The following is a 51,468-nucleotide window of genomic DNA, read 5'->3' on the forward strand; positions in this document are numbered from 1 at the left end:
GAATTAGGGATAGCGCCATATTTGTTAGTATCAGAAGTTCCTTTAAAGGTTAACAAATAAATTTCAAAGAATAAATGAATAAATGGAATGAAATTCAATAATAAATAATATGGAGATTTATTTAGGTCGGCTAATCTTCTGATTTTTATAGAAATATTGGTAATAAATAAGGCTAAGGTAAATAGCAATATAAAGATTAGCATTATTTTATTTTCAGGAAAAGAATAGAATACTAAAAATCTATGAAGGGAAATAACAAATAGATAAAAGATGATGTTTACATAAAGGTAGTGTATTCTGTTAACTCGTCCGGAAAAAGTAAGAAAATCTTGTTGCAAATAAGTGAAAAATTTCATGGTGCACCTCGCTAAAAGAACTTAAAATATTAGGTATTATTTTAAAAACAATATTAAGACATAGGGTGATTTAAAAATAACTACAATTAATTACAATAATAACAAATAATATAATTATTATCAATATAAGGAAACTATTTACTGAAACTATTTTCTTGCTAGGTGTATGGTTATTAGCTACAATAATGGTAACTGAAATATATTTAGTAGCTATTATATTAATTTTATGTGATAGGTATTGAAAGCAGAAGATTATGGGGTGAAGCTTATGGAAGAAAAATTTGCGCAGAATAAAAAACAATTGTTATGGTACTTTCTTTTGTCATTCTCATTAATTTTTCTGATTTCTTTTCTGATTTTATTTTTTATTGAAAAGGAAGTTAGTGAAACTAAAATTGAGGCATTAAAAAGTCAAGAACAAAGGGTGGTTAAATTAGAAAATGACTTTTTAGGGCGAGAATTTAGTATGGTTTTATCGGACCTGCATTATCTTCACCACGCTTATGAAAATAAACTAATAAAAAGCAACAATTATGCTGAAATAGCAGAAAATTGGGCGGTTTTTTCAAACCAACGAAAAATATATGATCAAATTAGATTTTTAGATGCTGATGGTATGGAGAAAATTCGAGTAAATATCAGTGAAAATGGTAGCTATATTGTTCCCGATAAAGATTTACAAAATAAAAAAGAACGATATTATTTTACGGAAGCTATAAATTTAAAGGAAGAAACAGTATATGTTTCACCGCTTGATTTGAACATGGAGCAAGGAAAAGTGGAAATTCCGTTTAAACCAATGATTAGGCTTTCGACACCGGTATATGACAATGATGGTAAAGTTCGAGGGATTATTGTTTTAAATTACTTGGCAGATTATACTTTGTTAGGCTTAAGAGAGTTAGCAAAAAATAGCCAAGGCGAGATATTTTTATTAAATTCAAATGGCTATAGTTTATCATCAGATAATGTTGAAAATGATTGGAATTTTATGTTTGCAGAGAAAAAAGAGCAAAGTTTTGCAGGTGATTTTCCAGGAGCTTGGAACGCAATTATTGACCATACGACTCAAGTTTTGACTGACCAAGGGTTGGTTACTTCATTGCCGGTCTTATTAAGTCATAAATTTAATTTAGGGCAAGTTAATGATCATCGACAAAACTTAATCCTCGGTGATGGAAATTGGTACATTGTCTCGGTGGTTGAAAAAAACAATAAAAACGCAGAGTTTTTTAATAATGACTTAACAACAATTTCTTTAATGGTATTTAAAAAGAATATGTATTATTTTCTTTTAATGATAGTTGTTTCAGGCATTGTTGGACTATTAATATATGTTAACAGGAAAACATATTCGAAAATTAAATATTATTCCGAGTATGATCATCTTACCAAGACCTTAAATCGGCGGGCTGGTATAACAAGGCTTAATAAACTATTTTCTGAAGATAACCGAAGGCATTTAGTAGTTAGCTTATGTTTTATTGATATCAATGGCTTAAAAGAAGTTAATGATAGATTAGGGCATAAAATGGGTGATGAACTTATAACGACGGTGGCTGAAGTTATCAAAAAAATTATTAGAGAGCAAGACTTTTTAGTTAGATTAGGTGGCGATGAATTTCTCATTGTTTTTAATGGTATTGATATTAGTGCTGCTGAAAATATCTGGAAGAGAATTATTGAAGCTTATGATAAAATAAATACGGTAGAACAAAGAGCCTACAATATTAGTGTTAGTCATGGCATTGTTGATTTTGACAACAAACAAAAAATTAATGTGGATGATTTAATAAATACTGCCGACGAAAAAATGTATCAAGAAAAGCAAGTTATTAAGAAAAATTTGCAGGTTGTTCGCTGAAATTTAAAATGAAAGTAAAAATATTTATTGAAAGAGGTTTGTGTTTATAAAGACAAATCAAGGAGTGGAAGTTGATGTTTTTAGAAGGAATGAAGATAATGCTAGGCGATAAAACTTGTGTTAAGGTGGAAGAGGTTGTTTGTGGAGATATTTTAATGACAGAAAATTTTGCACAAGTTAAGGTCATAGCAGTTATTGATGGGGAAGAAGACGCAGTGACATATATTAAATTACAATCAGGCGGTAATATAGTTGTCAGTGCTGATCAAAAATTTTTAACGGCTAAGGGCTTAGTTGAGGCTAAAGATTTGACAGTAGGAGAAAAGCTGATTTCAACAAATTTAGCGGAAAAAGTTATTGAAACAATAAGAATCCAAGATAATAAGAAGAAGGTTTATGGTTTTTATCTTGAAGGCAAGAATTTATTAGTAAATGTCAACGGATTTTGGTTGAATAGTTGTATTGATTAAGAAAATATTTTAGTGTAGTCCTAGTGGGAGCGAATTCTTGTTTATAATATCATTATAAAATTATAGTAAATTACCACTCAAAAGAGTATAATATAATTATTAAGGTTATTTAATACAGTAGGAGGTATTTGTTATGCCGAATTTTGAAGAGACAATGATGTTTAAAGTAGAGAATGAAGAAATCAATGATGCATCAATTATAATAAAAAAGGTCTGCCAAGCTTTAAGTGAAAAAGGATATAATCCGATTAATCAGCTTGTAGGTTATTTATTGTCCGGAGATCCTACTTATGTTACCAGCTATAATAATGCAAGAGGGTTAATTCGTAAATTGGAGCGCGATGAATTATTAGAAGAGCTTGTTCGTGCTTATTTAAAGAACAAATAGGGGGACTAATGAGAATTCTGGGACTGGATGTTGGTGACAAAACGATTGGAATAGCTGTAAGTGATGAACTTTTTTTTACAGCACAAGGGGTTGAAGTTATTAGACGGACTAATTTGGAGAAGGATTTTGCCAGATTAAGTGCTTTAGTAACTGAATATGATGTAGATACTTTTGTTATTGGTTTGCCGAAAAATATGGATGGTAGTATTGGCGACAGAGGGTTATTGGTTAAAAAATTTGCAGATGACTTAAATGCTGTTATTAGCGGTAAAAAGATGATTTTTTGGGATGAGAGACTTTCTACTGTGGCGGCACAAAAGTCGTTAATTGCAGCCGATGTTAGCAGGGCTAAGCGTAAAAAAGTCATTGATAAAATGGCGGCTGTTTTTATTCTACAGGGGTATTTAGATAGTAGGAAATAATACTTTCTTGACAGGGGTTTATTTCTATTATAGAATTTAGTAACAATTTAAATAAGAGGTGAAAAGCATGACTGAAAAAGATAATGAAATAATGGAAGACGATGAGTTAATCGTTGTTATGACTGACGAAGAAGGTAATGAATATTATTACCGTGAAGAGTTAATAATTCCAGTAGGTGAAGACAGATTTGCTTTACTAGTTGAAATCCAAGAAGACGATTGTGAAGATGGTTGCGACGATGATGGTTGCGATTGTGGTTGTGGCGATGAAAATGTAGTAATTGCTAAAATCGTTGTTGATGAGAACGGTGAAGAAGTTTATGTTGATCCAACTGATGAAGAATTTGAAGCTGTTCAAAAAGCATATGATGAATTAATGGAAGATGATGAAGAAGCCTAATTTTAGGTTTCTTTTTTTTGTAATTTTTGTGTATAATAATAGAAGTGTTTGTGATTGAGATGTGGAAGGGTGATTGTGTTGTTTTGGTCAAAAGGAGAAAACCAAATTTCTAAATGGCTGATAATAAGCTTTTTTATCTTTTTTGTTTCTTCAATGTTAGCAATTGGCATGGTAGGAAACTCTATTTCGAAAAATAAAACGGTTGATGTTTATGTTAAGGTTAAACCGGGGATGACGACGGATAATATTGCACATTTGCTTTATGATAAGGGTGTAACTAAAAGTGTGACAGCTTTTAATTTATTTGCGAAAATGAATAATTTAGATGGAAAATTAAGAGCGGGTAGTTATCATTTTTCTTCTAATATGACATATAGTAAAATTATCGATATCTTATCAAGAGGTAATATTGTAAATTATAGTTTTACAGTTCCGGAAGGTTATAATGTCAATGAAATTGCCAAAAGCTTAGAAGATAAAGGGATTGCTGATGCAAAAAAAATAAAAGAATTAGCAAAAGAACTTAAACCTTATGATTATATGCAAAACAATAACTTTGACAATAAATATATTGCGGAGGGTTTTTTATTTCCTGATACTTATCAAATTGCTGAAGAGTCCAATGAAAAAGATATTGTATTGATGATGATAACTGAATTTGATAAACGCTTTGATGATAAAATGAAGGCAAGAGCTCATGAAATGGGGTTAAGTATTAGAGAGGTTGTAATTTTAGCCTCATTAGTTGAGAAAGAAGCTAGAATTGACGAGGATAGACCCATAATAGCACAGGTATTTATCAATAGATTAAAGCAGGAAATGCCGTTACAATCCTGTGCAACAATTCAGTATATCTTAGGGTATGCTAAACCTGAACTAAGTATTCAGGATACTAAAATTGAATCGCCTTATAACACTTATCTTCATCAGGGGTTGCCACCGGGACCGATTGCTAATCCTGGATTAGCTTCGTTGAAAGCAGTTTTATACTCACAGCCTACTAATTACTTATATTTTGTAGCTGATAGTGAGGGTAGACATCATTTTAGTGAAACCTATGAAGGACATTTAAGAAATATACAGCAGGTAAATTAATTATGAAAGAAATTTTAAATGAATTAAAAAAATATGCAGAAGAAAATAGAGTGCCAATCATAAAAGATGAGGCGATGCAGGTGCTTATTGATGTCTGTAAAACTAAACAACCTAAGAATATCTTGGAAGTCGGGACAGCTATTGGTTACTCTTTATTAACAATGTTGGATAGCATTAGTGTAAAGGCTAATGTGATATCGTTAGAACTTGATGAGACCAGAGCGGAAATTGCTAGAAACTCAATTAACAAAGCTTGTTTAACAGAGTTTGTAGAAATTATTGTGGGCGATGCTGGTAAAACTTTATTGGAACTTCAAAAAGCACAGAGAAAATTTGATCTTGTTTTTATTGACGCTGCTAAGGCACAGTATGTTGACTATTTAAATAAAATTTTACCGATGTTGGCGGATGATAGTATTATTATTGCAGACAATGTTTTATTTAGAGGTTATGTTGAAGGGTTAGAAGAGACACCACGAAGATTTAAAACGATTGTGTCGCGTTTACGAACTTATATTGACTTAGTTACTAATAATATAGATTTTGAAACGGTAATATATAAAGAGGCTGATGGAATAGCGGTTTCTTATTATCGGAGGGGGAAGAATGAATAAGCCTGAATTATTGGCACCTGCCGGAAATTTGGAAAAACTTAAAATGGCGTTAATATATGGAGCGGATGCTGTTTTTATGGGGGGAAAAGCTTTTGGCTTAAGAGCGTTTGGTGGAAATTTTAATGATGATGAGTTAAAAGAAGGGATTGAATTTGCTCATAGTCTTAATAAAAAAGCCTATGTAACGATAAATATTTATGCTCATAACAGTGATTTAACAGAGTTGCCGGAATATTTAAGATATCTTGAGAGTATCAAGGTTGATGCAATTATTGTCGCAGATTTGGGTGTTTTCCAAATAGCAAAACAAACTACTCCTAATCTACCTATTCATATTAGTACTCAAGCTAATAATACTAATTGGGCCTCTGTTAAAGCTTGGCAAGAGATGGGGGCAAATCGAGTTGTATTAGCTCGAGAATTGTCTTTTACCGAAATAAAAGAAATTAGAGATAATGTGAAGCTTGATTTAGAAGCGTTTATTCATGGGGCAATGTGTATTTCTTACTCTGGACGCTGTTTGCTTAGTAACTATTTTACTGGTCGTGATGCCAATAGAGGTAGTTGCGCACAGTCTTGTCGATGGAAATATACATTGATGGAAGAAAAAAGACCAGGAGAATATTTTCCTGTGTTTGAAGATGAAAGAGGCACTTATATTTTCAACTCAAAAGATATGTGCATGATTGAATATTTACCGGAACTGATAAATAGTGGCATTAATAGTTTCAAGGTTGAAGGACGGATGAAAAGTGTTCATTATGTAGCATCGGTTATTAAAGTTTATCGCCAAGCTATTGACAGCTATTATGAAAATAGTCATGATTATCAAGTGAAAAAAGAATGGATCGAAGAACTTAATAAAGGTTCACACCGAGAATATAGTACCGGCTTTTATTTGAATAAAACAACAGAAAAAGATCAAATCTATGGCAATTCTTCTTATCTGCAAACTCATGATTTTATTGGGCTAGTTTTAGATTATGATGAAAATAGTGGCTGGGCAGTTGTTGAACAAAGAAATAATATGAAAACAGGACAAGAAATAGAAATAATTCAACCACAAAAAGAAACCTTCAACCAAAGACTTGAATTTATGTTAGATGATGAAGGTAATGAAATAAATATGGCTCCTCATGCACAGCAAATCATAAAAATTAAAATGATGAAGCCGGTAGAAAAATACTCGATGTTAAGAAGAAAGGCTAAATAATGAAAACAGAAATTTTTCTAAAGGTTAATAAAGAAGATATAAATTACATTAACAGAATTATGGAAGGTTATGAATATTTGGGGGTTGTGAGCACAATTGATAAAAAAGAAGGGATTATTGTGATCAGAACGACTACTGATATGTATGATGAAGCCAAAGTGATTTTGGAAAACTTAGAGATTGATTTTCAGTATTTATAATTTTTTTCGAAATATAGAAAATATAAGAATAATATGCTAAAATGGAATAGCTATATTTTTGCTATAAGGCTGTGATTTTTTTGTCAAAAAAGAAAATTTTAGTAATAAATGGACCTAATTTAAATTTATTAGGCAAGCGTGAACCTACTATTTACGGTAGCAGTTCTTTGGAAGATATTAATGAATTAATGTTACAAAAAGCAGCTGTTAATAATATTGATATTGAATTTTTGCAGTCAAACCACGAAGGCGTAATTGTTGATAGTATTCAAGACGCCACCAATAAATTTGATTATATCATTATAAATGCAGCAGCGTTTACGCACTATAGTATTGCAATTAGAGATGCAATTGCCGCTATTGATATTCCCGTTATTGAAGTTCATTTGTCAAATATTCATAAACGGGAAGAATTTAGAAAAAATTCGGTAATAGCGCCGGTTGTTGTAGGTCAAATTTCAGGATTTGGTGTAGATAGTTATTTAATTGCCCTGGAAGCTGTGGTGCGGTCTTTCGCTAAAGAGGTTGTCAATGAATAATAGACTGATACTATTGCAGAAGTTTTTAAGTAAAAATAATTTAGATGCAGTAATTGTAAAAAAGCTAGAAAACGTTTATTATTTTAGTGGTTTTACCGGCACTACGGGAATGCTGTTAATTACGAAAAAAGGTGAATATTTATTGACTGATTTTCGTTACATTGAACAGGCTAATGGTGAAGCCACTAATTATAAAGTGATAAATTGCGTAAAAAACGTTTATACCGCGATTATTGAAATTATAGAACAAGATCAGAGTTTGAATGTTGGTTTTGAAGGTGAATACTTTACTTATAATGATTACTTTAAGCTAAACAAGCTCAAGAAGAATTTAAAATATAAAAATATCAATTTAGATGAATTGCGCAGTATTAAAGATGAGGAAGAAATAGCTCATTTAAGAAAAGCTGTAAATATTGCTGATAGGGCTTTTGAACATATATTGTCTTATATCAAGCCTGGTCGTAGTGAAATCGAAGTTGCGGTTGAATTAGAGATTTTTATGCGTCGTTTAGGATCGCAAAAAAATGCTTTTTCAACGATTGTTGCCTCAGGGATTAGAGGAGCGTTGCCTCATGGTGTGGCAACTGAAAAAATCATTAATGAGGGTGAATTGGTAACACTTGATTTTGGAGCAGTATATAAAGGTTATCATTCTGATATAACTAGGACGATTTGTGTGGGACCAGTAGAAGAAAAGCAACAGCAATTGTATGACTTTGTTTTACAAGCCCAGCTGTTAGGGGTTAAAACCTTAAAACCTGGAGTTTCAGGGCAATTTGTAGATGAAGTTGTGCGTAGATATATTATGAATGGTGGTTATGGACAATTTTTTGGACATGGACTCGGTCATGGGGTGGGGTTAGAGATCCATGAGTTTCCAAGGTTATCACCAGCTAGTATGTGTGATAGCTTAAAGCCAATGATGGTTGTTACTGTTGAACCAGGGGTGTATTTGCCTGGGTGGGGTGGCATAAGAATAGAAGATACTGTTATGGTTACTACTGAAGGTTGTGAAGTCTTAACAAAAAGTAGTAAACATTTAATAGAAATAGATTTAAACCTTTAAAAGGAATAATGGAGGGTGTTTGAATGATATCTAGTAGTGATTTTCGTACCGGTGTTACAATTGAAATTGATGGTGAGGTATGGCAAGTAATTGATTTCCAACATGTAAAACCGGGGAAAGGTGCTGCGTTCGTAAGAACTAAAATGAAAAATGTGCGTACAGGTTCAGTGGTTGAGAGAACTTTCAATCCGGGTGAAAAAATTCCTAAAGCACATGTTGACAACCGCAAAATGCAATATCTATATGAAAATGATGAAATGTATGTTTTCATGGATAATGAAACTTACGAACAATCAGAGTTAACTAAAGAACAACTTGGCGATGCTTTGAAATACTTAAAAGAAAATATGGATATCAGCATTATGATGTTCCAAGGAACTATTTTAGGTGTTGATTTACCTAATTCGGTAGACTTAGAAGTTATCGAATGCGATCCTGGTGTTCGTGGTGACACTGCAACAGGTGCTACTAAAATGGCAAAATTAGAAACAGGCTATTCGGTGCGTGTACCATTATTTATAAATCAGGGTGATGTATTAAGAATTGATACAAGAACTGGCAACTATATGGAAAGAGCATAGTTGTAGTAAGAAAAAAGGTTGGTTAAGCTAGATGATAATCTAACTTAACCAACCTTTTGTTATTGTATTAATTTTTCAATTAGACTAAAGTTGGGATCGATAATTAATGCTTTTTCATTAGTGTAATTTACAAACCCTGGCTTTGTGCCATTTGGTTTTTTTACATTTTTTTTAAAAGTATAATCAACCGGAACTTTGGAAGAATTTTTAGCCTTACTAAAGTGAACTGCTAATTGTGCCGCAATTTCAAGAGTTTCATCTGAGATGTGATTTTTAGATCTGATAATAATATGAGATCCGGGAATATCTTTTACGTGGAGCCAAAGATCATTTGGCTGTGCTAATTTAAAAGTCAGATAATCATTTTGAAAATTGTTTTTACCAATAAATATTTCGGTGTTATCGGGGGTTATTACTTTTAATGGATTTGCTACCTTTTGCTTAGGTTTAAATTTACGTTGTTCTTTTAAATAATTTTCTAAAATTAACTCATCTTTTATTTCGCGTAGTTCTGATAGTGCTTCTGCATGCTCTAATGAGGCTTCAATTGTTTTTAGGTAAGTCAGTTCACTATTCGTAGTTGTTAGTTGAACTACTAATAGTTCTTGCGCACGCTTTAACTTGTTGTATTTATTATAATAAGCATTGGCGTTTTCTAAATATGTTTGCAAAGGATTTATTTTTATAGAAATTTCATTATTATAAGGATCTTCGCTAAACCAATCATTGATCAGAATAAATTCTTGAAAAGGTATTTCATTTGAATTAGGGATTGTTAAGAGCAAGTCTCCGTATTTTTTAACACTTTCCGCATCTTGCGCTAAAGCCAATTCTTTTTCTAAAACAATCAATTTATTGCTTAACTTGTTAATTTCATTGGTGACTATTTTTTTTAGCGTTTCTTTTTCAGGGGCAATATATTCGCCAATTAACTTGGCACTATAATCTATTGCTTTTGAAATGGAGCTGAATGATTGTGTAGTAAAACTTGCTAAATGTTGAAGATTAAAAGCAGCAATCGCTAGTAGCTTATTATGTTCATTGATAATAAGAGTAGGGTTTTCGAGATTATTGCTTATTAAAGTTTTAAACTCAATAATGTTCTGTTCTAATTGTGTTAGCTGAGTTAAAGTTAAATCTTGAATCGTTATATTATCAGAAATTCTTGAACGGAAGATAATTTCTTTAGCGGTAATAGGACCAAAACCGATAAATGTTTGTAGTAAAAATTTATAAGGAGTTTGCTTGCTGTCCTTTAATAGCTTTTTAATAATATTGTTGTCGGTAGTTAAGATATTTAATTTGTCGGGATCTTGTGGTAAAAAATACTCTTTATTCGGTAAAACCAACCTAATTCGACTCATGGTCGAACCTATTTTTTTCAGTGCGTCTAGAATAATATTATCTTGTAGTAAAATAATATTACTATATTTGCCCATCAACTCAATTACTAGCACTTTTGTTTCAATTAAGCCGCCTTTACCGATAACATCAATGGCTAGATTTATAACTCGATCTGTAGCCGTTTGAAAGATTTCACTAATGCGACCGTCTTCGATATGTTTTCGTAAGAACATACAAAAATTAGGGGGCGTTTCTGGATTGTTAAATTCTGCTTCAGTTAAGTTTATAGTAGGATTGTTTGGATTTACTGAAATAAATAAGCAGTGATTTTTGCCTGGTTGACGAATGTTAATAATAATTGTAGTTTTATTTGGTTGGAAAATTCTATCGATTCTACCGCCTAATAAATTATCTTTTAATTCGCGGCAGAGCGGAATCATGGAAAAGCCATCTAAACTCATATTTTTCACCTATTCTTTATATTATTAGACAAGTATAACATTATAAAGATAAGCGGTCAAAATGAGGAAGTGGCTGTTAGATAATTTGTCAAGTTGCAACTAAGTTATAGAGGAAGTAAAATATAAGATAAGAGTATTTTGAGGGGGAATTACAATGAGTTTTAACTTTACTAAATGGCACGGCTTAGGGAATGATTTTGTGATTGTTGATTTGTTTAAAGAAAATATTAGTGATTGTAATAATTTAGCGATAAAAGTATGTGATCGAAATTTTGGAATTGGTGCCGATGGCATGGTGTTGGTAGGCCCTTCGACAATAGCGGACTTTAAAATGCAAATTTTCAATTCTGATGGTAGTGAGGCGGAAATGTGTGGCAACGTTACACGCTGCGTCGCTAGATATGTTTATGAAAATAACTTAACTGCTAAAACAAAATTTAAAATTGAAACTAAAGCAGGAATTATCACACCTGAAGTGATAATTGAAGATAATGTTATAACCTTAATCAAGGTTGATATGGGAGAGCCAATTTTAAAGTCGGAGCAAATACCGGTTGCTCTTCAAGGTTATGATAAAATAGTTTCATATCCGTTAATGATATTAGAAGAAAAATATGAAATAACTTGTGTTTCGATGGGTAATCCTCATTGTGTTATTTTTGTGGATGATTTAGATAAAGTAAATTTAACACAAGTTGGCCCTGTCATTGAGACTCACAACCTTTTTCCGAAAAAAATTAATGTAGAATTTGCGCAAGTTATAAATGATGAATATATAAAAATGCGTGTGTGGGAACGAGGAGCTGGCGTGACCTTAGCATGTGGCACAGGCTCTTGTGCTACTTTGGTGGCAGCGGTGTTAACAGGCAAAACTAACAAAAAAGCATTAGTGGAGCTTGATGGTGGTAATTTAAATATTGAATGGGCTGAGAACAATCATATTTATATGTCTGGCCCAGCACAGCTGGTGTTCAAAGGAGTTTATTTAGCATAAATACAGGGGGTGTTATTCTTATGAAGATTTTTATAAGTATTTTATTGATGATGTTTTTTACTTATAACCAAGTTTTTGCAATAGCACCATTAAATGAACAATCCATTACAGCAGCTCAAAAATATGGAATCGATAATAGTAAAATAAATTTAGGTTTATTTTTAAAGCCCTGGTTATCTTATGAGGAAACTTCGAGCAAATTAGATGAGACTGCTGAAACGGCGCATATCTATACTTCCTATCTGTTAATAGCAACTGATGCTAAAGAGGCTACTTTAAAAAATAAGAAAGTCACATTACAAGATAGTGAAAAAGTTATTATTGATTATAATGATATTCTTAGCTTTAGTATTAAAGTTAGCGGGGAAAATGATATTTTTGCACAAAATTTAGTAGCGATTATAGTTCAAGGTGATAACGTGGTAAAGTCTGTAAAAATTATTCCGCAAGCTGTTAGTTATAATGAAAAGAATAAAAAATACAGTGCCGGTAGTTTTGTGTATTTTAAAGAAAGCAGTATCGAACTCGGCAAGCCGATAAAATTAATAATAAGTACTAGTGACAATAACAAACATTGTTTTTATTTTGACTTAGCAAAGATTAATTAAAATCTATGGTAAAGAGAGGTGAAGATATTATTAAACATTAGTTTAATAATATTATTATGAAAATAAGTTTAGCAGAACATAGAGGCTTTTGTTATGGTGTGAAAAGAGCTGTAAAAATGGCAGAAGATTGTCGTGAAATGGAAAAAGCTCGTACCTTAGGACCGATTATCCACAACCCGCAAGTTGTGAAAAAATTAGAAAAAGATGGTATTATTATGGCTGATTCTTTAAGTGAGATAAATGAAGGAACTGTTATTATTCGCTCACATGGTGTTGGCCCGACAATTTATAATGAAGCTAAGGCTAAAAATTTAAATATTGTTGATGCAACTTGTCCACATGTTAAAAAAGCTCAGATGGCCGCTCATAAATTATTAGAAGAAGGCTATAATATAATTATTATCGGAGAAGAAGAACATCCGGAAGTGCAGAGTATTTTTGAATGGGCAGAAGGCAAAGCTACGGTAATACAAACGGTAGCGCAAGCTATTAATTATACAGCACAAGGGAAAATTGGCATTGTGGCACAAACAACTTTTTCAGCGAAAGCTTTTCAAGAAATTGTCAGTGTGTTAATAATGAAAGCTACTGAGATAAAAATTGAACGAACTATTTGCAATGCTACGGCTCAACGGCAAGAATCAGCGATTGCTTTAGCGAAGCAAGTTGAGTTGATGCTAGTAGTTGGTGGTAAAAACTCTGCTAATACTGGTCGTTTGGCAGAGTTGTGTAAGGAAGTTTGTGATAAGTGTTACCACATTGAGACGGTAGAAGAAATGAAAGCGGAGTGGTTTGAAGGCATTGCGCATGTTGGGGTTACGGCCGGAGCATCTACGCCTGATTGGGTTATTAATGAAGTCTGCCAATGCTTGAATAAAGGCGATGCTATTAAAGAAAATACTGAAAATGTGGAATATACTTATTTTAAAAACATCAATGTTGGCGATATAGTGGAAGGCTTAGTGGTAAGTGTTCGAGATAAAGAAGTTTTGGTCGACATCGGTTACAAAGCAGAAGGGTTTATTTCGTTAGCGGAACTAGCTTATCCAGTGCCAGAAAATACTAGTGGCGTTGTTAAGTGTGGCGATAAAATAAAGGTTTTGGTGCTGTCACTAGGTGGTGAACATGGCGTAGCCTTATCGAAGATTAAAGCTGATAAAGTAGAAGTTTGGAGCAAACTTGAAGAGGCACTAACGGCTAAAACTGTCTTTAATGCTATTGTGCTTGAGGCTGTTAAGGGTGGTTTAAGAATTGCTGTTGCTGGTATAACTGGTTTTATTCCATCGTCGCAAATTGATATTAAAAAAGTTGAAGATTTATCCCAGTTTAAAGGACAGTCTTTTGAGGTAATGCCAATTGAGATTAATGAAGAAAACCAGAAGGCTGTGTTTTCCAGAAGAGTTCTTTTGGAACAAGCCAGACAACAAGAATTAGATAAAATTTTTAGTGAATTGCAAATAAATCAAGTTGTAACGGGTGAAGTTAAAAGGATTACTGATTATGGTGTTTTTGTTGATTTAGGTGGTATTGATGGGTTGATTCATGTTTCAGAATTGTCTTGGAATAGAGTTAAGAATCCTCGACAGGTTGTAACTGAAGGTGACGTTGTCAAAGTTTCAATAATAAATATGGACAAAGAAAAACAAAAAATTGGTCTAAGCTTAAAAGATGTACAGCAAGATCCTTGGTTTGAAAAGGTGCAAGCAATAACACAAGGCGCTATTGTTTCGGCGGAAGTTAAAAAAATAATGGACTATGGAGTGTTTGTTGCACTGGAAAATGGTTTAGAAGGCTTAATTCGCTTAAGTGAATTAAGTGATAAAAAAATAAATAAGGCTGAAGAAATTGTTAAAATCGGTGACAAAATCAATGTCAAAATAATAAACATTGATCAACAAAATAAAAAATTAGCGTTTAGTGTAAAACAAATAGTAAGTGATAAAGAACGTGAAGAATTTGAAAAATATTTAACAACACAAGAAAAAAATGAGTCCGTAACCTTAGGAGATCGATTTGCTCATTTGTTTAAGAATATTGGTGAATAGAAGATGAGAGAATCAAGAAAACTTGATCATTTAAAATATGCAATGCTTTTACCGGATGGTCCTAGCGATAATTCTTTTAATGATATGGAATTAATACATAATTGCATGCCAGAATTTAATTATGAGGATATTTCTTTAAACAGTAATTTACTTGACTTAAACTTACATAATCCAATTATTATTAATGCTATTACCGGTGGTGCGGATGACGTACTAACTATTAATAAAAGTTTAGCTAAAGTGGCTAAGGCCACTAATTGTGCAATTGCGGTGGGCTCTCAATATGCCGGCATTGAAAATGAATTAGTGCGATCTTCTTATGAAATTGTCAGAGAAGCTAATCCAGAAGGAATTGTTATTGCTAATTTAGGAGCGTATGCTAAAGTTGATGATGCTAAAAATGCGATTGAAATGATACAAGCAAATGCGTTGCAAATTCATTTGAATGTTGGACAAGAAATAATAATGCCGGAAGGAGATCGCCACTTTGCAAATTATTTTGCTAATATAATGTCAATTATCAAAGAAGTTGATATTCCGGTTATTATAAAAGAAGTTGGCTGTGGTATTGCTAAAGAGCAAGCAGAAAAATTAATTACGGCTGGAGCTAAAATCTTTGATGTTGGTGGTAAAGGTGGGACTAACTTTATTGCTATTGAAGCGAGGCGCAATGAAAATGAAATTAGCAATGACTTTCTTAATTGGGGCATACCAACTTTAATTAGTGCCTTAGAAGTTAAGTCGGTTTTAACTGCGGAGATGGAGTTAATAATTTCAGGCGGGATAAGAAAGAGTCTTGATATTGTAAAAGCTTTGACTATTGGAGCTAGTGCGGTTGGAATTGCTAAGCCTTTTGTTGAAAAAATCAGTAATGATGGTGTTACAAAAACCATTTATTGGGTGGAAGAATTATTAGAAGATATTAAAAAATATATGCTATTAATGGGTGCAGATAACTTGCAGAAACTCAAAAATAAGCCGTTTGTCGTAAATGGCAATACTGGTAAGTGGCTGGAGTTAAGAGGGATAGACCTTAAAGGGTTTGCCGGCAGATAAAAGTGTAGTATCATTTTGGGCTTATGTTAGAAATAGAGAGGTGAGTTGTTTGTCAAACTGTGGCATAATAACAAAAGTTTATGAAGACGGTCTAGGTTTTGAATTAGGGTTAGAAGTTGGCGACAAAATTTTAGAAATTAACGGACAAGCTTTAAATGATATTATTGATTACCGCTTTGCGTTAGCGGATGAAGAAATAGAACTGTTAATTGAAAAAGCTGATGGTGAACAAGAAATAATTGAATTCGATAAGGATTATGATGAAGAACTAGGAGTCGAATTTGAAAGTGCTGTTTTTGATGGAATCAAAAAATGTGCGAATAAATGTATATTTTGTTTTGTAGATCAAATGGCGCCCAAAATGCGTAAAACATTATATGTTAAAGATGATGATTATCGGATGTCATTTTTATATGGTAATTTTATAACTTTGACAAACTTAAGTACGGTACAACTGGAGCGAATAAAAAGATTACATCTGTCGCCCTTATTTGTTTCAGTGCACACTACTGACGGTGAATTAAGAGCAAAGATGTTAAATAATAAAAATGCAGCTAATATTATGAATAATATTAATGCTTTAATAAAAGCCGATATTGAGCTTCATACTCAAGTTGTATTATGTCCAGGGGTTAATGATGCTGATTATTTAGAAAAAACGATTAGTGATTTAGTGGCTTTACAACCGCAGGTGTTATCATTAGCGATAGTACCGGTGGGGCTAACTAAATATCGTGAAAAATGTTATAAATTAGAAAAATTCACTAAAGAACAGGCGCAGGATATTGTTAAAGTAGTCCGCACTTATCAAGAAAAAAACCGTAATAAACATGGACATTCTTTTGTATATTTAGGTGATGAGTTTTATTTGTTGGCACAGATGCCTATTCCAGAGACTGAACTGTATGATGGCTTTCCGCAATTGGAAAACGGTATTGGTTTAGTGAGAAATTTTATTGATGAGTGGGACAGTGTAGATAATAGTGATTGCAATGATTATCAAGAACCGATATACTTAGATATTGTGTGTGGAAAATCAGCACAGCAAATATTAGAAAATTTAGTGTCGGAACTAAAGGTCAATAATTTAAATTTACGAGTAGTAAGTATTGAAAATAATTTCTTTGGTAAAAATATAAATGTTTCAGGCTTATTAACCGGTAACGATATTTCTCAACAGCTAAAAAGTGTTGATGGTAATAGAACCGGAGTTATAATTCCTAGAATTGCTTTACGTAATGATGAGGATGTTTTTTTAGATGACTATAGCTTGCAGGACTTGGAAACAGATTTAAAGACTAAGGTTAAAGTTGCTTCGTCTGGCGCGGAATTGAAAGATATTTTATTGAATTGGAAATAAATAAGGAAACAGGTGATAAAATGAGTAAACCGATATTAGCTATTGTTGGTCGTCCTAATGTAGGTAAATCAACTTTATTTAATCAAATTGGTAAAAAAAGAGTATCGATTGTTGAAGATATTCCGGGAGTGACAAGAGATCGAATTTATCTGGATGCAGAATGGCTTAACACAGAATTTACTATGATTGATACCGGTGGAATCGAAATTGAAACTACCGATCATATTTTGACATGTATGAGACATCAAGCACAATTAGCGATTGAAGAAGCTGATGCAATTTTATTCGTGGTTGATGGTAAAGCCGGCTTAACTAATGCCGATGAAGAAGTTGGTCATATGCTGCGTAGCAGTAAAAAACCGGTATTGTTGGCTGTTAACAAAATTGATAGTCCTAGCAATGCGCACGATGTGTATGAATTTTACAATTTAGGATTAGGAGAACCAATTCCTATTTCTGCTACTAATGCACTTAATTTAGGAGATTTATTGGATAAGGTTATTGAAGCTTTTCCGAAAGAAGCCCATGAAGAAAAAGATGAAGACCAAATTAGTATTGCTGTAATCGGTAGACCTAATGTTGGGAAATCATCTTTGGTTAATAGATTAATCGGTCAAGACAGAGTTATTGTCAGTGATATTCCAGGTACGACCAGAGATGCAATTGATACGCATTTTATGAAAGATGATACAAAATTTTTATTAATTGATACCGCTGGGATGAGACGAAAATCAAGAATTGATTTGCCGATTGAACGTTATAGCGTAATTAGATCTTTAAGAGCGGTTGATCGTTCTGATGTTGTTTTAATGGTGATAAATGCAGAAGAAGGCGTAACGGAGCAAGATAAAAAAATTGCCGGTTATGCCCATGAAGCTGGAAAAGGGATAGTAATTGTTGTTAACAAATGGGACTTAGTTGAAAAAGATAGTAAGACATCGCTAAGATTTACAGAAACAATCAGAAATGAATTGATTTTCATGCAATATGCACCGGTTTTATTTACCTCAGCGTTAACACAACAACGTGTAAATAGAGTTACAGACTTAGTAAAATATGTGGCAGAGCAACAAGCGATGAGAATTCAAACTAGTGTATTAAATCAAGTAGTCAGCGATGCGATAACCATTAATCCACCACCGGCTCATCGTGGCAGAAAAATGAAAATTTATTTTGCAACTCAAGCTGATATAAAACCACCGACCTTTATATTTTTTGTCAATGATCCGGAATTAATGCATTTTTCTTATTTGAGATTTTTAGAAAATAAATTAAGAGAAAGTTTCGGTTTTGAAGGAACTCCTTTAAAATTAATTGTTCGTGGACGAAATGAAGATGAAGATTAGAGGTTTGCTAAAATGGAATTTATAATTATTTCATTTTTAATTTATCTTATCGGGTCAGTGCCATTCGGCTTGATTATCGGTAAAACTTTTTATAATAAAGATCTGCGAGAATATGGTAGTAAAAATATTGGAGCGACTAATGCTTATCGGGTTTTAGGAGTAGTTCCGGCCTTAATAATATTTTTAGCAGATGCTTTTAAAGGAAGTTTAGGCGTATGGTTAGGGTTAAGTTTTAATGAAACTGTGCCACTTTATGCTATTTTGGGCGGAATTTTTGCGATAGCTGGACATAATTGGTCGTTATTTTTAAAATTTAAAGGTGGCAAAGGGGTGGCGTCCGGTCTTGGCGTTATTGCGATGCTTGTTCCAAAAGTTACGGCGATAGTACTGATATTATGGATTGCTATTACTGCTGTAACAAGATATGTTTCTTTGGCTTCGGTAGTAGCAGCATTTATGGTACCGGTGCTGACATATTATTTTGATTATGCCGTTGAATATTTATATTTTGCTGTTTTGGCAGCAATATTTGTTATTTATAAGCATAAAGAAAATATATATCGTTTAATAAATGGTACGGAGCTGAAAATAAATTCAAAAAAATGATTTAAACAATAAATTATATAGGGCTTTTATAGCCCTTTATTTTTATATTAGGTGAAGGAGCGTGGTTAATGTGGTTAAAGGTGATATTAGTGGTTTACGAAAAACTGTGATAAGTGAGATTGAAGCATTAGCGGAAATTGATATTCCTGTTGGACAAATAATAACCAACCAATTAGCTGAATTATTAATAGATTTAACCAATAGAATTAATCGCGAAATTGTTGTATATGTAAATAGACGGGGAAAGATTGTGCAAATTTCTGTCGGCGATATTAGTACGGCGGCTTTGCCGGAGATTGAAGGACGCAAATCATTGTATCGCTTATCTGGAATAAGATGTATTCATACTCATCCTAACGGCGATAGTTCCTTAAGTACTCCTGACATATCGGCGTTAAGGCAAATGAAATTTGATTTAATGGTTGCCTTAGCACAGCATAATGATATTGAAATAAGCTTAGGTTTTTTAACCGGTGAAATCGATGAAAATCAGCAATTTAAAGTGCAAGGGCTAGAAAAAACAAGCTTAAATGAAGTAAGCAAAATTAATTTAACCTATCTAACTACTTTAATTGATAAAAATTTAACGGCAAATAATAAAACTATATTAATAAAAGAACAGGAACAAGCTGTATTGATTGGAATTGACCAAGGCAAAGGGTTATGGTCAATAGAAGATTCGTTGGAAGAATTAAAACAATTGGCGAAAACAGCAGGGGCAGAGGTTGTAGCTAAGACTTATCAAAAGAGGGATAAACCTGATAGTGCGTTGTTTTTAGGTAAAGGTAAAATACAAGAAATATCATTGTTAGTGCAAGAACATAATGCTAATTTAGTGATTTGTGATGATGAACTAAGTCCCTCGCAGCAACGGAATTTAGAACAGGTTCTTGGTGCAAAAGTTATTGATAGAACCGAATTAATCTTAGATATTTTTGCCCAAAGGGCACAATCTCATGAAGGTAAGTTGCAAGTGGAATTGGCACAATTAAAATATAAGATGCCACGCATTGGTGGACAAGGTTTAGTGCTATCAAGGCTGGGCGGTGGGATTGGTACAAGAGGCCCTGGCGAAACAAAATTAGAAGTTGATAAACGTCGTATTAGATCGAGAATTAATGATATTGAAAAATTGATTGAAAATGTAAAGAAACATCGGCAGTTACACCGCGAGAATCGCATAGCCAGTAATATTCCAACTATTGCATTGGTAGGCTATACCAATGCCGGTAAATCGACATTACTTAATAAATTAACAGCAGCGGAGGTATTAGCGGAAGATAAATTATTTGCGACGCTTGATCCGACAACACGTAAGATTGTCTTGCCTAATGGTCAGGAGGCATTGCTTACCGATACTGTTGGTTTTATTCAAAAATTACCACATCAATTAGTTTCAGCGTTTCGAGCGACCTTAGAAGAAGTAAAAGTTGCCGATTTATTACTGCATGTTATCGATGCTAGCCATATAAATTATGAAGAGCAAATGCAAGCGGTAATTAGTGTTTTAAAAGAATTGAAGATTGTTGATAAACCAACTGTTTTGGTTTTTAATAAAGTTGATAAGATCGATGAAGAAATTACGATAAATAAATTATTGCAATATCATAACAGTGTTGCTATTTCGGCGAAAGATGGTCAAAAGCTAGAAAATTTAATGGACTTAATAGAAACTTTTTTTGCGGAACAACAAAAAAAGTTGAAACTATTAATACCTTATGACAAAAGTGCCGTTTTATCTCAAGTGTATGCGCTAGGTACTGTTGCTAGCAGTGAGTATGTAGAAGCCGGAACATTGTTAGAGACTATTTTGCCGAAAGAATATGTTAATAAATTTACTGAATATATAGTAGGAGAAGATTAAGGATGGAGCCATTTTCAAAAAATATTTTACAACAAAAAAATGAGGCAGTTAAAGCATGCTTTGATTTATTTCATAGTATTGATAATATTGCTGAAGTCAATACATTAAAAGTTTTAAATGCTTTTCGTAAACACAAGATTTCAGAACTGCATTTTAAAACAACCTCAGGATATGCTTATAATGATTTAGGAAGAGAAAAGATTGAAGCGGTTTGGGCTGATATTTGTGGTGCTGAAAAAGCTTTATTTAGAACACAATTTGTCTCTGGGACACATGCCTTAGCAACAGTGTTATTTGGTATATTAAGACCAGGCGATGAACTTTTATCAATAACTGGAGCTCCTTATGACACAATGCAAACAGTTATTGGTCATCAAGAAAAAGTAAGTGGATCTTTAAAAGATTTTGGGGTAAGTTATGCTGAGATTCCAATGCTCAATGACAAGGTTCAAATTGATAAGTTTGAAGATTATATCAAACCAAATACTAAAATGGTTTTAATTCAAAGATCGCGTGGTTATAGTATGAGAGCTCCTTTAACAGTTGCTGAAATCAAGGAAATTTGTCAAAAGGTTAAAAACGTAAAAAGTGATTGTATTTGTTTTGTTGATAATTGTTATGGTGAATTTGTTGAGGTGATCGAACCAACGGCAGTTGGTGCTGATATTATGGCAGGATCACTTATTAAAAATCCTGGTGGCGGGATTGCACCAACCGGGGGTTATATTGTTGGCAAAGCGGAGTTAGTAGAATTAGCAGGCTATCGTTTAACGGCGCCGGGGATTGGTGATGAGCTGGGGGCTTCGTTAGTAGATAATCGACTATTGTTTCAAGGTTTATTTATTGCACCACATATTGTAGCGCAAGCTATAAAAGGAGCAGTTTTTGCAGCGGTATTTTTCAGTAAATTAGGTTATAATACTGTGCCGTTACCACAAGAACAACGTAGTGATATTATTCAAGCAATTGAGCTTGGTTCGAAAGAAAAGATGGTGGCATTTTGCCAAGGATTACAAAAATATTCACCGGTAGATGCGTTTGTTAGTCCGGAACCGTGGGATATGCCAGGGTATAGTGATCAAGTTATTATGGCGGCCGGTACTTTTGTCCAAGGGGCATCAATTGAACTTAGTGCTGATGGTCCGATTAGAGAACCCTATATTGTTTATTTACAAGGCGGGTTAACGTTTGAACATAGTATTATTGGGATGATGGGCGCGGCCCAAGCAATTGAAGATTTAAAATAATAGTTAAGCATCTGGGTTTATTGGAAACTCAGATGCTTATTAAATAATAAATGTATTTATATTTTAGGATAATTTTAGTATAATGATTATATGTTTTTATTTTTATAAGGAAAAGGATGATTAAATGTTTGGACCAGATATGATTTTTCGTTTGCCGGCATTGTTAATTGCATTAACTATACATGAATATGCTCATGCCAGAGTGGCCGTTGCACTGGGTGATCCTACACCGAAATTTCAAGGCCGTTTAACTTTAAATCCCATTGCGCATTTGGATCCGATTGGGCTGATTATGTTATGGTTAGTACAATTTGGCTGGGCGAAACCGGTAGAAGTAAATGCTCGAAACTTTAAAAATTGGGATAAGGATATGATGTGGGTAGCATTAGCTGGTCCTGGTTCTAATATTTTAATGGCATTTACTGCAGGACTAGTTTATGCGTTAGTAAATAAATTTGGAGTTAATGTTGATGCGCTAAATCAAATTTTAACATTAACTTGTATCTATAATATTTATTTTGCAATTTTCAATTTATTACCAATACCGCCTTTGGATGGTTCAAAGGTATTGTCGAATTATTTGCCGAAAAAATATGCCTATGAATATAATAATTTTGCTCGGTATGGAACTTTTGTTCTAATTGGCTTAGTATACCTTGGTATTGTTGGTTTTATTGTTTCTCCAATCAGTAAAGTCTTTTTACATATGATTAACACTATGATTAATATTATTTTATAAGCAGAGGAGATTTTTAATGAGTAAGGGACGTATTTTTAGTGGGATGCAACCATCCGGAAAATTTCATTTAGGAAATTATCTTGGAGCATTGGAAAATTGGGTTAATTTACAAGATGAATATGAATGTTTTTTTTCGATAGTGGATTGGCATGCTTTAACCTCTTCATTTGAAGATACTAGTAAATTACCTGAGCATATTCACAATATGGCATTAGATTGGCTTAGTGCCGGTCTTGACCCGGAGAAAAATGTTATTTTCATACAATCTGATGTTAAGGAACACGCAGAACTACACTTGCTGTTATCAATGATGACGCCGTTGTCGTGGCTAGAAAGAGTGCCTACTTATAAAGATAAAATACAACAATTAGGTGATCAAGGTAAGGACATCAATACTTATGGCTTTTTAGGCTATCCGGAATTGATGACTGCTGATATTATTTTGTATAAAGCTGATACTGTGCCGGTTGGTGAGGATCAGATTCCACATTTAGAATTATCAAGAGAGATTGTAAGAAGATTTAATAATCTATATAAACCGGTTTTTGTGGAGCCACAAGCTAAACTAAGTAAAGCTTCGCTGTTACCTGGCGTTGACGGCAGAAAAATGAGCAAATCTTACGGCAATGAGATCCCGTTTGCGGCTAGTCCGGATGAGTTAAAAGCTAAAATCAGATTAATGGTGACAGATCCTAAACGCGTAAAGAAAACTGATCCCGGTGATCCAGATGTTTGTGTTGTTTTTAAATTTCATAAGATATTTAATACGATGCAATGCGATGAAATATCTTGTTCTTGTCGCGAAGCCACTATGGGCTGTGTGGAGTGTAAAAATCGCTTAGCTGATGTGATGATTGGAATTTTAGCTGATATGCATGTTAGAAGAACTGAATATGAGAAAAATCCTGCAAAAGTTAAAGAAATTTTAGCATATGGTGCTGAACGAGCAAGAATAGTTGCAGCAAGTACAATGGCTGAGGTTCGTGCGGCGATGAACTTAAAATAATGAATGCCTATAAAGTGAAACTAGAAGTCTTTGAAGGACCGCTGGATTTATTGATGCATTTAATTGAAAAAAGTCAAATAAATATTTATGATATTCCAATTGCAATAATAACAAAACAGTATTTGGACTATTTGGAACAAATGCAGGAATTTAATGTTGAAATTGCCAGTGATTTTTTACTGATGGCTGCAACTTTACTACAAATTAAATCAAGAATATTGTTGCCACGGGTGGTTAGAACTGAAAGCCAAGAGGAAGAGGATCCGAGGCAAGAATTGGTAGATAAGCTTATTGAATATCGTAAATTTAAAGAAGTAAGCAGTCAGCTTGAAACATTAGCTGATAAGCATTCACAATATTTATTTCGTAAACCGGAAAAAGGAGTTTTGCAATATTTGCCACCGGAAGATTTAAGTGTGGAATTACTGCTAACGGCTTTTACGACCTTATGGGAAGCTGGTATTGAAGAATTTGCGATTGTCAAACGCGAAGAATTTACAGTTCAAGATAAAATGAAAGAAGTCATTTTGTTATTACGAAAAAGTAGCGGTGAAATTGAGTTTAACGATGTGATAACTAGAGCTGGCACTAAAGATGAAATCATTACTACTTTTTTAGCATTATTAGAACTGATAAAACTAAAAAAAATTTTAATAAAGCAAGAATATCAATTTGCTAATATTAGAATTTTGCTTAGAGAGGTAGGCATTAATTAGTGTTTTATACTAATTTAAAGGGTAATTTAGAAGCCTTGCTATTTGTTAATGGTGATCCTTTATCATTAAAAAGAATTGCGGAAATTTTGGAAGTTGATCAGGAAAATGTTAAGTTATTACTGGCTCAACTTATCCAGGATATGAATCAGCAAGAACGCGGTTTAACTATTATTGAGGTTGCCGGCGGTTATCAGCTTTGTACTAAGCCTCATTTAGCTGGATTTTTAGAAAAATTAGTGCAAATTAAAGAAAATAAGTTATCAATCCCAGCACTAGAAACTTTATCAATTATTGCTTTTAAGCAACCGATAACGAAACAAGAAATTGAAGCTATTAGAGGTGTAAGAGTAGATAAAGTTCTTGCTAATTTGTTGGAGCGTAACCTTATTAAAGAGTTAGGACGTAAAGAGGCAATTGGTAGGCCAATAATTTATGGAACCACTGAAGTTTTCTTAAAATGTTTTGGCTTAAAGAGCTTAGAAGATTTACCGGAATTGCCGGAGTTAGAAGAAAAATAAGATTATTTTTTAAGCCTGGTTTTTCCGGGCTTTTCTATTGCTTTAATTATAACAGGAGGGGTTAATAATGTTGAAAATGGAGAAAAAATGGGAATTGCCAGTAGAAGCAGCTCCTGAAAAAATTAAAGAAATAGCAACATTATTTAATCTTTCAGAAGCGGTAGTTAAGGTGTTATTTAATCGTGGATTTTATCAAGCTGAAACAATAAAGGATTTTTTAGAAGTAAATGCAGCTAATTTTCATGATCCGTTCTTATTAAAAGATTGTGCGGTGGCAGTTGAGCGAATTATCAAAGCAATTACCGCAGGCGAACTAATTACAATCTATGGTGATTATGATGTAGACGGTATCACCTCAACCTCGTTGATGGTTAAGGTTTTAACAGATTTAGGGGCAAGGGTTGATTATTATATTCCCGAACGCCAAAGTGAAGGGTATGGCTTAAATAGTGAGGCTTTAAATGCTATTTATGATAATAAGAGTAGTCTTTTAATTACTGTTGACTGTGGAATCAGTGCTGTGGCAGAAGTTGAAGCAATCAGTGATAAGCTAGATATAATAATAACTGATCATCACCAGCCGCCAGAAGTATTACCTAAGTCTTTTGCAATAATAAATCCGAAGCAAGTTGACTGTACTTATCCTGAAAAAAACTTGGCGGGAGTGGGCGTCGCTTTTAAGTTATGTCAAGCTTTATGGTTGGAGCTAAAAAAAGAAAATTTAATGAAATATTTGGATTTAGTAGCAATCGGAACGGTGGCAGATATTGTGTCACTCTTAGGTGAAAATAGACTTATTGTAAAATTAGGCTTAAAAGAAATAACAACAACCTCCAATGTTGGATTGAAAGCCTTACTACAAAGTTCAGGACTTTCTCACAAAAAAATTGATGCGGGGAAAATTGGTTTTATTATTGCACCGCGTTTGAATGCGGCTGGGCGAATGGATAATGCTAAAATTGGCGTCAAATTATTAACTACTGAAAGCTTAGTAACAGCACAAGAGCTAGCAATTGTGTTGGAAAACGAAAATAATAATCGGCAACGGACTGAAAAAGATATTTTAGAAAAAGTTGATAATATGATAATAAATGGCAATTTATATCAAGATCAGGTTATTGTTGTTGCTGGTAGTGATTGGCATTCTGGGGTAATTGGCATTGTTGCTTCGAGAATAGTGGAAAAATATTATCGTCCAGTTGTTATTATTAGCAAAAAAGATGGGGTTGGCAAAGGATCATGTCGTAGTATTGAAGGCTTTAATATATATGAAGCCCTTGATGAATGTAGTGAATTGTTAGTGCAGTTTGGTGGTCATAAACAGGCAGCTGGTTTAACGATTAAAGTTGAAAACATAGCGAAGTTTCGGCTTAAAATAAATAAATTGGCCGAAATGAAATTAACGATAGATGACTTTAAGCCCAAAATTAAGCTTGATACTGAAATTTATTGCGAAGGGATAACTGAGAAACTACTAAATGATTTAACAATGCTTGAACCTTTTGGTATGGGTAACCCTAAACCGGTATTTGTTAGTAGTGAAGTTTTAATAAGAGAAGCGAAAAAAATCGGAGCGGACGGTAAACATTTAAAATTTAAAGTTGGAACCAATGGAAAAGAATTAGAGGCTTTGGCTTGGAACTTAGGAGCAATAGCTGACGTTTTTAGTCATGAAGATAAAATAAATATCGCTTTTTATCCTGAATATAATGAATGGCAAGATAGAAAAAGTATTCAGCTAAAAATATTGGATTTAAAATACCAATATAATGTAAAGAATGATATTAATAATTTATATAGTAATAGTTCTGTTGAAGGAAAAACTATAAACAAACTTGATAAATTCTTTACAAAAATCGTAGGTATAACTTTTGAAAATCGCCAAGAACTAGTTGCTAAAATAAAAATCGGCGATAAATTAGCATTAATTAATGAGAATGATAATGAATTCGATTCCAATGCGATAAAGGTTGTAAGTCCTTATGGGGTATTAGGCTATTTAAGAAGCGAAATAGCGGAAATGCTAATGGAAGCAATATCTGAAGGGGTAAAATATGAGGCGGTTGTAACCAATATAACGGGGACTGAAAATCAATATAACGGTGTAAATATCTTGGTTAATAAATGTGAGTTAACTGAGTTAAGATATAATAAAAAAATTGACTTAAGCACAATTAATGAAATTTTGCTAGGTAGCTTAAAGTTTCATCCGATCCAAATGCAAGCCATAGATTTATTGGACAAGGGTAAAAATGTGCTGGCGATAATGGGGACAGGACGCGGTAAAAGTGCAATTTTTCAAGCAAAAGCAACCTTGTTGGCTAATAATAACCACAAAACAACTATAATAATATACCCACTGCGAGCCTTGGTAAATGATCAATTTATCAATATGAACCGACTATTAAAAGACTTAAATCTAAAAATAGTTAAAGCTAATGGAAGCTTAACCTTACAAGAACGAGCTGAATTGTTTTTTGCGTTAAGTAATGATAAAGTTGATATATTGTTAACTACCCCTGAGTTTTTGGAAGCAAATTTAGCTAAAATTAATATTCCGGTCAATAAAGTTGGGTTAGTAGTTATTGATGAGTGTCATCATATTTTAGATACTGTAAGACCTGCTTATAAAAGGTTAGAAAGAATAATAAATTACTTTAATAATCCAGTAGTCTTAGCCTTGACTGCTACTGCGAGCCCTGCGATGGTAACAGAGCTAAAAAAAAGGTTTAGCATTGATGAAATTATTATTGATAAAAATGTGCGAGAAAATTTAAATGTTGTTGATTTGCGTAATATTGCTGATAAAATAGATTATATTAAAGAATTAGTACAACGAGATGAGAAAAATATAATATTCGTTAATAGTCGTAAACAAGCAGTAGATATTGCTGTTAAATTAAGAAGCTTGTGTAATGTTAATGCGGATGAAATTGCTTTTTATCATGCTGGGCTTTCGGCAGATTGGCGGCTAAAAGTTGAACAATGGTTTAGAACTGGAGAAGTTAAAACCTTAGTAGCAACAAGTGCTTTTGGTGAAGGTGTAGATTTTTTTGATGTAAGAAATATAATTCAATATCATTTGCCGTTTAATTCCACGACTTTTAATCAGCAATGTGGTCGAGCTGGTAGAGATGGGAAAGAAAGTTTTATTCACTTGCTGTTTGGTAAAGATGATATTAGTTTGAATAATTTAGTATTAAAGGATAAAGCACCTGATCGAACTTTAATCGGCAAAATTTTTCTATTATTAAAAGACTTGATAAAAGCTGAATTTACAGATTTAACGAATCATGAAATAGCTGAAAAATTTATGTTAAAGCATAAGGAGAATATTAGTGATAAGGCTGTGGCTATCTGTTTAAAGATTATGGAAGAAATAGGGCTATTGTGGCGTGAAAATTTTGGCGTTAGGCGGAAAATATTCTTTAACACTATTCCTGACAAAAAATTAAACTTAGAGGATTCCGCTACTTATTTAGAAGGTGTTTACGAAAAAACTGAGTTTTTGGAATTTGCTGATAAAATAACTAAAGCGCAGTCTTATGAAATTTTATCGTGGATAAATAAGCCTATTTATCCGAAAGATTTGTAGTTAGATTATGGCAGATGAGGTTGGTAATATGAGTAATGTTCAAAATGATATAAATACAATAATTGAAAATATTTTACAGTATCAGCCGGGAGCACCGATTGATACTGTAAAAAAGGCTTTTCAATTGGCTGAAACTGCTCATACCGGACAGCTTAGAGTTTCTGGTGAAAAATATATTAATCATCCAATTGGCGTAGCAAAAATTTTAACGGAATTGCAAATTGATGCTATTACTATTAGTGCGTCACTATTACATGATGTAGTAGAGGATACTACTTATACTTTAGCGGAAATGCAAGAAAATTTCGGTGAAGAAATTGCCATGTTAATTGATGGTGTTACGAAATTGAGTCGGATTGAGTATAAATCTAAAGAGGAACAACAATTAGAAAATTATCGCAAGATGTTTTTGGCGATGGCTAAAGATATTAGGGTTGTTTTGATAAAATTAGCGGATCGATTACACAATATGAGAACGCTAAAGCATATGTCGGAAGAAAAACAAAAACGCATTGCGCAAGAAACCTTGGAAATTTATGCACCACTTGCTAACAGACTAGGGATCTCCAATATTAAATGGGAACTAGAAGATTTGGCGTTAAGATATTTAGAGCCTGAGACATACTATGAATTAGTAGAAAAAGTAAAGCAAAAGCGTCAAGAGCGTCAAGAGATGATTGACGAATCGATTGAAATATTAAATGAAAAATTGAGTTCGGTGGAGATAAAATCAGATATTCACGGCCGCCCAAAGCATTTTTATAGTATCTATAAAAAAATGCGTAAAGGCAATAAAGATATTAATGAAATCTATGATTTATCAGCCATTAGAATTTTAGTTGAAAATGTTAAAGATTGTTATGGGGCATTAGGTGTTGTTCATACCTTATGGAAACCGATTCCTGGCAGATTTAAAGATTATATTGCTATGCCTAAGTCTAATATGTATCAGTCTTTACACACTACTGTGATTGGAACAAAAGGTTATCCTTTGGAAATTCAGATTAGAACTTGGCAGATGCACAAAGTTTCTGAATACGGGGTGGCGGCACACTGGCGGTATAAAGAAGGTGGCAAAAACAGTGATAAAGATTTTGACCACAAGGTATCATGGCTTAGACATTTGATTGATTGGCAACAAGAACTTCGTGATCCGCGAGAGTTTGTCGAAGCACTAAAAGTAGATGTTTTTGCCGATGAAGTGTTTGTTTTTACGCCGAAAGGTGATGTGGTAGATTTACCAGCAGGATCAATACCATTAGATTTTGCTTACCGAATTCATACTGATGTTGGTCATCGTTGTATTGGTGCTAAAATAAACGGAAAAATTGTACCGTTAGAATATAAATTGGTTAATGGTGATATCGTTGAGATTATTACAACTAAGCAAAATAATGGACCTAGTCGAGATTGGCTAAATATTGTTGCTTCACCTGATACCAGAAATAAAATTAGATCATGGTTTAAAAAGGCAAAGCGTGAAGAAAATGTGGCTAGAGGGCGTGAACTAATTGAAAAAGAAAGTAAACGCTTGGGTTATGATTATAAAGATTTGCTGAAAGGTGAAAGATTAGCAGAAGTAGCGAAGAAGCTAAATGTATTAAATGAAGAAGATTTATTGGCAGCATTAGGTTATGGTGGAGTAACTATTAATGGTGTGATGGCAAAGCTGATTGAAGTTCATAAAAAAGAAGTCAGAAGTAATACGCCACAAGATATTTCGCAAATGTTGGAAGGGCTTAAGCCTAAAAATACTAAACCGCGCAAAAGTCATGGGGTGTTGGTAGAAGGAGAGGCTGGACTATTAGTTAGACTAGCCAGATGTTGTAATCCAATACCGGGTGATATTATAACTGGTTATATTACTAGAGGCAGAGGTATTTCAGTACATTGCTCAGATTGTCCTAATGTGCTAAACTCCAACGATGAATATGAAAGAATGATTGAAGTAAGCTGGGATATTAATATTGATACTAAATATAAAGTAGCAATTGAAATTATTTGCTCTGATAAGGCTGGAGTTTTAAATGAATTAATGATGGTGCCATCAGAAAGCAAAGTCAATATTAGTTCGATTAATGCAAGAACTCATAAAAATAAAACGGCCACTGTTAATTTTAGTTTAGAAGTTTCTAATGCTCAACAGGTCGAACGGATTATGACAAAATTACGGCGAGTAAAAGATGTATACAGTGTTTATCGTGCTATTGCGTCTAATTAACAGATTTCTGGAGGAAATATATGATAATAAAAGTAATACAAGTTGGTGAGTTAGGGGTTAATTGTTATATTGCCTCTTGTCCGGAAACTAAAGAGTGTCTGGTGATTGATCCTGGTGCTGAGGTTGAAATGATTTTCAAATATATTGAAAGTGAAGCTTTAATAGTGAAAGCAATAATTAATACTCATGGTCATGCGGATCATATTGGTGCTAATGCAGAGCTGAAAAAATTAACCAATGCTCCAATATTGATTAGTTCTTTTGATCAGGAAATGTTGCTTGAACCTAAATTAAACTTGTCAGTTTATATTGAGAAACCTATTATCTCGGCTGGTGCTGATACATTATTAAATGATGGTGATATTATCAGTTTTGGTAAAGAAAAACTAACAGTACTTCATACTCCTGGGCATACTAGAGGTGGTATTTGTTTGTTGGGGACCGAGGTAGTTTTTACAGGCGATACATTATTTAATCAGTCGATTGGTCGAACGGACTTTCCGGGTGGTTCCATGACTGATATAATAAGTTCAATTAAGACTAAGTTAATGTGCTTAAATGATGATGTTAAAGTTTTACCAGGTCATGGTCCAGCTAGTTTGATTGGCTTAGAACGGCAAAAAAATCCGTTTTTAAATTAATAATAAGGTTGTGTTAGTATGCTTATAAATATGGATGAATTAAAGCAAAGACTGCAAGAACGACAATGCAAGTTGACACCACAACGCAAAATAATTTTAGAAGTTTTTTTAAATAACCAAGATCAGCATTTAAGTGCAGAGGATGTCCATACAATTTTAAGACAAGAATTATCAGAGATTGGACTGGCAACCGTTTATCGTACTTTGGAATTATTATGTGATATGGAAATTTTACATAAAATTGATTTTGGTGATGGACGAAGTCGATTTGAAATTAATGCCGGCGATAAGGAACAGCATTATCACCATCATTTGATTTGCTTGAATTGTGGAATGGTAAAAGAATGCGAAGACGATTTACTAGAAGATTTAGAAACTAATATTGCTCAAAAAAGCGGGTTTGTTGTTATTGACCATCAACTTAAAATGTATGGTTATTGTGAAAAATGTCAAAAAAATGAGAAAAAATAATTTATTAATAGACTAAGATGCTATTGATAATATATAATGTTTAGATGAGTTTGAATATTTATTATAATGTGCTGAGGGCAATAATAAATTAGACATGGGGAGGAATATTTGCTATGCTAACAAGCGGTCCACGTGGGACCAAGGATATTTTGCCTAGTGTTAGTGGTCAATGGCAGTATATCGAAGGTAAAATAAGAGAAATTTGTAATTTATTTAGTTATAAAGAAATACGTACACCAATTTTTGAACACACCGAGTTGTTTTTGCGAGGAATTGGTGATACTACTGATATTGTTGAAAAAGAAATGTATACGTTCACTGATCGCGGTGAGCGCAGTTTAACTTTGCGACCGGAAAATACAGCAGCAGTTGTTAGAGCATATTTGGAAAACAAGCTCTATGCTGATAATCAATTAGCTAAATTGTTTTATATTGGACCAATGTTTAGATATGATAGACCGCAAGCCGGTCGTTATCGCCAATTTCATCAGTTTGGTATTGAAGCAATTGGCTTAAGTAATCCGGCTGTAGATGCAGAAATTATAACTTTAGCGGTGCAGTTTTTGCAAAAATTAGGCCTAACGGAATTGAATTTACAACTAAATTCCGTCGGTTGTCCCAAGTGTCGTCCGGTTTATCGTGAAAAGCTACAAGAATTTTTACAAGATAAAGTAGAAGATTTATGCAATGATTGTAAATCACGGTATGATCGTAACCCGATGCGGATTCTTGACTGTAAAAATGAAAAATGTACAGCGCTATCGCAAGGAGCACCGGAAATGATTGAGTGCTTGTGTGATGATTGTGGTACTCATTTTAATAAATTAAAAGAATTATTAACGGCTACTAATATTAGCTATAATCTAAATCCACGTCTGGTGAGAGGGCTTGATTATTACACTAAAACAGCTTTTGAAATACAGTACGAACCACTTGGCGCACAAAGTGCTGTGTGTGGTGGTGGGCGTTATGATGGCTTAATTGGTGAGTGTGGTGGCAATGATACTCCAGCAATTGGTTTTGCCATTGGAATAGAAAGAGTTTTATTAGCATTGGAAAAACAAAACTTGTTGCCAGATTTTAATGACGGTAGTGATGTTTTTATACTTCAATTTGGCGAGGTTACAGAAAGTGTAGCTTTTAATTTAATGAGCCAACTTCGTGCTAATGGACTGAAAGCTGAGATGGATTTTAGCGGTAGAAGCTTTAAAGCACAAATGAAGCAAGCAAATAAGCTCAATGCAAAATATGTGATAATTGTTGGTGAAGATGAAGTTACACAAAATGTTGTAACATTGAAAAATATGGCTAATAGCCAGCAAGAAGTTGTCGCAGTTGAAAATATTATAGATAAGTTAAAGGCTGAGGTGAAGGGTTAATGGATTTATTAAAAGGATTGAAAAGAACACATTCTTGTGGTGTGTTAACAAATACTAATAAAGATGAAGAAGTTATCTTATGTGGTTGGGTATCAAGAAGACGTGATCACGGTGGACTTATTTTTGTTGACTTAAGAGATCGTTCTGGGATGGTGCAAGTTGTATTTTCTTCAGAAATGCATCAAGAGGTTTTTACAAAAGCAGAAAGTATTAGATCTGAATTTGTTTTAGCGGTAAAAGGTGTCGTTAAAACTCGTGCGGTTGAAACTGTTAATCCGAAAATGGCAACTGGTGAGATCGAAGTATATTGTAATGAATTAAGAATTTTAAATAAAGCCAAAACTCCGCCGTTTTATATTCAAGACGGAATTGACGTTGATGAAATGTTAAGATTAAAATATCGTTATTTAGATTTACGTCGTCCCGAAATGCAAAGAAATTTAATGTTAAGACATCGTGTTACAAAAGTAATGCGTGATTTTCTTGATAAACAAGGTTTCGTGGAAATTGAAACTCCAATGTTAACCAAAAGCACACCGGAAGGTGCTCGTGACTACTTAGTGCCTAGTCGCAGTAATCCTGGAAAGTTTTTTGCATTACCACAATCACCACAAATTTTCAAACAAATTTTAATGGTAGCAGGTTATGAAAAATACTTCCAAATAGTTCGTTGCTTTAGAGATGAAGATTTAAGAGCTGATCGTCAGCCTGAATTTACACAACTGGATATTGAGATGTCTTTTATTGATGATGAAGATATTTTAGGCATGATGGAAGATATGACGGTACAAATGTTTAAAGAAGGTATTGATGCTGACATCAAAGCTCCTTTCAAACGTTTAACTTATGCTGAAGCTATGGATAAATATGGTTCAGATAAACCGGATTTACGTTTTGAAATGGAATTAGTTAATTTGTCAGAGGCTGTTAAAGGTTCCGATTTTAAAGTGTTCGAGTCTGTTATTCAAAGTGGTGGCGAAGTAAAAGCAATTAATGTTAAAAACTATGCTAATATTGCTCGTCGTGAATTAGATGGGTTAGTAGATTATGTTGGTATTTATGGTGCTAAAGGGTTAGCTTGGATTCAATATACTGAAGAGGGCATTAAGTCACCAATAACTAAATTTTTCTCTGAAGAAATTATTAATAATATCACAGCTACTACGAAAGCTGAAACTGGTGACTTAATTTTAATTATTGCTGATAAGCCGGCAGTAGTCGCACAATCTTTAGGTGAGTTGCGCTTAGAAATGGCAAGAAGATTGAATTTGATTGATGAAGATAAATTATCATTCTTGTGGGTAGTGGACTTCCCGATGTTTGAGTATAATGAAGATGATAAACGTTGGGTAGCAATGCATCATCCGTTCACAGCACCATGTGATGAAGATATTCAATACCTTGATACTGATCCAGGAAAAATTAAAGCTAAAGCTTATGATTTAGTGTTGAATGGAACTGAAATTGGTGGCGGTAGCTTAAGAATTTACAACCGAGAATTACAAGAAAAAGTATTTAAAGCAATTGGACTAACAGAAGAAGATGCTAACAGTAAGTTTGGTTTTATGTTGGAAGCATTTGAGTTTGGTACTCCTCCACATGGTGGAATTGCCTTTGGTCTTGATAGATTAATTATGTTGATGGCTAAACGCAGTTCAATCCGCGATGTAATTGCCTTCCCGAAAACGCAAAGTGCTACTTGTGTTATGACCCAAGCTCCTTCGGAAGTTGCACCGGAACAATTAAAAGAATTATCAATCAGAACAGCGATTATGCCGAAGAAATAAAATTTAAAGACATTTTAAAGAGTTAATCTTTAAAATGTCTTTTTTATATAAGTTTGTTTTTAAGATGTTTTTTTGTTAAGATTATTATAGAGTTTAGATAAAAGGTGAGAATTATGGATTTATTTTCTGCTTCACATGATGAAATTGATATTGGTTTACCGTTGGCTTCAAGAATGAGACCGCAAACTTTTGAGGACTTTATTGGACAAGAAAGTGTAGCTGGCGCAAAGAGCTTTTTGCGGAAGATGATTCAGTCTGATAAAATTCCTTCTTTAATTTTATTTGGGCCACCGGGAACCGGTAAAACAACATTAGCGCAATTAATAGCACAAACAACTAATAGCAAATTTGAAAAAATTAATGCGGTAACATCAGGAATTAGTGAGCTGCGAAAAATTTTGGAAAGTGCCAAGGAACAATTGAAGTTTTATCGCACCAGAACTATTTTATTTATTGATGAAATTCATCGCTTTAATAAAAGTCAACAAGATGTATTATTGCCTTATGTGGAAGATGGTAGTGTTGTGTTGATCGGTGCAACCACGGAGAATCCTTTTTTTGAAATAAATACGCCGTTGTTATCAAGATGTAGAATTGTGCAATTACAAGAACTAAGTAGCAAAAACATAAAAACTGTGCTAAAAAAAGCTTTGATGGATACAGTTAAAGGTTTGGGTAATTATGAACTTATTTGTGATGAAGAAGTTCTTGATATTATTGCAGATTTTGCTGGTGGCGATGCTAGAGTTGCTTTAAATTTGTTAGAGCAAAGTGCTTCACTTGCAAATTTCACAATAGAAAAACATATTTCATTAGATATTCTTAAGCAAATAATCGGTGATAAAATACAACGTTATGATAAAAATGGTGACAATCATTATGATACAATTTCTGCCTTCATTAAGAGTATGAGGGGATCAGATCCTGATGCGGCAATTCACTATCTAGCAAGAATGTTAGTGGCGGGAGAAGATGTTAATTTTATCGCTAGAAGAGTTGTTATTTGTGCAGCGGAAGATGTTGGTAACGCTGATCCTGAGGCCTTAAATATTGCTATGGCTGCAGCGAAAGCGGTGCAATTTCTCGGCATGCCGGAAGGTCGAATTCCTTTAGCGCAGGCTGTTACTTATATTGCGACAGCACCAAAAAGTAATGCCTCTTATCTGGCGATTGACCAAGCTATTTGTGATGTTAAGAGTAGTAATTCTGGTTTAATACCGGTGCATTTAAGAGATGCTCATTATAAGGGTGCAATAAAATTGGGACATGGTGCTACTTATAAATATCCTCATGATTATGAGGGGAGTTTTGTAGAACAAAATTATTTGCCGGAGGAACTTAAAAATAAAAAATACTACAATCCTACAGAGAATGGTTTAGAACGTGAAATAAAAAAAAGAATAGAAAATTTGTGGCGAGAAAAATAAGCTAAAAAAGGTTTTGACAAGCTTATTTTTTTTTGCTATATTAAAAACAGATAAAACCTATTGTTTTACTCGGGTATTAGGGGAGATCATAATGAAGATATCAACAAAGGGACGATATGGTGTGGCTGCAATGTATGATTTAGCGTTACATTATGGCGAAGGGCCGATTGCTTTAAAACAAATTGCATTGCGACAGGAAATTTCAGAACATTATTTAGAGCAATTAATCAGTACGTTGCGAAATGCTGGTTATGTTAATAGTATTAGGGGACCGCAAGGTGGTTATATTCTCGCCAAAGATCCTAAAGATATTACTATTGGTGATGTTATAAAGACAATGGAAGGACCGATAACTTTAGTAGATTGTTTGTTAAATGATGATACTGAAAATAATTACTGCGAAAAAGTTGGCAAATGTGTCACTAGAGATGTTTGGGTCAAAGTTAGAGATAGTATAAATAATGTATTAAATTCTATTTCGCTGGCAGACTTATGCAAAGAAGATAGAAAATAAGGAGAGGACAATAATATGAAAAGAATTTATTTTGATCATTCTGCTACTACGCCTACAGCTAAAGAAGTAGCAAGTGTTATGTATGAATATATGAGTGAGAAATTTGGTAATCCCTCCAGTGTTCACTTTTTTGGACGTGAAGCTCGAAAAGATGTAACGGTAGCAAGAGAAACTATTGCAAAATTAATAGGAGCTGAACCTAATGAATTGTTTTTTATGGGTTGTGGTACCGAAGGTGATAACTTGGCATTAAAGGGAATTGCCTATGCGAATAGAAAAAAAGGTAATCATATTATTACCAGTGCGGTAGAACATCATGCAGTATTGCATGTTTGTGAATTTTTAGAAAAAGAAGGATTTGCCGTAACTTATTTACCGGTAGATGAGTTTGGTATGGTAAATCCTCAAGATGTTGAAAAGGCGATTACCGATCAAACAATTTTGATTAGCATTATGTTTGCTAATAATGAAGTTGGTACGATCCAGCCGATAAAAGAAATCGGTGAAATTGCTAAAGCTAAAGGTGTATATTTCCATACTGATGCTGTGCAAGCGGTTGGTAATTATCCTATTGATGTTAAAGATTTAAATGTTGATTTATTAACATTGTCTGGGCACAAGTTTAACGGTCCGAAAGGTATTGGTGCACTTTATGTGCGAAAAGGTGTTAAAATTGCTGCTGTTCAACAAGGGGGCGCTCAAGAACGAAACTTACGTGCCGGAACAGAAAATGTTCCTAGTATTATCGGCTTAGCAAAAGCTGCGGAAATTGCGATGGCAACAATGAGTGAAAAAATAGCTCATGAAACATATTTAAGAGATAAACTTATTAACGGAATTAAGGAGAAAATTGGTTATATAAAACTTAATGGACATCCAACTAAAAGAATGCCTAATAATGTTAACTTTAGTTTCAGATTTGTAGAAGGAGAAGCTTTGTTATTAAGCCTTGATTTAAAAGGTATTGCAGCTTCTAGCGGTTCAGCCTGTACCTCCGGTTCATTAGATCCTTCCCATGTTTTATTGGCAATGGGCATGAGTCATGAGGTAGCTCATGGTTCATTGAGAATCAGCTTAGGGCATAGTAATACTGAAGAAGAGATTGATTATTGTTTAGAAGTATTACCGCAAATCATTGAGCGATTAAGAATGATGTCACCATTAAGTCCGGAAAACATGGCGATAGAAAAAGAAAATTGTGAAACTTGTTCTAAATATTAAAATTAAAGAGGTGTAAAGATATGTATAGTGAAAAAGTTATGGATCATTTTACTAATCCTAGAAATGTCGGCGAAATTAAAGATGCCAGCGGTGTGGGTGAAGTTGGTAATGCTAAATGTGGCGATATTATGAAGATTTATTTAAAAGTTGAAGATAATATTATCAAAGATGTAAAGTTTAAAACTTTTGGTTGTGGTGCTGCTATTGCTACTAGTAGTATGGTGACAGAGCTTGTTATAGGCAAGACTTTAGAAGAAGCATTAAAAATAACTAACAGTTCTGTTGCTGAAGCATTAGATGGTTTACCACCAGTAAAAATGCATTGTTCAAATTTGGCTGCTGATGCTATGCATGAAGCAATAAAAGATTATATGAGTAAGCAAGAAGGAAAGTGATTGTTATGACTGCAAAAACAAAAGTAGTTGTAGCAATGAGCGGCGGGGTGGACAGTTCTTTAACTGCCGCCCTTCTTTTGCAACAAGGCTATGACGTAATTGGTGTTACTATGAATTTATCAGAAGAGAGCCGTGATTATGATGAAAACTCAGATCGCGGTTGTTGTTCTTTATCGGCTGTTGATGATGCGAAAAGTGTTGCTGACAAACTAGGCATTCCACACTATGTGATGAATTTTAAAGAGATGTTTCAAGAAAAGGTCGTGGACTATTTTATTAAGGAATATGGTGAGGCTAGAACGCCAAATCCTTGTATTGCTTGTAACCGATATATTAAGTTTGAAGGGTTGTTGGATCGGGCTTTAAAGCTAGGAGCCGAATATGTCGCTACTGGTCATTATGCAAAAATTATTAAAGATTCTGAAACTGGTCGCTATTTACTAAAAAAAGGCGCAGATGCCAATAAAGATCAATCTTATGTACTATATCATCTCAATCAAAATACGTTAAAACATTTTATGTTTCCACTAGGTGATTTAAACAAAACTGAAACCAGAAAAATGGCAGCAGAGTTAGGTTTGTCTGTAGCTAATAAACCTGAAAGTCAGGAAATATGCTTTGTGCCTAATGATGATTATAAAACTTTTTTAGCAGAAAAAGCTCCGGCAATGCTGACGCCGGGGAATATTATTAATACCGCTGGAGAAATTTTAGGAAAGCATAAAGGCTTAGCTTTATATACAATCGGACAACGTAAAGGCTTAGGAATAGCGGCGAAACAGCCACTTTACGTCCTGAAACTAGATCAAACTAACAATTCGGTGGTGGTTGGTTTTGAAGATGAAATTTTTTCACAGGAATTAATTGCGACTGATTTAAACTTTTTATTGTTTGATAAATTAACAGTAGCAATGGAAGTTAAAGCAAAAGTTAGATATGCAGCAAAAGAAGCGCCGGCTTTTATTGTGCCACTAGACGGTGATAAAGTGAGAGTTATCTTTAAAGATAAGCAAAGAGCTATTACTCCGGGGCAAGCGGTGGTCTTTTATCAAGATGATATTGTGATTGGTGGCGGGACAATTATTGATTAGTTGGTTGATAGTAAGATTAAAAGGTTTACATCTTGATATCATAAGCATTATAATAATAGAGTTAATGTGTTTTGAATGACCCAAACCGTAGTGGAGGTAGATTGTTTTGAAATTTATGACAGGAAATGAACTGCGCGAAAAATATTTGCAGTTTTTTGCAAGTAAGGATCATTTGGTATTACCAAGTTATTCTTTAATACCGGAAAATGACCCAACTTTATTAATGGTTGGTGCTGGAATGGCTCCCTTTAAACCTTTTTTTACTGGGAAGATGAAACCACCACATCCAAGAATTACTACTAGTCAAAAGTGTGTAAGAACTGGTGATATTGAAAATGTTGGTAAAACAGCGCGTCACCATACTTTTTTTGAGATGTTAGGTAATTTTTCTTTTGGAGATTATTTTAAACGTGAAGCGATTGCTTGGGCCTGGGAATTTATCACAAAGCATTTGGAAATTCCTGAAGAACAACTTTGGGTTACTATTTATCCAGATGATGAAGAGGCTTTTGATATTTGGACGAAAGAGGTTGGCGTTAATCCTAAAAGAGTTGTCAAATTAGAAGATAACTTCTGGGAAATCGGTCCTGGTCCTTGTGGTCCATGTTCGGAAATTTATGTTGATTTAGGCCCGGAACGCGGTTGTAGTGATAATTGCGTATTAGGTTGTGATTGCGATCGATATTTGGAAATATGGAATTTGGTATTTACGCAATTTGATCGTGATGAAGCTGGTAACTACAATCCTTTAGCGAAGAAAAATATTGATACTGGAGCAGGATTAGAGCGTATTGCTTCAGTCTTACAAAATAAGAAATCAAACTTTGAAACTGATTTGATTTTCCCGATAATTGAATATGCATCTAAGGTATCGGGCGTTAAATACGAAACTAGCACGAAAAATGATATTTCACTAAAAGTAATAGCTGATCATGCTAGAAGTATGACTATTATGATTTTAGATGGAATTTTGCCGTCCAATGAAGGTCGGGGTTATGTTTTGCGCAGAATTATTCGTCGGGCAATTCGTCATGGCAGATTACTTGGTATTGAAACAAGTTTTTTAGCTGGGGCTGTTGATGCGGTAATAACTATTTTTGGAAATGTTTATCCTGAATTAGTAGAAAAGCAAGATTATATTCGTAAAGTTATCAGTTTAGAAGAAGAACGTTTCCATACAACATTAGCACAAGGGATTGAACTTTTAAGTAAATTGATTGCTGATTTAAAAGTTACCGGTAAAGATGTATTAGATGGTAAGTCTGCGTTTAAATTGTATGATACCTTTGGTTTTCCATGGGAATTAACAGCAGAAATTTTAGAAGAAAATAAATTTTCTTTAGATAAAGATGCTTTTGACGCTGCAATGAATGAACAACGTGAAAGAGCAAGGGCTGCTCGCCAAGAAAATCAACGAGTATCAGTGCCGGATTTAACAGGAATCAATGTCGACTCATTAAAGCAAGATTATAATGTAACTACAGCAAAGGTTGTCTTGTTATGGAAAGATGGTAAAGCAGTTGAGCAAGTCCACGATGGTGAAGAAGTTGGTATTATCCTTGATACTACTGCTTTTTATGCTGAAGGTGGTGGACAAGCCGGCGATACTGGTATGATAGAAACTGAAGTTGGTAAAGTGGAAATTGAAAATGCGAAAAAGCTAGCCAATGGGACTATTTATCATATTGGGATGGTGGTAGAAGGCTTAATTAAGGTTGGCGATAATGTTAAAATCTTGATTGATGCTGAAGTTAAACAAGCGACAGCAAGAAATCATACGGCAACCCATTTATTACATGCTGCTCTGAAAAACATTGTTGGTGAACATGTTAATCAGGCTGGTTCTTCAGTTAATAGCGAACGACTGCGCTTTGATTTTTCACACTTTGAGCCTCTTACCACAGAACAAATTGAGAAAATTGAACAGCAAGTTAATGAGGCAATTTTAAAAGCTATTACAGTTGATATTAACGAAACAACACAAAATGAAGCAAAAGAAATGGGTGCAATGGCTTTATTTGGTGAAAAATATGGCGATATTGTAAGAGTTGTTAACATTAAGGACTTTAGTGTTGAGTTATGTGGCGGGACTCATGTTAATAATGTAGCGGAAATCGGCTTGTTTAAAATAGTTTCTGAAGCTGGTGTTGCTTCAGGGGTTAGAAGAATTGAAGCTATTACTGGTAAATTAGCTTATGATAAAGTTAATATTGTCGAAAAAACTTTAAATAAGACAGCGAGCTTATTGAAAAGTCGTAATAATGAAGTTGTAGAAAAAATTGAAGCGTTATTGACACAAGTTAAAACTTTAGAGCAACAATTAGCGGTAGCAAATAGTAAAATGGCACAAGAAACCGCCAGTGAATTATTAGCAACAGCGATTGACGTAAATGGTGTAACAATTGTTAATGCTGAAGTTGAAATTGAAGATATGGATGGCTTGAGGAATTTAGCTGATTTATTGCGCGATAAACTTACAGTGGGAGTCATTGTCCTTGGTGCTAAAATTGCCGATGATAAAGTTAACTTTGTAGTAATGGCCACTAAAGATGCTGTTGCTAAAGGTATACATGCAGGTAATATAATAAAGGAAACTGCTAAAGTTGCCGGTGGCGGTGGCGGCGGTAGACCTGATATGGCACAAGCCGGCGGGAAAAATCCTAAAAAAATTACAGAAGCCTTAACGATGGCTACTGAAGTTATTACAAAACAAATAGGTTGAAACTAAGGAGCAGATATTTATCTGCTCCTTTTTTAGAGGATTTTTAGAAAAAAGAGACAATTATATAAATTAAAGACAAATAAAGGTGGTGTATGCTATGTATCAAAAATATTTCGATAAATTTAACGAGATTGCTAAAATATCAACTGCCTCAAACAGTGTTAGTAGAGCTGCTTTTAGTAGTGAAGACTATGAATTGAGAAAATACATTATAAAATTACTAAAAAAAAATAATCTTGAAGTTTTTGTAGATGAAATTGGTAATATTTTTGGTTGTACTGCACAAAATAAAACAAAAAAAACTATAATGCTTGGAACTCATATTGATACTGGGAGCGAAGATGGCAAATATAGTGGTATTGTAGGAGTACTAGCTGGTTTAGCAGCGATTGAATTTTTAACAAAAAAAAAGGTTGGAGAAAATATTGTTTTAGCTGTGTTTGTTGGTAAAGAATATTTTAAAGATAATGATTTTGTTGGAGCTCGTTTTTTTGCAGGTGATAATGCTATGTTAGAAGTAGTTGAAACTAATGAGGATTATGCAAAATTTTTAAGTTGCGAAAAAATAATGCTGAAAAATAATTTTTTTCAAGAAATAGATTATTTTTTAGAAGTCATTATGGAAGATGGTAATAATTTAATATTAGCGAATAAACAAATTGGGATAGTAAATTACCTAACTTCAGCTACTATTTGTAGTGTTTTTATTGAAGGAGAAACTTCTTCTAGCGCTAACATCGGGGTTGAAAAAAGGCATGACGCTTTAGTGAGTGCTGCGTTAGTTATTAATGAAATAAATGATATTGCGTTAGCTCGTTGTGAAGATGGGGTTTTGGCTACTGTTACCAATATAAATGTTTTACCTGGTGCTTATAATAAAGTTCCGGCAAGAGTGGAACTGTCATTAGAAGTTAGAGGGAAAAATAATGAAGATATTGTTACTTGTTTACAAGAAATAAAAGACGCCATCAGTACCATTACTGAAGTTCAAGATGTTACTATTAGTTTAAAAGTAAAGACGGCAGAAACTATAGTAGCAATGTCAGCTGAATTAAATGATAAAATTATACATTCTTGTCAAGAATGCAAGTTATCTATTGAAAATTTAGGGTATGCTTTTGATCAATTAGGTTTAATAATTGGTAAAGCTAAAGCTGGAGCTGTTATTGTCTTGCCCAATAAAGGTGGCATAACACATAATAAAGCAGAAAAACTTGAGCTTCAAGATTTTAATAATGGAGTGGCGGTATTAGAACATCTGATTTCTCATAAAATTTTACAATCCTAAATTGACCTATGTTGGAATTTATAGTATAATGACGTGAATATGCCGAAACTATATGTGCGGGGGAACCAATACAAATATAGGGGTGAATTCTGATTAGAAGGGGATATCTCTTGTCCCTAACCCGACAGCTAACCTCGTAGGCAAAAAAGGAGAGTGTAAAATTTGAAAAAGTTCTTCAGTAGTATGGTAGTAGCAACTTTAATAATTTTACTATGTAGTAATCTACCGGCTCATGCTAATGCTAACTCTAATCCAAATTCAAAGGAATTGATAAAATATAGCATGAGAGGAGAAAATGTAAAAATAGTCCAGAAATTATTATCAGAGGCAGGATTTTATAATGGTGACATTGATGGAATCTTTGGCAATGAAACATTAAATGCTGTAAAAGCATATCAATTTAGTAAAGGCTTATTAGTTGATGGTGTGGTTGGCGAAGAAACGTTGAAATTTTTGAAACGTTCAGATAATAAAACTGATCGAAAAATGCGATCAATAGTAATGCACGCATCAGCTTATAGTGCCTTTGATCCAGGTAATGGCAAGTATACTGCTAATGGTACTTTATTGAAAAAAGGAATAGCGGCGGTTGATCCTAATGTTATTCCGTTAGGAACAAGATTGTTTATTCCTGGCTATGGTGAAGCGATAGTCGATGATGTGGGTGGTTCTATTAAAGGAAATAGAATTGATTTAGCCTTTGATAGCAGAGATGATGCATTACAGTTTGGGGTAAGAAATGTAATTGTTTACATTGTCGAATAAAACTTAAAACAGGTTAGACCTGTTTTTTTTTTTGAAAATATGTATAATTATTTTAAAATATAGTATAATAGTCTCATAATAGCAATACAGAATAAATGACAAAAAAATCTAAGATTAGATATTTTTTTTAATAATTATTGACTAGTTGTTCACAAAATAATATGAAGAAGAGATTTAGAGAAATATATACAATAGGAGCAATATGGTTATGCGCGAATATGGACAAACAGAAGTACAAGCTAAAATTGCAATAGCTTCCTTGAAAATAATAACTGATTCTTTGGGTGTTTCCTTTAATGAAGAAGAACAGTATAAAAACTTCTTAAATATTACCAGCAATACTGAAAGAATAATTAAAATTGCTAAAATGTTAAAACTTAAGGCTAAAAAAGCAGTTCTACAATATTCTGACCTTGAAGGACTGGACGTTCCGGTCTTGGCTATGATGAAAGATGGTTCTTTTTTAGTGCTTGGTAAAAACAATGATAAAGTTGTTTTGATTTTCAGACCTGAAGTTGGTAAGCCTGAGACAATAACTAAAGAGCAGTTTGTCGAAGCTTGGTCTAATGAAGTGGTTATTATTAAGAGACCGTTTAGTTTAAAAAGCGCCAGCCAAAGATTCAATTTATATTGGTTTATACCAATAATTTTAAAATACAAAAAGTATTTTATTGAAATCTTAATTGCTTCATTTTTTTTACAATTATTTGGGTTAGTTACACCACTATTTACACAAGTTATTATTGATAAAGTTATTACTCATAATGGAATGTCAACCTTAGACATCTTAGGATTATGCCTGATTATTGCCGCAGCTTTTCAAGCAATGATGAGTATTGCAAGAACTTACTTATCAGCACATACCACTAATAAAATTGATATGATTTTAGGTGCAAGGTTATTTAGGCATGTTACCTCTTTGCCATTAAGGTATTTTGAAACTAGAAGAGTTGGTGATACGTTAACAAGAATATCAGCCCTAAACAGTATTAGAGAGTTCTTGACTAATTCTTCGATGACAGTATTTTTAGATACTTTTTTTTCAATTGTTTTCTTTGCGGTAATGTTTTATTATAGTTGGGAATTAACATTAATTGCTTTAATACCATTGCCGCTATATTTAATCCAAAATATTATAGTAACGCCGATATATCAAAAACGTTTAGAGACAGTATGGGCTAGTGGCGCTGAAAGCAATGCTTTTTTAGTAGAATCGATTACCGGAGTTCAAACGGTAAAATCCTTAGCGTTGGAGCCACAGTTTAACAATAGATGGGAAAAAATACTAGCAAAATATATTAAAGATACTTTTAATAATGCTAAATTTAATATTTGGCTTAGTAGTTCTAATAGCGTTATTCAGAGTATCATGACTTTTGGCATATTATTATTCGGTGGACATATGGTTATGTCAGGTAAATTGACAATTGGTCAGTTAATTGCTTTTCAAATGTTGGCAGGACAAGCTAGTGCTCCAATATTTCGTTTGTCGGGAATGTGGCAAACTTGTCAACAGACCATGTTAGCAGTGGAACGACTAGGTGATATATTAAATACAGCACCGGAGCCTTTGAAAATTAGTCAAGATAATTATGTTGATAAAATTAATGGAAAAATAAACTTTGAAAATGTATCCTTTAGATATAATGCCGAACTTGGACCGGTCATTGATGATGTTAGCTTTGCTGTGTTACCGGGAATGAAAGTGGGAATTGTTGGTCGATCGGGGTCGGGAAAAAGTACTATTACCAAGCTCGTGCAACGACTTTATTTACCAGAACTAGGTAAAGTTAAAATTGATGATGTTGATGTTATGGAACTTGACCCTACTTGGTTAAGAAAAAAAATTGGGGTAGTATTACAAGAAAATTATCTTTTTAATGGCAGTGTTAGAGAAAATATCGCCTTGTCAAAACCTAGTGCTACAATCGATGAAGTTATTGCTGTTGCTAAAATGGCAGGGGCACATGAATTTATTTTAGAATTATCAGAAGGCTATGATACTAAAATTGGTGAAAGAGGGACAGGCTTATCAGGAGGGCAACAACAGCGGATTGCAATAGCCAGAGCGTTAATAGCAAATCCGGCCATTTTAATTTTTGATGAGGCAACCTCTGCTTTAGATTATCAGTCTGAACGAATTATTATGGATAATCTTGATATTATTGCTAAAGATCGAACGATGCTGATGATTGCACATCGTTTAACAACAGTAAGAAATTGTGATTTAATTTTAGTAATAGAAAATGGAAAAATAATTGAACAAGGAAAGCATAGAGAATTAATAGAGAAAAAAGGAACATATTACGGGATGTATGTTCAACAAGAGGTATAAGATGCTTAAAAATTTTTTTAATAGAATAAGAAGCTATATTGAGGAAAAAACAAAAAATGAACTAAATAAAGATGAATATGAATTTTTACCAGCGGCTTTAGAAGTAGTAGAAACACCACCATCACCTCTTGGAAGAAGTGTCTTGTGGCTATTATTTATTTTTATCTTAATCGTTGTAATATGGGTAATGGTTGGACAGGTGGATGAAGTTGCTATTGCCCCAGGGAAAATTATTCCAACGGGCAATGTAAAGACCATTCAGGCAGAAGATAAAGGTGTTGTAAAAGGAATTTTCGTTAAAGATGGTCAGAAAGTCTCAAAAGGTGAATTGTTAATCGAACTTGATACGACAATTACAGCTGCTGATGTAGCTAGAATTAAACGAGAAGTAGCTTATTATAGTTTAGAAATAGATCGATTATTAGCAGAACAAAGTGGTTCTTCTTTTATTCCACAACAATATCCAAGTTTAGATCCCAAAGATATAGCATACCAACAGAATTTATATCAAACAAGACTTGCTGAGTACAATACAAAGTTATTGATGGCAAAAGCATTAGTAATGCAAAATGAAGCTGATTTAGCAACAACCAAAGCTGGTTATAAAAAACAGGTTGAACTTTTTGCTATTGCCAAAGAAAAAGAAGATCGCTTGATGAAACTGGCACAAGAAGATGCTATTGCTACTTTTGTTGTCCTTGATTATCAAGCTAAGCGCATTGAAATTGAAGAAGATATTAATGCTCAAGCCTCTGAAATTAATCGTAAACAATGGAATTTAATTCAAGCACAAGAGCAATTAAACAGTATTGTCGCTGAACGTAATAAAGATATTAGTACTTCCTTAATGGAAGATCGAAAACAATTATCAATTTATAGTGAAGAACTAAAAAAAGCTGAAGAAAAAGATAGATTATCAAAAATAGTTGCACCAATTGATGGAAGAGTTGCCCAACTTTCGATTCATACTGTGGGGGGCGTTGTGACAGAAGCACAACCATTACTAGAAGTAGTTCCAGAAGATGCAGTATTACAAGTTGAGGCGTTTGTTGCTAATAAAGATATTGGTTTTGTAAGTATCGGACAAAGTGCTGAAGTTAAAATAGAAACCTTTAACTTCCAAAAATTCGGAACAGTAGATGCTACTGTAGTAGAGATTAGTCCTGATGCAATTGAGGATAAAGAAAAAGGCAGAGTTTATAGAGTTGTTTTAGAAATAGATAAAAATTCCTTTGATGTTAATGGTAAAGAAGTTGCTTTAAGTCCAGGGATGACAGCAACCGGAGAAATTAAAATTAGACAAAAACGGATAATTGAATTTTTCCTTGATCCGTTTAAGCAATATCAAAGTGAGGCTTTGAGGGAGAGATAAATGTGACTAGTCAAGTTAATAATCAAAATTCCTTTGTTCCAATTGATACAGCTTTAGTCTCCTTAGTGGCCATTGCAAAATTTCATGGTATTCCGGCGGATATAAACCAATTGCGTCGGGCCTATGTAGTTGATGGAAATTTGATGGATACTTTAACAATGCTAAGAGCCTCCAAGGATATCGGCTTAAAGTCACGTGAACTTACTATTGAGAAAGAACGTCTAATCAGCATGCCTTTCCCGGCTGTTTTACAATTAACAAATGGTAATTATATCGTTGTTTTAAGAGCTGAACAAGAACGTTTATTGATAGTAGATCCTTATCAAGATACTCCGGTTTTAATTCAAATCAAAAATTTATTTAATGCTTGGGAAGGGAAAATTGTCTTATTTACTAAACGCCATCAAGCCAAACAAGAAGAACATAAATTTAATTTATTTTGGTTTGTACCGGTGGTTTTGAAATATAAAAAATTTTTAGGACAAGTATTGTTTTTAAGTTTAATCCTACAAGTTTTTGGATTAATATCGCCAATATTTACTCAGGTAATTATTGATAAGGTTTTAGTTCATAAAAGCTTATCAACTTTAGATGTATTAGTTATTGGGATGATAATAATATCGTTATTCCAAACTATTATAACTGGGTTTAGAAGTTATCTATTTACACATACAACTAATAAGGTTGATGTGGTATTGAGTACAAAGTTATATAAACATATTACGGCTTTACCAATAAAATATTTCGATAAATGGCAAGTTGGTGAAGTTGTTACAAGAGTAAGAGAATTAGAAACAGTAAGGCAGTTTATTACCGGCTCTGGTTTAACAATAGTGCTTGATACAATCTTTACAGTAGTTTATATTTTTGCAATGTTTAACTATAGTGCAAAGCTAAGTTTAATTGTATTGTTAATGCTTCCGATCTTTATTTTGTTAAATATCATCGTGGTGCCAATTTATCGTAAGCGCTTAAATGATAATTTTACAGCAAAAACAGAGAATCAAGCTTTTATTATTGAAACTGTAACCGGGATTGAAGCAGTAAAATCATTAGCTGTAGATGTTAACTTTAGCCAAAGGTGGGAGCAAATGCTTTCCCGATATATCAAATCAGCTTTTGCTACGGCAAACCTAGCTAATATTGCCGGTAATATTGGTGGCTTTGTTAAACAGTTTTTTTCAATTTTTGTATTGTGGTATGGTGCAAATTTAGTTATGAAAAATGAAATCACTGTTGGTGAACTAGTCGCATTTCAAATGCTTTCCGGTCAAGTTACTGAACCGGTGTTAAGGATAGTTAATATGTGGCAAAGTTTTCAACAAACGAAGGTTTCGATTGATCGACTAGGTGATATTCTTAATGAAGCTAATGAAGCATCGTTTAATCCTAATCGTACTACTTTGCCAAGAATAAAAGGTGATATTTTCTTTGATCGAGTTAGTTTCCGTTATCGTCCGGACATGGCAGAAGTGTTGTATCAACTTAATCTCGATATAACAGCAGGTATGAAAATTGGAATAGTAGGGCGATCAGGCTCAGGGAAAAGTACTTTAACGAAAATGATTCAACGGCTCTATTTACCTGATTCTGGTAGAATTCTTATTGATGGTGTTGATTTAGCACAAGTTGAGCCGGCATGGCTAAGAAGACAGATTGGTGTTGTGTTACAGGATAACTACTTATTTAATGGAACTATTGCCGAAAACATTGCTATTGCCGCTAAACAAGCTAGTATCGAAGAAATAGAGACTGTTGCTAAAATAAGCGGTGCTGATGAATTTATCAACAAATTGCCTAATGGTTATAATACACCAGTTGGTGAAAGAGGCACAGCGTTGTCAGGAGGACAAAAACAAAGAATTGCTATTGCCAGAGCATTGATAACTGATCCAAAAATTTTAATTTTTGATGAAGCAACTTCGGCTCTAGATTTTGAATCTGAAAAAATAATAATGAATAATCTTGATAAAATTGCACAAGGTAGAACTCTTATTATGATAGCGCATCGTTTATCAACAGTGCAAAGCTGTGATCAAATAATTGTCCTTGATCATGGACGGTTGATTGAAAAAGGTAAACATGATGAGTTGATGTTTAATAAAAGTGCTTACTTCAATTTATATAACCAACAAATGGTTTCAATATAAATAACTTAATAAAAACCTTACTTTGTTTAAAGTTTTGGAGTGCTAACCACATTCCAAAAAATATATATATGGGGGAATTGAGAATGAGAGAATTAAAACTACCTATATCAAACAGAAAGGAGGAGAGCAAATAATATGGGCTTATTCAGTACTTTAATTAGCAATGTAAGAGCTGATCTAACAACAAGAAGCAGCTTGGTTTCCAGCAATTTATCAGTATTAACTTCACAAATTGGTACAACTATTGGCGAAGTTGCAGCACGTGTTGTATCGGATCCGATTGGAACGCTACAATATGTTGTAAATGATACTAAGATTGCAATTTTTGGACACAATGGTCCGCTAATTGCCAGAGATGCAGTAAGCTTTGTTGAAGGGCTTGCTGGTTTGACTGCTGATACTGCATTAAATATCTTTAATGCATTGCCAACATTTACACAAACTCCGGTTTATGAAAATCAAGTTGGCGCTATTAAAAAGCAAGAAGGCTCAATCACTGAAATTACTAGTAAATTTACAACTGGAGCTTCTATTGGTGATTTATCTTGGTTAATTTACAAAGGTAGAATGGTATCCAATACTGAAATTACTGATAAATGGAAACTTTATAGTGAAGCAGAAACTACTCATGGTTACAACAGTAGTATTTATATTGACGCTGCTAATAAGCAAGTGGCAATTACGCTAGAAGGAACACAAGCTAATAGTGATTTAAGCCCATTATGGTTAAGTAAAGATGGTTTATCCGATCTTGAAATTGGCTTAGGGGTTATTCCACCACAAATGCGTGAAGGTTATGAACAGTTCAAAGTTATGGTAGCTGATGTTATGAATAAATTCGGCACCGAAGGCTATGGCATTTCAGTAGCTGGTCACTCTTTAGGTGGCGGTTTGGCAGAAATGATGTCCGGTATGTATTTTATTGATACAGGAATTGCTTTACCAACTATGGCACAAGCTGGTCCAGGAATGT

At 33.6% G+C, this 51,468-nt stretch carries 45 protein-coding genes; 43 read left to right on the top strand and 2 right to left on the bottom strand.

Annotation, left to right across the window (positions count from 1 at the left end; all coding sequences use genetic code 11):
• Nucleotides 1-356, bottom strand: a 356-nt coding sequence (locus KBI38_02395) for a DUF805 domain-containing protein (GenBank protein ID MBP8628912.1), incomplete at its 3' end; no start/stop codon positions are given.
• A gap of 268 nt (nt 357-624) precedes the next feature.
• Here KBI38_02395 and KBI38_02400 point away from each other — a divergent pair.
• The 12 genes from KBI38_02400 to efp all read left to right on the top strand — a co-directional run bounded on the left by KBI38_02400 (nt 625) and on the right by efp (nt 9,211).
• Nucleotides 625-2,220 (top strand): diguanylate cyclase, encoded by a 1,596-nt coding sequence (locus KBI38_02400; GenBank protein ID MBP8628913.1) that lies wholly within the window; start codon nt 625-627, stop codon nt 2,218-2,220.
• Between the two features lie 71 nt (nt 2,221-2,291).
• Nucleotides 2,292-2,690, top strand: coding sequence for a hypothetical protein (locus KBI38_02405; GenBank protein ID MBP8628914.1), 399 nt, complete (start codon nt 2,292-2,294; stop codon nt 2,688-2,690).
• A gap of 133 nt (nt 2,691-2,823) precedes the next feature.
• On the top strand, nt 2,824-3,078 hold the full coding sequence (locus KBI38_02410; GenBank protein ID MBP8628915.1) for an IreB family regulatory phosphoprotein: 255 nt from the start codon (nt 2,824-2,826) through the stop codon (nt 3,076-3,078).
• A gap of 8 nt (nt 3,079-3,086) precedes the next feature.
• Nucleotides 3,087-3,500, top strand: coding sequence for a Holliday junction resolvase RuvX (ruvX, locus tag KBI38_02415; protein ID MBP8628916.1), 414 nt, complete (start codon nt 3,087-3,089; stop codon nt 3,498-3,500).
• 67 nt (nt 3,501-3,567) lie between these two features.
• Nucleotides 3,568-3,900, top strand: coding sequence for a DUF1292 domain-containing protein (locus tag KBI38_02420; GenBank protein MBP8628917.1), 333 nt, complete (start codon nt 3,568-3,570; stop codon nt 3,898-3,900).
• Between the two features lie 78 nt (nt 3,901-3,978).
• On the top strand, nt 3,979-4,995 hold the full coding sequence (gene mltG, locus KBI38_02425; protein ID MBP8628918.1) for an endolytic transglycosylase MltG: 1,017 nt from the start codon (nt 3,979-3,981) through the stop codon (nt 4,993-4,995).
• A gap of 2 nt (nt 4,996-4,997) precedes the next feature.
• Nucleotides 4,998-5,609, top strand: coding sequence for an O-methyltransferase (locus KBI38_02430; GenBank protein ID MBP8628919.1), 612 nt, complete (start codon nt 4,998-5,000; stop codon nt 5,607-5,609).
• The gene (locus KBI38_02435) at nt 5,602-6,822 is read left to right on the top strand and encodes a U32 family peptidase (protein MBP8628920.1); all 1,221 of its coding nucleotides are present in this window, start codon (nt 5,602-5,604) and stop codon (nt 6,820-6,822) included. Before KBI38_02430 ends, KBI38_02435 begins: the two co-directional genes overlap by 8 nt.
• A complete protein-coding gene (locus KBI38_02440; protein ID MBP8628921.1) occupies nt 6,822-7,022 on the top strand; it encodes a DUF4911 domain-containing protein in 201 nt (66 codons plus the stop codon). Before KBI38_02435 ends, KBI38_02440 begins: the two co-directional genes overlap by 1 nt.
• A gap of 80 nt (nt 7,023-7,102) precedes the next feature.
• Complete coding sequence (gene aroQ, locus KBI38_02445) at nt 7,103-7,561, top strand: type II 3-dehydroquinate dehydratase (GenBank protein ID MBP8628922.1); 459 nt, start codon at nt 7,103-7,105, stop codon at nt 7,559-7,561.
• Nucleotides 7,554-8,630 (top strand): aminopeptidase P family protein, encoded by a 1,077-nt coding sequence (locus tag KBI38_02450; protein ID MBP8628923.1) that lies wholly within the window; start codon nt 7,554-7,556, stop codon nt 8,628-8,630. The genes aroQ and KBI38_02450 overlap by 8 nt, the downstream gene beginning before the upstream one ends.
• 23 nt (nt 8,631-8,653) lie before the next feature.
• Nucleotides 8,654-9,211 (top strand): elongation factor P, encoded by a 558-nt coding sequence (efp, locus tag KBI38_02455; protein MBP8628924.1) that lies wholly within the window; start codon nt 8,654-8,656, stop codon nt 9,209-9,211.
• Nucleotides 9,212-9,270: 59 nt separating this feature from the next.
• Here the strand turns inward: efp and KBI38_02460 are convergent, their stop codons facing one another.
• Nucleotides 9,271-11,016, bottom strand: a complete 1,746-nt coding sequence (locus KBI38_02460; protein MBP8628925.1) for an NFACT family protein — start codon at nt 11,014-11,016, stop codon at nt 9,271-9,273.
• A 154-nt stretch (nt 11,017-11,170) separates the two neighbouring features.
• Here KBI38_02460 and KBI38_02465 point away from each other — a divergent pair, with 154 nt between their 5' ends.
• The 31 genes from KBI38_02465 to KBI38_02615 all read left to right on the top strand — a co-directional run.
• Nucleotides 11,171-12,010, top strand: coding sequence for a diaminopimelate epimerase (locus tag KBI38_02465; GenBank protein ID MBP8628926.1), 840 nt, complete (start codon nt 11,171-11,173; stop codon nt 12,008-12,010).
• Nucleotides 12,011-12,030: 20 nt separating this feature from the next.
• The gene (locus KBI38_02470) at nt 12,031-12,618 is read left to right on the top strand and encodes a hypothetical protein (protein ID MBP8628927.1); all 588 of its coding nucleotides are present in this window, start codon (nt 12,031-12,033) and stop codon (nt 12,616-12,618) included.
• Between the two features lie 56 nt (nt 12,619-12,674).
• Entirely contained in the window at nt 12,675-14,663 is a 1,989-nt protein-coding gene (locus KBI38_02475) for a bifunctional 4-hydroxy-3-methylbut-2-enyl diphosphate reductase/30S ribosomal protein S1 (GenBank protein MBP8628928.1), read from the top strand.
• A 3-nt stretch (nt 14,664-14,666) separates the two neighbouring features.
• Entirely contained in the window at nt 14,667-15,719 is a 1,053-nt protein-coding gene (gene fni / locus KBI38_02480; GenBank protein ID MBP8628929.1) for a type 2 isopentenyl-diphosphate Delta-isomerase, read from the top strand.
• Between the two features lie 49 nt (nt 15,720-15,768).
• The gene (locus tag KBI38_02485) at nt 15,769-17,079 is read left to right on the top strand and encodes a DUF512 domain-containing protein (GenBank protein ID MBP8628930.1); all 1,311 of its coding nucleotides are present in this window, start codon (nt 15,769-15,771) and stop codon (nt 17,077-17,079) included.
• A gap of 20 nt (nt 17,080-17,099) precedes the next feature.
• Nucleotides 17,100-18,425, top strand: coding sequence for a ribosome biogenesis GTPase Der (gene der / locus KBI38_02490; GenBank protein ID MBP8628931.1), 1,326 nt, complete (start codon nt 17,100-17,102; stop codon nt 18,423-18,425).
• Nucleotides 18,426-18,437: 12 nt separating this feature from the next.
• Nucleotides 18,438-19,031 carry a glycerol-3-phosphate 1-O-acyltransferase PlsY gene (gene plsY / locus KBI38_02495; protein MBP8628932.1) on the top strand — a complete coding sequence of 198 codons (594 nt, stop codon included), beginning with the start codon at nt 18,438-18,440 and terminating at the stop codon, nt 19,029-19,031.
• 61 nt (nt 19,032-19,092) lie between these two features.
• Complete coding sequence (hflX, locus tag KBI38_02500) at nt 19,093-20,895, top strand: GTPase HflX (GenBank protein ID MBP8628933.1); 1,803 nt, start codon at nt 19,093-19,095, stop codon at nt 20,893-20,895.
• 2 nt (nt 20,896-20,897) lie between these two features.
• Nucleotides 20,898-22,142 carry a methionine gamma-lyase family protein gene (locus KBI38_02505; protein MBP8628934.1) on the top strand — a complete coding sequence of 415 codons (1,245 nt, stop codon included), beginning with the start codon at nt 20,898-20,900 and terminating at the stop codon, nt 22,140-22,142.
• Nucleotides 22,143-22,266: 124 nt separating this feature from the next.
• Nucleotides 22,267-22,881, top strand: coding sequence for a site-2 protease family protein (locus tag KBI38_02510; GenBank protein MBP8628935.1), 615 nt, complete (start codon nt 22,267-22,269; stop codon nt 22,879-22,881).
• A 16-nt stretch (nt 22,882-22,897) separates the two neighbouring features.
• Nucleotides 22,898-23,887: a tryptophan--tRNA ligase gene (gene trpS / locus KBI38_02515; protein MBP8628936.1), complete on the top strand. Its 990-nt coding sequence runs from the start codon at nt 22,898-22,900 to the stop codon at nt 23,885-23,887.
• Nucleotides 23,887-24,603: a segregation/condensation protein A gene (locus KBI38_02520; protein ID MBP8628937.1), complete on the top strand. Its 717-nt coding sequence runs from the start codon at nt 23,887-23,889 to the stop codon at nt 24,601-24,603. Before trpS ends, KBI38_02520 begins: the two co-directional genes overlap by 1 nt.
• The gene (scpB, locus tag KBI38_02525; GenBank protein ID MBP8628938.1) at nt 24,603-25,121 is read left to right on the top strand and encodes an SMC-Scp complex subunit ScpB; all 519 of its coding nucleotides are present in this window, start codon (nt 24,603-24,605) and stop codon (nt 25,119-25,121) included. Before KBI38_02520 ends, scpB begins: the two co-directional genes overlap by 1 nt.
• A gap of 67 nt (nt 25,122-25,188) precedes the next feature.
• Nucleotides 25,189-28,716 carry a single-stranded-DNA-specific exonuclease RecJ gene (recJ, locus tag KBI38_02530; protein MBP8628939.1) on the top strand — a complete coding sequence of 1,176 codons (3,528 nt, stop codon included), beginning with the start codon at nt 25,189-25,191 and terminating at the stop codon, nt 28,714-28,716.
• A gap of 28 nt (nt 28,717-28,744) precedes the next feature.
• On the top strand, nt 28,745-30,937 hold the full coding sequence (locus KBI38_02535; protein MBP8628940.1) for a bifunctional (p)ppGpp synthetase/guanosine-3',5'-bis(diphosphate) 3'-pyrophosphohydrolase: 2,193 nt from the start codon (nt 28,745-28,747) through the stop codon (nt 30,935-30,937).
• A gap of 20 nt (nt 30,938-30,957) precedes the next feature.
• Nucleotides 30,958-31,578: an MBL fold metallo-hydrolase gene (locus tag KBI38_02540; GenBank protein MBP8628941.1), complete on the top strand. Its 621-nt coding sequence runs from the start codon at nt 30,958-30,960 to the stop codon at nt 31,576-31,578.
• 18 nt (nt 31,579-31,596) lie between these two features.
• Nucleotides 31,597-32,049, top strand: coding sequence for a transcriptional repressor (locus KBI38_02545; protein ID MBP8628942.1), 453 nt, complete (start codon nt 31,597-31,599; stop codon nt 32,047-32,049).
• A gap of 113 nt (nt 32,050-32,162) precedes the next feature.
• Complete coding sequence (locus KBI38_02550; protein ID MBP8628943.1) at nt 32,163-33,428, top strand: histidine--tRNA ligase; 1,266 nt, start codon at nt 32,163-32,165, stop codon at nt 33,426-33,428.
• Complete coding sequence (gene aspS, locus KBI38_02555) at nt 33,428-35,215, top strand: aspartate--tRNA ligase (protein MBP8628944.1); 1,788 nt, start codon at nt 33,428-33,430, stop codon at nt 35,213-35,215. Before KBI38_02550 ends, aspS begins: the two co-directional genes overlap by 1 nt.
• A 113-nt stretch (nt 35,216-35,328) precedes the next feature.
• The gene (locus tag KBI38_02560; GenBank protein MBP8628945.1) at nt 35,329-36,642 is read left to right on the top strand and encodes a replication-associated recombination protein A; all 1,314 of its coding nucleotides are present in this window, start codon (nt 35,329-35,331) and stop codon (nt 36,640-36,642) included.
• A gap of 91 nt (nt 36,643-36,733) precedes the next feature.
• Complete coding sequence (locus KBI38_02565; protein ID MBP8628946.1) at nt 36,734-37,156, top strand: Rrf2 family transcriptional regulator; 423 nt, start codon at nt 36,734-36,736, stop codon at nt 37,154-37,156.
• Nucleotides 37,157-37,171: 15 nt separating this feature from the next.
• The gene (gene nifS, locus KBI38_02570; GenBank protein ID MBP8628947.1) at nt 37,172-38,377 is read left to right on the top strand and encodes a cysteine desulfurase NifS; all 1,206 of its coding nucleotides are present in this window, start codon (nt 37,172-37,174) and stop codon (nt 38,375-38,377) included.
• Nucleotides 38,378-38,397: 20 nt separating this feature from the next.
• Nucleotides 38,398-38,772, top strand: a complete 375-nt coding sequence (gene nifU / locus KBI38_02575; GenBank protein MBP8628948.1) for a Fe-S cluster assembly scaffold protein NifU — start codon at nt 38,398-38,400, stop codon at nt 38,770-38,772.
• Nucleotides 38,773-38,777: 5 nt separating this feature from the next.
• Entirely contained in the window at nt 38,778-39,863 is a 1,086-nt protein-coding gene (gene mnmA, locus KBI38_02580; GenBank protein MBP8628949.1) for a tRNA 2-thiouridine(34) synthase MnmA, read from the top strand.
• A 106-nt stretch (nt 39,864-39,969) separates the two neighbouring features.
• The gene (gene alaS / locus KBI38_02585) at nt 39,970-42,585 is read left to right on the top strand and encodes an alanine--tRNA ligase (GenBank protein ID MBP8628950.1); all 2,616 of its coding nucleotides are present in this window, start codon (nt 39,970-39,972) and stop codon (nt 42,583-42,585) included.
• Between the two features lie 97 nt (nt 42,586-42,682).
• Nucleotides 42,683-43,873: a M20/M25/M40 family metallo-hydrolase gene (locus tag KBI38_02590; GenBank protein MBP8628951.1), complete on the top strand. Its 1,191-nt coding sequence runs from the start codon at nt 42,683-42,685 to the stop codon at nt 43,871-43,873.
• A gap of 183 nt (nt 43,874-44,056) precedes the next feature.
• Nucleotides 44,057-44,638, top strand: a complete 582-nt coding sequence (locus KBI38_02595) for a peptidoglycan-binding protein (protein ID MBP8628952.1) — start codon at nt 44,057-44,059, stop codon at nt 44,636-44,638.
• 202 nt (nt 44,639-44,840) lie between these two features.
• The gene (locus tag KBI38_02600; protein ID MBP8628953.1) at nt 44,841-46,973 is read left to right on the top strand and encodes a type I secretion system permease/ATPase; all 2,133 of its coding nucleotides are present in this window, start codon (nt 44,841-44,843) and stop codon (nt 46,971-46,973) included.
• Complete coding sequence (locus KBI38_02605; protein MBP8628954.1) at nt 46,954-48,345, top strand: HlyD family type I secretion periplasmic adaptor subunit; 1,392 nt, start codon at nt 46,954-46,956, stop codon at nt 48,343-48,345. The genes KBI38_02600 and KBI38_02605 overlap by 20 nt, the downstream gene beginning before the upstream one ends.
• Before the next feature lie 2 nt (nt 48,346-48,347).
• The gene (locus tag KBI38_02610; GenBank protein MBP8628955.1) at nt 48,348-50,495 is read left to right on the top strand and encodes a type I secretion system permease/ATPase; all 2,148 of its coding nucleotides are present in this window, start codon (nt 48,348-48,350) and stop codon (nt 50,493-50,495) included.
• A gap of 135 nt (nt 50,496-50,630) precedes the next feature.
• The coding region (locus KBI38_02615) for a hypothetical protein (GenBank protein ID MBP8628956.1) at nt 50,631-51,468 on the top strand (838 nt) is incomplete at its 3' end.

The sequence above is a fragment of the Negativicutes bacterium genome, from assembly GCA_018052945.1.
In the GTDB taxonomy this organism is placed as follows: domain Bacteria; phylum Bacillota; class Negativicutes; order JAGPMH01; family JAGPMH01; genus JAGPMH01.

What these genes read in the sequence shown, in the direction of transcription:
- KBI38_02435 (MBP8628920.1), top strand. Translation starts at nt 5,602, where the DNA reads ATGAATAAGCCTGAATTATTGGCACCTGCCGGAAATTTGGAAAAACTT.
- ruvX (MBP8628916.1), top strand. Translation starts at nt 3,087, where the DNA reads ATGAGAATTCTGGGACTGGATGTTGGTGACAAAACGATTGGAATAGCT.
- trpS (MBP8628936.1), top strand. Translation starts at nt 22,898, where the DNA reads ATGAGTAAGGGACGTATTTTTAGTGGGATGCAACCATCCGGAAAATTT.
- KBI38_02440 (MBP8628921.1), top strand. Translation starts at nt 6,822, where the DNA reads ATGAAAACAGAAATTTTTCTAAAGGTTAATAAAGAAGATATAAATTAC.
- nifS (MBP8628947.1), top strand. Translation starts at nt 37,172, where the DNA reads ATGAAAAGAATTTATTTTGATCATTCTGCTACTACGCCTACAGCTAAA.
- KBI38_02520 (MBP8628937.1), top strand. Translation starts at nt 23,887, where the DNA reads ATGAATGCCTATAAAGTGAAACTAGAAGTCTTTGAAGGACCGCTGGAT.
- KBI38_02535 (MBP8628940.1), top strand. Translation starts at nt 28,745, where the DNA reads ATGAGTAATGTTCAAAATGATATAAATACAATAATTGAAAATATTTTA.
- KBI38_02560 (MBP8628945.1), top strand. Translation starts at nt 35,329, where the DNA reads ATGGATTTATTTTCTGCTTCACATGATGAAATTGATATTGGTTTACCG.
- KBI38_02605 (MBP8628954.1), top strand. Translation starts at nt 46,954, where the DNA reads ATGTTCAACAAGAGGTATAAGATGCTTAAAAATTTTTTTAATAGAATA.
- KBI38_02510 (MBP8628935.1), top strand. Translation starts at nt 22,267, where the DNA reads ATGTTTGGACCAGATATGATTTTTCGTTTGCCGGCATTGTTAATTGCA.
- KBI38_02565 (MBP8628946.1), top strand. Translation starts at nt 36,734, where the DNA reads ATGAAGATATCAACAAAGGGACGATATGGTGTGGCTGCAATGTATGAT.
- KBI38_02465 (MBP8628926.1), top strand. Translation starts at nt 11,171, where the DNA reads ATGAGTTTTAACTTTACTAAATGGCACGGCTTAGGGAATGATTTTGTG.
- fni (MBP8628929.1), top strand. Translation starts at nt 14,667, where the DNA reads ATGAGAGAATCAAGAAAACTTGATCATTTAAAATATGCAATGCTTTTA.
- mnmA (MBP8628949.1), top strand. Translation starts at nt 38,778, where the DNA reads ATGACTGCAAAAACAAAAGTAGTTGTAGCAATGAGCGGCGGGGTGGAC.
- KBI38_02420 (MBP8628917.1), top strand. Translation starts at nt 3,568, where the DNA reads ATGACTGAAAAAGATAATGAAATAATGGAAGACGATGAGTTAATCGTT.
- KBI38_02505 (MBP8628934.1), top strand. Translation starts at nt 20,898, where the DNA reads ATGGAGCCATTTTCAAAAAATATTTTACAACAAAAAAATGAGGCAGTT.
- nifU (MBP8628948.1), top strand. Translation starts at nt 38,398, where the DNA reads ATGTATAGTGAAAAAGTTATGGATCATTTTACTAATCCTAGAAATGTC.
- efp (MBP8628924.1), top strand. Translation starts at nt 8,654, where the DNA reads ATGATATCTAGTAGTGATTTTCGTACCGGTGTTACAATTGAAATTGAT.
- KBI38_02475 (MBP8628928.1), top strand. Translation starts at nt 12,675, where the DNA reads ATGAAAATAAGTTTAGCAGAACATAGAGGCTTTTGTTATGGTGTGAAA.
- KBI38_02600 (MBP8628953.1), top strand. Translation starts at nt 44,841, where the DNA reads ATGGTTATGCGCGAATATGGACAAACAGAAGTACAAGCTAAAATTGCA.
- KBI38_02595 (MBP8628952.1), top strand. Translation starts at nt 44,057, where the DNA reads ATGGTAGTAGCAACTTTAATAATTTTACTATGTAGTAATCTACCGGCT.
- KBI38_02590 (MBP8628951.1), top strand. Translation starts at nt 42,683, where the DNA reads ATGTATCAAAAATATTTCGATAAATTTAACGAGATTGCTAAAATATCA.
- KBI38_02410 (MBP8628915.1), top strand. Translation starts at nt 2,824, where the DNA reads ATGCCGAATTTTGAAGAGACAATGATGTTTAAAGTAGAGAATGAAGAA.
- plsY (MBP8628932.1), top strand. Translation starts at nt 18,438, where the DNA reads ATGGAATTTATAATTATTTCATTTTTAATTTATCTTATCGGGTCAGTG.
- KBI38_02545 (MBP8628942.1), top strand. Translation starts at nt 31,597, where the DNA reads ATGCTTATAAATATGGATGAATTAAAGCAAAGACTGCAAGAACGACAA.
- KBI38_02470 (MBP8628927.1), top strand. Translation starts at nt 12,031, where the DNA reads ATGAAGATTTTTATAAGTATTTTATTGATGATGTTTTTTACTTATAAC.
- KBI38_02430 (MBP8628919.1), top strand. Translation starts at nt 4,998, where the DNA reads ATGAAAGAAATTTTAAATGAATTAAAAAAATATGCAGAAGAAAATAGA.
- der (MBP8628931.1), top strand. Translation starts at nt 17,100, where the DNA reads ATGAGTAAACCGATATTAGCTATTGTTGGTCGTCCTAATGTAGGTAAA.
- KBI38_02450 (MBP8628923.1), top strand. Translation starts at nt 7,554, where the DNA reads ATGAATAATAGACTGATACTATTGCAGAAGTTTTTAAGTAAAAATAAT.
- aspS (MBP8628944.1), top strand. Translation starts at nt 33,428, where the DNA reads ATGGATTTATTAAAAGGATTGAAAAGAACACATTCTTGTGGTGTGTTA.
- KBI38_02400 (MBP8628913.1), top strand. Translation starts at nt 625, where the DNA reads ATGGAAGAAAAATTTGCGCAGAATAAAAAACAATTGTTATGGTACTTT.
- recJ (MBP8628939.1), top strand. Translation starts at nt 25,189, where the DNA reads ATGTTGAAAATGGAGAAAAAATGGGAATTGCCAGTAGAAGCAGCTCCT.
- KBI38_02550 (MBP8628943.1), top strand. Translation starts at nt 32,163, where the DNA reads ATGCTAACAAGCGGTCCACGTGGGACCAAGGATATTTTGCCTAGTGTT.
- KBI38_02460 (MBP8628925.1), bottom strand. Translation starts at nt 11,016, where the DNA reads ATGAGTTTAGATGGCTTTTCCATGATTCCGCTCTGCCGCGAATTAAAA.
- KBI38_02540 (MBP8628941.1), top strand. Translation starts at nt 30,958, where the DNA reads ATGATAATAAAAGTAATACAAGTTGGTGAGTTAGGGGTTAATTGTTAT.